Origin of the sequence: Thermosynechococcus sp. NK55a (genome assembly GCF_000505665.1) — a bacterium.
Classification (GTDB): domain Bacteria; phylum Cyanobacteriota; class Cyanobacteriia; order Thermosynechococcales; family Thermosynechococcaceae; genus Thermosynechococcus.
On record NC_023033.1, the window covers coordinates 1926661 to 1982639 of the forward strand.

The window sequence follows — 55979 nt, forward strand, 5'->3', positions numbered from 1 at the left end:
CTGCTCGACGAGGTCCTGAAGTACATGGAGCGCGCGGCGGCGGTGGCCGTGCTCGACTCGACCCTCCAACGACAAGCCAAGGACTTCTTCCAGAACCTGACCGTCGAGGTGTCCGGGAGCACGAACGCAGTGCTTGTGTACTCACTCACGTGGAGCGCGCGGGAGGCGTTCGGCAACGTCACGCTGCTCGCCGAGATCGATAAGCTCGCCGCGCGGGTGGATCAGGTTCGCGAGCCGGTCAGCGGAGACGAGATCCTCCCCATTCTGCAGCGTCGCCTTCTCGGCGCTCCGCCGGACCACACCGTTGCCACGGAGGTCGCGACAGCCTATCAGGAAGTCGTGACCGGCATGCAGAGGGCCCACGCGGAGACGCCCGCCGAGCGCCAGCAGGCCGAAGAAGAAGGCCGCTTGCTGCGCGACCGGATGCGGGCCGCGTACCCATTCCACCCCGCTCTCATCGACGTGATGCGGGAGCGCTGGACAGCGGTTGACGCCTTCCAGCGAACCCGCGGGGCGCTCCGCTTCCTCGCCTCCTGCATGCACTCGCTCAAGAGGAACGGCGACGCGGGGCCGCTCCTGGGTCCCGGGGACGTGCCGCTCTGGGATGAGGAGGTGCGGGTCAAGCTGCTGAAGGAACTCGGGCTCCAGAACGACTACGACCCAGTGATCACGGCGGACATCGAGGGGCCGAACGCCCGGGCCAAGCGCATCGACAAGCGGCTGGCCCGCGAGACGCCTCAACTCGCGAGCGTCAAGCCAGCGACCCGCCTGGCCACCGCCATTCTGCTGTACTCGTTCGGTGGCCTCCGGCGTGAAGGTTCAGGCAACGCTGAAACGCTTCCCCCGGGCGTGACCGAGAGTGAGCTTCTCGCCGCGTGCGTCGGACCGGCTCTCGACAACATCACGGCGACCGCGGTGCTGTCGGAGCTGCGCAACACCTGCCTCTACCTGCACTACGACGGTGTCCGCTACTGCTTCAAGAAGGACCCCAACGTCACCAAGCTCATTGAGGACGCGGAACAGGAAGTTGCGCGGCAAGAGGCGGAAGCCCAAGGACGCGGTCCGGTTCGGGACAAGATCAAGGAGATGCTCGACGCGCGCCTTGCGGGGCACGCCGGCGCCATTGTGTGGCCGGAGAAGAGCCAAGACATCCCGGACGGCGAGCCGCGCTTTCTCGTGGCCTACCTGCCGCTGGAATTTGCTAGAGAGAACAAGGCGGAACAGGAGCGCCAGGCAAGGGAGTTGCTGTCGAAATACGGGGACCGCCCAAGACGCTATCGCAATGGCCTCGCCTTGGCGATCCCCGACAAGAAGCAGATCGAGGCGCTCCGCCGCGCGGTGCGTTACCTCCTGGCCATCGAGCGGGTGGACGCGAAGAAGCAGCAGCTGCGGCTGACGAAGGACCAGCTCGACCAGCTCAAGGAGAGGAAGCGCACCGAAGAAGCGACGGCGGAATCCTGCTTCCGCGACCTTTACACGGCAGGGTGGCTGCCGCGGGTCGAAAACGGCGAGATCGGCATCGAGCGCGTGGAACGGGGGGGTGGCCCCTTCAACCCACCGGGATTCACCAGCGAATCATGGAGCTACTCACGAGCGTAGGAACCCCGCGCGTCCATGGCAGCGTCACCCCGGGCAAGATCGTAGAGCGCGTGCGGCTGGGAGAACCGCTTGCCCCGGGCGAATCGCCACTCTTGGGCATCAAAGCCTCAGAGGTGCTGGAGGCCTTCTTCCGGGACATCGCGCCTCCGCGCCTCGAATCGTCGAACGTCCTTCGGAAAGGTATTGCGTGTGGGGTGACGGAAGGAACCTTTGCGTACACGAGCGGATCACAGCCTGCGCTCGGCCCCGACGGGAAGTTCCAGGTGGCCCGTGACAAGGTGGTGATCGGACGGACGCTTGCTGAGGACGAGGTGGATTTCGAGTCTGGCTTCCTCATGGTGCCTACGGCCCTTCCCGAAGCGGCAGCCACTCCCGCACCGGGAACCGTTCCGGTCCCACCTGGGGTTCCGGTTCCCACCTCTGGGGCGCCTCCTCGGCTTATGGAGGGTGGGCCGGTTCTTGCCCCAACGCCCGGTGCAGCGGGCGCAGCGCGCCAAGGCACCGTGCGATTGAAGTTCAAGGCCACGAGGGACCAGATCTTCAAGGCCTTTCCCGCCATCGCCAACTTGGCGGACAAATCGGACGACCGGAAGGTCACGATCCACGTCGAAGGACAGTCTTCGGAGGGCTTCGACCCGGTGTGGCTCCGCAACGCGGTCGAGGAGCCGCTGGACGAGGCTAATATCGAGCGAGAGCTAGACGGGCAGTCGTAGCCGCAACTTTGACCAGAGGGCGGACGCCCCATGCCTGATCCTACTCGACGAGCCAGCAGATTACTGTGTGGGTGCGGCGGCGGTGCCGGTGGGAGACACCACCCTGGCGAATCAGACCGTCTCCTTTACCGCGCAGGTTACCGACACGGTGCAACGGGTGAGTTGACAGAACTTCACCAAAGCAAGAATAATAAGAGATCGCCTACGAAAAACTATCAGAAGCGGAACTGGCGGAATTGGTAGACGCGCTAGATTCAGGTTCTAGTGTCCGCAAGGACTTCGGGGTTCAAGTCCCCGGTTCCGCATCCTAGGGAGCCTTCAAAGTACGGTAGGATAGAAGCATTGGCTTCTGTGCGTTGTCATTATGGCTTTTTCCTCCATTGCCGTTCGCGAACTCCCCATTTTTCCTTTGCCGGATGTTGTGCTCTTTCCGGGACGACCACTGCCGCTCCATATTTTTGAATTCCGCTACCGCATCATGATGAATACGATTCTGGAGAGCGATCGCCGATTTGGCATCGTGATGTGGGACCCGCAAACGGGACGGCCAGCCACGGTGGGCTGTTGTGCGGAAGTGCGTCGCTACGAACGGCTTCCCGATGACCGCATGCTCATTGATTCTCTGGGTCAGCAGCGGTTTCGCATCCTTGACTATGTGCGCGAAAAACCCTACCGCGTTGGACTGGTGGAGTGGATTGAGGATGAACCCACCAGCATTGATCTGCGCCCCTTAGCCCAGGAAGTACGTCAACTCCTCGAGGATGTGGTGCGCCTCTCGGCAAAACTGACGGAACAACCCATGGAACTGCCCCCCGATGTGCCCACCACTGCCCTGGAGCTGTCCTATTGGATTGCCAGTAATTTTCGCGGTGTCGCTCAGGAGCAGCAACGCCTTTTGGAGCTACAGTCCACCTACGATCGCCTGCTGCGGGAAGCGGAAATTTTAACCACCACCCGCAATCACTTGGCGGCCCGTACCGTCCTCAAGGAAACCTTCAAATAGGCCGTGTCCTTCTCGACGGAATATGTTAGGCTAGAAGTCCTGCTTATTTTGCTTCACGTTGCCTTGTAGGGGAGAAAACTCATGAGCCGCGTTTGTCAACTAACTGGAAAAAAGGCCAATAACGCCTACGCTATTTCCCACTCCCATCGGCGGACCAAAAAACTACAGGAAGTGAATTTGCAATGGAAACGGGTGTGGTGGCCAGAGGGCAAGCGTTGGGTGCGACTGCGCCTCTCTACCAAAGCCATTAAAACCCTCGAGCGCAAAGGCCTGAGTGCATTTGCCAAAGAAGCGGGGTTGAATCTTAACAAACTCTAAGGGTGACCCATCCTCAGAAATCGACGCGCCCATAGCGAGCGAGGATGTCCCGCTGGTGAGTCTGTTGCTGCGTTTGCCACGCCCACAACTGATCCCCAAGGGAAAAGTGCCACCACTCGTTTGGGTGGCGCTGAAAACCCGCATCGCTCATTGCTTGATAGAGAATTTGGCGACGCTGAGCAAAGCAGGCGGCATTGATCTGGTCAGGATGACGATCGTAAAAATCGGGAAAGGAACGCTCGGAAACTTCATCAATGGCGCCCCCCATGTCCAGAGGATGGCCTGCCTGGTCAGCCAGGGTCAGATCAACGGCAGCACCGGTACTGTGGGGGGCGGTTCCTTGGGGTCTGAGCTGGGCACAGCCCAAAATTGATAAACCTGCTGCCAAATCTCGGTGGCGATCGCGGGCTCAAGCTGCTGCGAATCATACCCCCGCTCTTGACAAAGGGCAGTAAAGGTATGCGCCACCATGAATTGCTGCACCGCAATTGGGCGATAGGCATCAAAAATCGCCAGTTGCCAGCCGTAGGGCTCTAGGAATGCTTGGGCCCGCTCCAGGGCAGCAATCACGCCTAAGCGCAAGTAAAAGGGCGAAGCCCTGCCATAGGGGGCACCGAGACTTTGATAGGGATGGGGGGCCAACCGCAGAAAGGCAGGGGGAATAGGTGCTAGGGGTTCCCCGCACTCCGCAATCGGAATTTTAGTATAGGGCTTATCCCCCATCGGGACTAGGACTTGGCTTCGCGATCAAGGGCGAGTTCGACTTGCTTAAACTCCTGTTCGAGGCGGGCTTTCAGCTTCTCAGGGAGAGGACGATTGGGATAGGAACTGTAGTGACCCGCGAGGGAGTTGAGGGCGGTTTGCATCGTCATAAAAGAGGAGAGCGATCGCAACGAGTCATCGCGACGATAGAGGGCAAAGAAATCATTCAACTTTTTGCGGGCCTCTGCTTGAGCTGCCTTTTTGTTGGGGGCATTCTCTGGTAGAGCGATCGCTTCCCGCAGGCTACTGATCAGGGCAAGGGTATCTTCACGGAAATTGCCCGTTAGCCCCGTGGGCACATTGGCACAACTGGTCAGCAGTAGTGACACACTTAGGAAAAGCGCGCAAACCATCGCCCAAAAACGTTTCATACTCAACCCCAAAACAAAATTTAGGTTTTAAGATACCCACGAGGCTAATCTTAGCAAGAATTGGTTACCCTAACCCGGTTCTGTCCCTGGGAAAAGGACGGTATTTGGGGCATGATGATCTCAGCCATGATAAACGCTAGGTGATCAAGGGGTGCAGGAACGCGGTTGGCAATGACAATCTACTTTTATCGCGTCAAGGATGCCTACGGCAGTTTTTCCAATTTCTCTCCCCACGGGTTTACCCTAGAGGGCTATTACTGGCCAACAGCAGAGCACTACTACCAAGCCCACAAATTCTTTGGCACTCCCTATGAGGCCTTTGGTCATGCTATTCGCATCGCGCCAACTCCTGAGGCGGCTGCCCAACTGGGTCGCAGTGGTCGCTATCCTGTTCATCCCCAGTGGGATCAGCTCAAACAGGCAGTGATGTGGCGTGCCCTTGTGGCTAAATTTACCACCCATGCCGAGTTGCGGGAACTGCTCTTGGCAACCGTGGATGAAGAATTAGTGGAGGACTCCCCTGTAGATAGGTATTGGGGCTGTGGGAGCGATCGCCAAGGCTCAAACTACCTAGGACGGCTGCTGATGCATTTGCGGCACTGTCTGCGCCAAGGGGCAGATCTCCACGTCTTTACTCCCCTGCAGGATTGCCCTTTCTGTCAGATGCCATGACTTTTGCCTACCACCCAGTGGCGACGGAAAAAACGGGCAAGGCTAGATTCTTTCAGTTGCAGACAGATAGGGCGACCATGGGGGCAGGTGTGGGGTTGACGACAACGGTACCACTGATCCACCAAGGTTTGCATTTCCGCAAGGGTGAGGGGCGTTCCGTTACGAATGGCACTGCGACAGGCAACGGCCACTTTGGCGGCGCTCAGATCCGTCACTTGGCTGAGTTCAATGAGGGCGGCGACTCGATCTGGGCGATCGCGCAGTAGAGCAGGAACCCTACGCACTGCCCAAAGCTGCACCCCAAAGGGGGCGACCCCTAGCCCCCAGTCTTGAAAGCGTTGCACTTGTGTTTCCGTGAGAGATTCCAGCAACACCGGCTGCTCTAGCTCCACTGCTTGCCAATCCGTTTCAATCTGCTCGTAAAGCACCCGTTCATGGGCAATGTGCTGCTCAATCAGCCAAATGCCCTCGGCGTGCTCGGCAATAATGTACGTATTGTGCAACTGGCCCACCACTTTCAGTGCAGGTAGGGAAGTGGTAGGTCCCTTTGGGGATAACAGGGTTCGATAGCGAGCCGGAGGTTCAGCCGCTTTGAGCACCTGATAGCCGCTGGCATCATTCAAGGGGGTGGTTGGGCAGGCCAGGAGTTGGCCAATGCGTTCTACCAACAGGGTTTGCCATTGCTCTGGCTCCCGTAGATAGATCCTGCGCTTTTGGGGCTCTGCTGACCAGTCGATCGCCCCCGGGGGTAAATGGAGATGGGCAATACAGAGGGGAAAGCGCTGCCGAGGGAGGCTGCGACCAAAGGCCTCAAGAATCACCTGCTGCCACGAGGGATCACTGTGCAGTTCCACCCAACGGCCATTAACGGCAACCCCTAACCCATCGGGGCGGGGACGGTGGTGGCAATCTGGCGGCGCCAAGACCAGTTCGATCTGGGCATCACTCATTTGGCGTAGATCTTGAGGATGCAGTTGTGGGATGAGTTGCAGCAGGCGATCGCCCAAAGACGCCACTGCCGGCCAGTGACACCACTGTTTGCCATCCTTAAGGAGATACCAAGCCACCTGCGGGAAACAGAGGGCGATTTGCTGAAGCCGCTGCCGTACCTGGTTTGGATTTGCTCCCTGCTGACGTTGGGGCCAGTTCTGAAAAATGTGCTCAGCAATCACACGGGTCCCCACCGCCATTCCTAGAGGACGCTGGCTGCGCACCTGCCCGTGGGCATCATAACTCACTCGCCAACCGCTATCTGCCTCGCGATGGCGGCTGCAAATCGTTAACTGGGCCATTTGTGCCAAACTGTGGAGGCTTTGGCCGCGAAATCCCAAGGTTGTGATGTCGGCTAGTTTCCCGCTGGCGGGTAACTTGCTGCTGGTGTAGGGGAGGGCTACTTGAGTGAGATCTGCCCAGCGAATTCCTTCGCCATTGTCCGTGACCTCAAGGTGCCATGCTGCAGGGTGCCAGTGCAGGTGGATGCGACTTGCGCCAGCATCAAGGGCATTTTCCACCAGTTCTTGGGCAATCGTGGCAAAGGAGTCGAGGGTTTCAGCGGCAGCGATCGCCCGCTGCATTTCAAGAGGCAACGGAACAACCGTCAGGCCATTATTCATGGCAGCCATTCTTGGACAATGTCAAAAATTTGGTGGGCCAGAATTAACTTTGGTACCTTGGCAAGAGGGCGCGATCGCCCCTGACGATCCAGCACTACCGCAGCATTTTCAACGGTGCCGAAACCACAATCCGCTTGATCTACTGCATTGGCAACCATCAAATCCAAGCCCTTGCGTTTTAGCTTCTCCTGGGCAGGCGTGACAATATCCCCCGTTTGGGCGGCAAAACCAATCAGACGTTGGTGGGGCTGACGCATTTGAGCCACCGCTTGCAAAATATCGGGCACAGGACTCAGGGGTAAGGCCGTAGGCAACTCCGATTTAGGCAGCTTTCCCGACCACTGCTGAGCCGGGCGGACATCGCCAACGGCGGCAGCCATCACCAGCCAATCTGCCTCTGGCCACAGCTCTAGGATGGCCTTGAACATTGCTTCGCCACTCATTGCTTCAATAGCGCGTACCTGCGCTGGGATCGGCTCGGCGATCGCCCCATGAATCAACGTTACCGTCGCCCCGCGATGAAGGGCTGCCCTTGCCAGAGCGATCCCCATTTTTCCCGTTGCCGGATTACCGATGAAGCGCACCGCATCCCAATATTCCCGGGTGCCCCCGGCGGTAATCAACAGATGCTTCCCAGCTAAGTCTCGCTTGCCGTGGGTATAGGCCAAAGAATCTAAATAGGCAATGATTTCCTGCGTCTGCGCCATTCGCCCCACACCGACACTGTCACAGGCCAAGCGGCCATAGGCCGGGGGTAAGCAATGATAACGGGGCTGTTGTTGCAGTTGTTGCCAATGGGCTTGTACCGTCGGTTGCTCCCACATTGTGGTGTTCATAGCCGGTGCCACCAAGATTGGCATTTGCGAGGCCAGCACCGTACTGACCAGTAGGTTGTCCGCTAAACCCAGCACCAATTTTGCCAACGTATTAGCTGTCAGGGGAGCAATTAACATCAGGGTTGCCCTTTCCGCCAGCTCAATATGCAGTGGTCGTGGCGCTTGGGGATGCCAAAAATCCGCATCCGTGAGTACTGATCGCCGGCACAGGGTTGAAAGGGTCAAAGGGGTAATGAATTGCGAAGCAGTCTCCGAAAGGATGGCAGAAACCTGCCACCCCGCTTTCACCTGCGTGGAGATCACATCGCAGATTTTATAGGCAGCAATGCCACCCCCCACCCCCACCAGCAAATGGGGAACTGTTCTAGGACTCGTCAAAGGCCTCTAAATCCAAAAGATACAGATAGGGCTCCACCAGCTCTGGTCGGTGAAACGCAATGGCACGCAGGAGGTGCCAGTCTTCGAGGGCAGCAAAGGGGGTGTCGTAGTCATCCTCCTCAAGTCGTCGCGCCAAGGCTGCCACATCTTGGGGGGTTAGATGGTTGATATATTCCTGAGAATAGTGATGTGTTGCTTGCATAACCCCTCCGGCATGACGTCTAAGGAGCACAGCTCTTTTCACTAGGGATGAGACATACTCAACACTGGGAAGACTAGAGAGTATTCCATCGCTGTGACGCTGGTATTTTCTATTTTAGAACCCCTAGAAAAAGACTGTAATCCTGCTGTTAGAATTATACTCCTTGATGACAAGCCTCCAGCGTGCTTTATTGTCAGAAGATTCATTGTCAGAAGAGCAAGCTCACCAGTTACTGGAAGCAACTGTAGCCAGTCGGCAACCAGAAAGCAGATAGCAAACAATTGTTGCAAATAAAATAATTGTTGCACTGAGATAAAAAGCAGTCGCCCCCATTGGCTATCGTTGAAAAACATAACCGACTGGGGAAGGCCCGATGAGACAGCAGCAGATCACTCCTCTCCTTCTGACCGTAACCCTTGGCGGGGCAATTGCTCCCCTACCCTTCTCTACAGTGGTCGTTGCCCAAGCCACCAATTTAGCACCTATCAACATTGCTGAGTTGGTGCGTGCCCGCAACTATGCCCGCCAAGCCGCAGAACGGGCCAATGGTGGATTAACCCGCTATCGAGCCGAGCAGTCCATGCATGGTCCTGTACGCCAAGCCCCCTATGTGCGTAATGCCGACGGCTCCTACACGTTTCGGATTTTGGGCTATCGGGTGAGAAATGGCGTACCCGAATCCATGCCTAGCATTGAAACAGTGGCTACTGTGGCTCCCGATGGTCGCACCACCATTGACTACAACGGCCCAATCCGCAACTAACTGACCAAACCATCGCCCTTGGCCAAGAACTCCTTGAGGAACCAGCGATGTTTTTGGTGAGTTTGCACCAAGCGGGTGTAGAGATCGGCGGTACCAATATCACCGGCCTCAGTGGCGATTTCGGCATCTTGGTGCATTTCAGTAATGATCAGTTCATGGTTGGCGATCGCCTCCTCAATCATTTGCTTGACCGTGAGTTGGCCACTGGAGGGGTTTACTGTTGCTACTTTTAGGTAGTCTGCTGGGTCTGCCACGGGTTGGCCATCCAGCATGAGGCTACGCTCAGCCAGTTCATCAATCATGGCAAAAACCTCTGACCCCTGTTCTTCAAAAAGCAGGTGTAAATCACGGAACAGAGGGCCGTAGGTCAACCAATGGTACTTCTTGTAGTTCAAATACATGAGCACTGCATTGGCCTGTTCCCGTTTGAGCGTGGTCAGCACTTGCTCCTTCAGCGTGGTTGTTGCACTCATAGCAGTCTCCTTTGACAGTCGTTGAACTGTCCTGTCTTACTTAATCATACTCATAACGAGTACGTTTTAGCAATCCCTCAGGGTGCTACTGCCATTCTATTGACATTAAGATGAAGGTGGTTTCCTGCTGCTTAACAACGTTAGGATAAGCAGCATAGCAATGAACTCCATAATTTAGTTTTTAGCTACTCCTATGGATGCTTCGGCCAATCGCCCCGACACCTACGTTCCCCTACACTCGCCGACTCGCGCTGGTGAACAGCAGCGGGGGTTTATGCGTCCCAGTGAGCTGATTTTAGCGGCACCCACACCCCGATTATTGTTGCACTCAGTTTACATGCAACGTTCAATTGTGTTGGATCAGTTACCTGCTTGGCAAATTGGTCGCAGCAAAGACTGTGATATTGTTTTGCCCGATCGCTGGTGTTCACGGCGTCACATTCGCATTGAGCGTCAAGCGGATCATCGCTATTGTTTGACTGATCTCAAGAGCATGAACGGGACGTTTGTGGGCAATAACCGCATCCAGACTCCCTACATCCTCCGGCATGGGGATCGCATTTCCATTGGTGAGTCAGAGCTAGAATACATTGACCTGCGGGATGTGCCAGGTCCTTACCCCTACACCCATCACTCCGGTGAGAGCAAGGGTCAAGTGACGGTGTTGATGACCCATTCTTCCCGTACCCAAGGGGAAATGTGGCGGGAATTATTGAACTCCCAGAGTATTTCAACGATTTGGGCAACTTCCCACTTTGAGTTAGAAAAAATCATTGCCCATCTGGAGTCCCTCAACTGCAACATCAACCTCTTGCTCTTGGATTTGGGAATGCCAAAAACGAATCCCTACAACTTTTGTCGGCAGTATCGCCAGCGCTATCCACAAATGAATGTCATTCTCCTCAGTGGCATGCGTACCCGTGTCCATGAATCGGAGTGCAAGTGGGCAGTCAATCAAGGCGCGATGGCCCTCTTTGGGGGGTTGCCCCGCGAAAATATGCTTGGGGAGCTCACAAATATTACGGAGCGATTACAAACAATTGCCAAAGCCCTGGGCTGGACCTACTTCAATCCTGAAGCTCTCACCAGTACCCTTCTAAAACTGCAAGATGCTGTGGATACGGAGATGCCGGGGATTGTCCTTGAGAACCGCTGCATGGATGAGTGAGCAGTGCTACAGTCAGTGGAAGTAGTGTTTTCAGCAGATGGCGAACATTGGTTGTTACAACGTCACAAATTAGTGCCCTTGATAAATCCCTAGGACGTCTGGAGTGGCCACGTCTCTGTCAGCAGTTGGCAACATTTGCTTCGACAAAGCGGGGGATGCGTCAGCTTCAAGGGGGAGACATCTTAGGGGGTACCCCAGCGGCCAGTCGAGTGCTGTTGGCGCAAACTGCCGAGGTAATTGCCCTAGAGACGGTACATCAAGTGCGCTTAGATTTCAGCCAAGTCACGGATATTGAACCTGCCCTTGCGCGACTGGATCATCAGGGCTGTTTGCAAGGCACGGAATTACTGGCGATCGCCCACCTGTTGAGTGCTGCGCGGCAACAGCGACGTCAAATTGAGGAGCACGAGCAACTCAGTGAACTCCAACAACTGGTGGCCGGTGTCCGCACCTATCCTGAGGTGACGCAGGAAATCTACCGCTGCATTACCGATCAAGGTCAAGTCAGCGATCGCGCCAGTCCTGAATTAGCTCAGATCCGCCAGCAGCAACGGCAATGCCGCGCCCAGATCCAGCAGCAGCTTCAGCAGATTCTTCAGCAGCGAGCAGGGGCAATTCAAGAGGCAGTGGTTACCCAACGGCGCGATCGCTATGTGTTGGCGGTCAAAGCCACCCACAAAGACCAAATTCCGGGCATTGTCCACGATCTCTCCGCCAGTGGAGCCACACTCTACATTGAGCCACAGGAAACCATTGACCCGCAAAACCGCCTGCAACAACTGGCCCATCAGGAGGCTGAGGTCGAACGCGCCATTTGCCAAGCCCTTTCGGATCAGTTGGCCACCATTAGTGATGATCTGTGGTATCTACTGGATGTGCTGACTACCCTCGATGTGGCAGTTGCCCGTGCCCGCTATAGTCTCTGGTTGCAGGGAAACCCACCGCAGTTTGTGAGTAATACGCGGCTGCACCTGAAGGCCTTGCGTCATCCCCTCCTGGTGTGGCAGGAGCACCATGAACAGGGTCAGCCAGTGGTTCCCATTGACATTGAATTACAGCCAGCCACAAAGGTGGTGACCATTACAGGCCCGAATACAGGCGGGAAAACGGCAACCCTAAAAACACTGGGATTGGCCGCCCTCATGGCCAAGGCGGGGTTGTATGTGCCGGCGGCAGCCCCCGTAGAGTTGCCTTGGTTTACGGGCGTTTGGGCAGACATTGGTGATGAGCAGTCCCTTACTCAAAACCTGTCCACGTTTTCTAGCCATATCTGCAATATCCGCGATATTCTCACAGAGCTGGAGGTCACAGGCGGCAATACACTGGTGCTCCTGGATGAAGTGGGGGCAGGCACGGATCCCACTGAAGGCACAGCCCTGGCGATCGCTCTGTTACGCTATCTGGCAGAGCACGCCAGCCTCACCTTTGCCACCACCCACTATGGTGAGCTCAAGGCCCTCAAGTACCAAGACAGCCGCTTTGAAAATGCCTCCGTTGAGTTTGATGAGGAGACGCTAGCCCCCACCTATCGGTTGCTGTGGGGCATTCCGGGACAATCCAATGCCCTGGCGATCGCCCAACGGTTGGGGCTATATCCCAGCATTGTTGAGGCGGCCAAGGCCCTTCTCAGCAGAGATAGCAACAGTGTCAATGAGATGATCATGGGTCTGGTGGCTCAGCGCCAGGATCAAGAGGCCAAAACCACAGCGGCAGCGACCCTGCTGCGCGATACCGAAGCCCTCTACCAGGAAATCGCCACGAAGGCGCAGGAACTACGACAGCGACAGCAGCAGTTGCGCCAGCAACAGGAGGAACAGGTACGCACTGCCCTCCATCAAGCTCAGCAGGAAATTGCCAAAATCATTGCCCAACTGCAACGGGCCAACAGTCCTGAACAGGTACAAGCCGCTCAAACTGCCTTGGCGCAGATTGAAAAAACCTACCTACCACCCCCCCGCCCGCTGGCTTTATTCCTCAACCGGGCGATCGCGTGCGTTTACCCCAATGGCAACAGGTGGGTGAAGTCCTCAGTGTCAGCCAGCAGGGGGATATTGTCGTCCAAGTGGGTTCCGTGAAATTTACTGTGCCGCCCCACGCCGTCGAGTCCCTTCAAGGGGAACCCGTACACACGCCGTCTAAGCCCAAGCCTAGCCCAGCTCCCTCCCCGCCAACTGCCCGCACAACAGCACCGGCCATCCGCACCGAGAGCCGTACCCTGGATCTGCGGGGCAAGCGTATCCATCAGGCGGAACCTCTCCTAGAGGAATTCCTCAACCGCCAGCAGGGAACCGTTTGGATTATCCACGGCCACGGCAGTGGTGCTCTACGCCGGTTTGTGCATCAATTTTTAGATCAGCACCCCAGCGTTCAAAGCTATCACCTTGCGCCTCCTGAAGAGGGTGGCCGGGGAGTAACAGTTGTGCAGTTATAGGAAAAAAGACCCATGCAGCAGCGGATTAAGGATATTCTTCACCAAGGTCAAGTGGGCGATCGCGTCACCGTCAAAGGCTGGGTGCGTACCAAACGCGAACTCAAGGAATGCACCTTTGTCAACCTTAACGATGGCTCAACCCTAGCCGGATTGCAGGTGGTCATTCCCAACACCCTTGCAGCCGCCACCCCAACCATCAAAGACCTGACCACCGGTGCCGCAGCGGAATTCACAGGCGAGCTGATGCGCTCCCCTGGCAAAAACCAAGCCATTGAACTCCATGCCCAGGAGATTCACCTTTGGGGCAGTGCCGATCCAGAAACCTATCCCCTGCAAAAGAAACGCCACAGCTTTGAATTTCTACGCACCATTGGTCATCTGCGACCACGAACCAATACCCTAGGCGCTGTGATGCGAGTGCGCAATGCCTGTGCCACTGCCATTCACCAATTCTTTCAGGAGCGGGGATTCCTCTGGGTGCATACCCCCATCATTACCGCCAGTGACTGCGAAGGGGCTGGGGAACTCTTTACTGTCACCACACTGGATTTAACCCAGCCGCCCAAAACCCCAGAGGGGAAGATTGACTTCAGTCAAGACTTTTTTGGCCGTCGTGCCTACCTCACCGTCAGTGGCCAACTGGAGGCAGAAATTATGGCCACAGCCTTTACCAACGTCTATACCTTTGGCCCCACCTTCCGCGCTGAAAACTCCAACACCTCGCGCCACCTTGCCGAGTTTTGGATGGTAGAGCCAGAGATGGCCTTCTGTGACCTCAGGGGGGATATGGAACTGGCGGAGGCCTTTTTGCAGTTTATCTTTCGCTATGTCCTTGACCACTGCCCAGAGGATATGGCCTTCTTTCAGGAGCGGATTGATAATAGCGTCATAGCCACTGCCGAACAGATGGCCACTCAACCCTTTGCCCGCCTCAGCTACAGTGAAGCGATTCAAGTCCTTGAAAAGAGCGGCCGTGCCTTTGAATTCCCGGTGGCTTGGGGACTAGACCTGCAATCGGAGCATGAGCGCTATCTTGCTGAGGAATACTGCCGACGCCCCGTAATTGTCTATGATTATCCCGCTGCCATCAAAGCCTTCTATATGCGCCTCAATGACGATGGCAAAACCGTGGCGGCAATGGATGTCCTCGCACCCAAAATTGGCGAGATCATTGGCGGCTCTCAGCGAGAAGAACGCTTTGATGTGTTGCAGGAGCGAATTGTGACCCAAGGCCTAGATCCTGCCCCCTACTGGTGGTACTTGGATTTGCGTCGCTATGGCAGTGTGCCCCACGCCGGCTTTGGCCTTGGGTTTGAGCGGCTCGTACAGTTTATGACGGGCATGGACAATATCCGCGATGTCATTCCCTTTCCACGGACGCCGGGCAATGCCGAGTTCTAGCCCAGGCGCGGCGGTTCGCCAAAGAGGATAATTGAGGTTTGCAGCTCTCGGATGACTTGGGTAGTGATGTCACTCACCGCCAGCCCACCTGCTGTGCCGCGCCGAATCGAACGCATTAAAACCAAGTCATAGAGTCCTGCTTCTTCGAGGATGGTCCTGGGAATATCACTACTAGCAACGGTTTTAATGTGCACGTCAAGGAGACTTGCTCCCTTAGCTTCCTGTAGAATCTGGCGCAAATCCTCCTCAAACTGCGCCATTTGTTCATAGGGTGTGTTTTGCAGGGCCACGTGCAGCAGCATCACCTTTGCTTGACTGGCACTGCCAAGGGCTTGGGCAAAACTAATAATCCGTAGAGTTCTTGGGCTGAGATCTCGGGTCGGCACCAAAATTGAACGGATATTCTCCGGATCATCCAATAGGCGAGTAATGGCCACAGGACAGGGGCTTGACCAGAGGACGTGGTCAATGATGCTGCCAAAAAGCTGGGCGCGCCAACTACTAGTTTCTGGCCAGCCCAAGACAATGAGACTCGCCTCCTGTTCACGACTAAAGCGACTAATCCCGAGGGCAATATCTTCATCAATACGGATGGCAGTGGTTGTCTCGACGTTGTAGGGTGCCGCCAGTTCAGCGGCGCGGCGCAGCAGTTTGCGAGAGCGACGGAGCTTGGTATCGAGGCGGGGATCATTCATGTGCACTTGGCAAGGAATAACCGCAACTGCCACAACTCGCCCCGCCTCATGATGGGCTAGCAGTGCCGCCAATTCCATGAGGGGGCGTTGGGTTTGGGGATTGTGGATGGGAACGACGACAGTAAAGGTGTGGGGCTGGGGATCCTCGTGGCCATCCCACCACGTTGCCAGTTCCTCAATCTCCTCCTGCTCGGGCTGGGGAATTGGCAGCCGACTGGCAGCGCGTGCTGTAACCAGCGGGCCAAGAATTGAGGTGACCACCATTAGCACCAGCACGCTGTTGAGAATGTCTTGGGTGAGAATCCCCTCCTGGAAGCCGACTAGGGTTGCCGCCAAGGTGGCCGCCACCTGAGGCAAAGACAACGACCACATTGTCAACATTTCCATTGAGGTGTAGCGATACCAGCGGGCAGCCAGCCAAGCCGCAATGAACTTGCTGCCAATGAGACCGACGACAATGGCAACCGTAATGCCAATGGAGGCGAGGGTCTTGACAAAGGCAGGAATGTCAATCAGCAGCCCCATGTCCACAAAAAAGCAGGGGATAAAGAGGACACCACCGATAAACTCAACTTTTTCCTTGACGGGACTGTCCTCGAGAACATCATTGACGGCTAAACCGGCTAAAAAGGCACCGACAATCTGCTCAATGCCAATGATTTCGGCACCGATGGCAGCAACGAATAATGTCAAAAGAATGAAAAGGAATTGCTTCCCCTGAGCATCGTGCGATCGCCGGAAAAATTGCTTACCAATGCGGTCAACCCCCCACAGAACTAGAAAGCAATACAGACCAAGGGCAATCAATTGGTTGAGGAGAGTCAGCACCGTGAATTCACCGCGGTTAATGCCCACGCAGATGGCCAGCACCACCAGCGCTGCGGTATCGGTAAAAATGGTTGCGCCAATCGTAATGGTCACGGCTTCATTGTGCACAACCCCCAACTGCCGCACAATTGGATAGGCCAAGAGGGTATGGGAAGCCAGCAGTGAGCCAATGAGAAGCGAGCCATTCCAATCAAAACCAAACCAGTGGCCAATGGTGAATCCGGTTGCCAGGGGGACAATGAAGGTCAAAGCACCGAACAACAAAGAGCGATCGCGAGTTCTGCGAAAATGGCTCAGATCAATTTCTAGCCCCGCCACAAACATTAAATAGACTTTGCCAATGCCTGAGAGGAGTTTGATGGTGTCGCTGTCGTGTTCTAGGAACTGTAGCCCATTGGGTCCAAGCAGCACACCAGCCAACAGCAGACCCACGAGCCCCGGTAAGCGCAGCCGCTCAAACACCGGCGGAATGGTTAAAATGACAGCCAAAAGAACCATAAAAATAAAAATGGGGCTACTAGTGTTCATGGCCGCAATCTACAGGTGACTTTAATGCCGGTGACTTTAAGGATACACAGTACCTACTGAGCCTGAAAATAACGGCCAATGGTTTCCACGTCCTTATCGCCGCGTCCTGAACAGTTAATGACAATGCGGGGCTGCCCCGTCAATTGAGGGCATAGGGTTTCCAGATAGGCTAAGGCATGGGCGGTTTCAAGGGCAGGGAGAATCCCCTCCAACTGAGCTAGGCGCACACAGGCAGCCACCGCCTCAGCATCGGTGACACTGTAGTATTCTGCCCGACCAATGTCCTTGAGGTAGCTATGCTCTGGCCCCACCCCTGGATAGTCTAAACCGGCGCTGATGGAGTGGGCCTCAATCACCTGACCATCGGCATCCTGCAATAGATAGCTCATGGCACCATGGAGCACCCCCACTTCGCCTTTGGTGAGGGTGGCGGCATGGTGACCGGTGTCCAGCCCTTGCCCTGCCGCTTCCACACCAATTAAGCGCACTTGGGGTTCTTCAACAAACTCATGGAAAAGTCCCATCGCATTGGAGCCACCGCCAACACAGGCAAGGAGAATATCCGGCAGACCGCCCCATTTCTCAAGACACTGCTGGCGGGTTTCAGCCCCAATGACGGCGTGGAATTCCCGTACTAGCATTGGGTAGGGATGGGGGCCTGCCACTGAACCCAAGATGTAATGGGTGGTTTCAACATTGGTCACCCAATCGCGAATTGCTTCTGAGGTGGCATCTTTGAGAGTTCCTGTGCCGGCACTGACGGGGGCCACTTCTGCTCCCAATAGACGCATCCGCAACACATTTAACCGCTGCCGCTCCATATCCTGCACCCCCATATAAATCACACATTGGAGGCCAAAGCGGGCACACACCGTTGCTGTGGCTACCCCATGCTGACCGGCACCTGTTTCGGCAATAATGCGCTGTTTGCCCATGCGCTTGGCCAGGAGCACTTGCCCGAGGGCGTTGTTGATTTTGTGGGCACCTGTATGGTTGAGGTCTTCCCGCTTCAGATAGATTTGGGGCTGGGCTTGATCATGGGCATAGTGGGCGCTGAGACGTTCGGCAAAGTAGAGGGGACTTGGGCGACCCACATAGTCTTGGAGGAGTTGCTGCAATTCTGCTTGAAAGTCAGGGTCTTGGCGGTAGTGGGCAAAGGCCGCCTCCAATTCACTGAGGGCGGGCATCAGCGTTTCAGGAACATATTTGCCACCAAAGCGACCAAAGCGACCCCGGGAATCGGGGCGAGCAGTAGCACTGAGGGCAGCAGAGGGGGCAACAGTCACGGGCAAATTCCTTTCTTTATTAAGGGTTTCTTATGCGATTGTGCCACGTTACGGGCGGCAACGGCGGGTGGTGCCCAAGGGATTGAGCCACTCCAATAGGCAGGCCTCAAGAACTTGCATTTCGGGAAAGAGACTTTGCTTGAACCACTGGCCGAGGGCATCCAAGGGAGAAAATTCTGCACCAACTTGCCACTTGAGGTTTTGGCTAAGGGGGGTGAGGTGATTCCCCGGTAGCCTGAGGGCAGTGACCATATCGCCAAATTTAGCTCTGAGGAGACTGCGCAGGCGCGCCGTTTGGTCAATGTCATCATCCTGGAAGCGAATCAGGAGGTTGCGGCGCACGGGATAGCGCTCTTGAATGAGCTGTTCGGTTTCGGTTGGGCTGGGGGTGAATTCAACACCGACGGGGGTCAGGTTTTCCATCCAAGGAATGGATTGACTGGCGGGGTAGTTGTTGAAGGCTATGAACATATTCCCAGCCCGATCGCCATCGTAGAGGCTATTGATCAACAGGTGGAGCTTGCAGCCCATACTGTGCCCTAGACCATAGATGGGCAATGCTGGCGGGTAGCCTTGGCGGTACACCAACCAATCAAGGGCATACTCGAGCTTATTGAGGGCATCGAGGGCGATCGCCCCATGATCAAAAGTATTCACAAAGGGTGTGGCAATAATGCCATAGCCAGCCTCCGCTAGGTGCTCCAATAAGCGCCGATAGGTCAATTGCGGTGCCGCTGCCACAAAGGCTCCCCCCAGAAAGTGAATCCACCCCAAGGGACGCTGGGGAATACACAGCCAATTGCCGCGAACCTCTTGCCACTCCAAAATCCAATCACTCCAAAAATGCCTAACTGACTGTAATCTAGCGAATACGGGAAATACAGTGGTACAGGACACGTGATGATTGCAACAGTGATTGGGATAGGGGCAGCCGCCCTAGGATCCCTAGCCCTTTTGGGGGCGATCGCCCTGGAATGGCGGTATCGCCAGCGGCCAGCCCATCCCCTGGAAGTGATCCGTGCTACTTGGAATCTAGAAATCTACGAGCCAACCCACTACCGTTTTGTTGGGCTACTGGGGTTGAGCAATCCCCACCGCGGCCTTGAGGTGATGGTGCCACAGTTGCAGGCAGAGGTGGTGTTGCTGTCTGATGGCAGCGTGGAGGGCATTGAAACGCATGTACAGGTTATCCCCCGCCACCCGGAGCCAGAGTTCCCGCCCCGTGCCGATGGCTATTGGTTTGCCTATATTGTCAAGTCCACAAAGCAGACAAATGTCGAGATTTGTGTGGATTTGCAGGGAATTGGCGTGAGCGAGGTCAAGGCGGCTTGGGTCAAGATTCACTACGTTGCCTATGGCCCCCATGGTCGCTTCCTGAAAACCCATCATGAATTTATCCCCCTGAAATTTCCTGCCAAGGGAGATACGGGTGTGTGGCGGCAGGCAGAGGGGGCGGCGGTACTACCCATTCGCACCCATTTACTGACGCCCTTGGACATTCTCCCCGAGGTGCTCAATCGCTACGTCATGCCCCATGCCCAACCGGGAGATATTGTTGCCATTGGTGAAACCCCCATTGCCATTATTCAAGGCCGTCTTAAGGATCCAGCCCAACTGCGCCCCGGCTGGGTAGCAACGCGGGTCTGTCAATTCTTTCTACCCACCTCCAGTTTGGCCACAGCCTGTGGCATGCAAGCCCTAGTTGAAGAGGTGGGAGAGTTGCGGGTGCTGTTGGCTTTTGTTGGGGGAGCGATCGCCAAAATCTTTGGCCACAAGGGCGGTTTCTATCAATTGGCTGGTGAGCAAGCTCGCCTCATTGACGACGTCACCGGCACGCTGCCCCCCTACGACCAATTTATTGTCATGGGACCTGCCAACCCCCAAGCCATCGTAGATGATCTGGCGGCCCAAACTAGCCTTGGCGTAGCCATTGTTGATGTCAATGATCTAGGAGCAGTCAAAGTTCTGGCCGCAAGCAAAGGGGTTTCCCATGAGCTGCTGATCAAAGCCTTAAGGAAAAATCCCGCCGGCAATGCCGATGAGCAAACCCCCCTTGTGCTAATTCGGCCTTCCCAGTGAAGTGGTTTCTATTAGTTTGGCTGGGAAAGGCTCCCAGCACCACCTGGTCACCTTGTCTCATTTCTCCTTGTCGGTTTCTATTTTGTTTTTGTAAAATTTTAGCTCCACGGCTGCCCGGGGGCGCAATCCCTCGCCAGAACTGGTTTGCAGAAAATTCAAGCACTTCCAAATCTATTAGAAATGCCCCTAAGGCGGATAGTGTCTGGGTGAGGTAAAATTTCTGAACTAGGCGAATATTGGAATCCAGAGGTGCTTGCATTGCCAGCCAATGGCAAGTCTGAAGAGGAGCGATCGCTACAGCCGAATGGCCAAAGCAATGACTCCAAAGGCAATGAGGAGCACGCCGCTGACTCTGGTGATCCAACTCGACCACTGCCGCAGGGCCAGTAGCTTTTGTAGGGCACCACTAAAGGTACCCACCACGATCAGGGGCACGACGTAACCTGTTGTGTAGGCCAAGAGCAAACCTGCCCCCACCCAGAGCTTTTGGGTTGTGGCCACCCACGCCAACAGCGTTGCCAAGACGGGTGTGCTGCAGGGGGCAGCAACTATGCCAAAGGTGGCCCCTAGGGTATAGGACTGCAAGCCCGCAGGGACGCGATCCGGCAGTTCCTCTAGGAAGCGACTGCGGGGAAAGCTGAGGGGCAAGGCCTCGAGCAAATTTAACCCCATGAGAATGGCCACCAAACTAACCACAAGGGTTAACCCCCAGCCCACCTGACCGTAGATGCGCCCGGCCAAGGCCGCTGTCATCCCCAATACCGTTAAGGTGGTGGCAAGACCCAAGGCAAACCAAAGGGACTGGCGCAACACGGAGCCATGTTGCTTGCTGGCATAGCCGGCGATATAACCCACCGTAATCGGCAGCATGGAGAGGGTACAGGGGGTCAGACTGGTGAGCAGTCCCGCCAAAAAGACGATACCGACACTGATCACCGTTAGATCACGGAGTTGACCGGTCACCCACTGGTTGGCCCACTGTTCCAGTTGGTAGAGTCCTAGGCTGAGGCTGGCCATGGTTTTAGGGGCTAAAGGAAACGGCAGGCCCGGCAGTGACAATTACCAGTCGCTCCGGATCAATTAGCTCTCGTAGGGCTTGATTGACCTCCTCTAAGGTCACCTGCTGCAAGCGATCGCTAAACTGTTGCAATTCCTGCGGCGGTAAACCCACACTAGCATTCCCCAACAACGTCCGTGCCACCATATCCACATTCGCCAACTCCACGATATAGGTATTGCTGAGGCTACGCTTGGCCGCATCGAGTTCGGCAGCAGTGAATCCCTGGCGGCGCGCCTCCCGCAGCAGTTGCAGTGTCGCTTGAATGGCCTTGGCGGTATCTTCGGGGGCAGTTTGTAACTGAATCATAAACGGTCCGGCCTGACGACTGGCCGTAAAGAAACTGTAGATACCGTAGGTTAACCCCTGGCGATCGCGAATCTCCGTACCCAAGCGACTGGCCAGCGCATCTCCCCCGAGAATGTGATTCATCAGCATCGCGGCATAGAAGCGAGGATCCCGGCGATCGATCCCCGGTGCCCCTAAATAGGTAATGGCTTGGCTTTTACCGGCAATGACCGCATTCCGAAAGAGGGTTTGCGGGGGCGGCGAAACCGCAGGAAAGGTGAGGGAAAGGGGAGCCGTTTGGGGCTGCCAAGCGCCAAAAATGTCATTGAGGCGCGATCGCACCGCCAGGGGGTCAAAATCTCCCACGAGGGTCAAAATCGTGCGATCCGGCCTATAGGCGGCACGATAAAAGTTCAGGAGGTCTTGGCGTTGAATAGCCTGCACCGACTCCGGGGTGGCAAAGGGATGCAGCGGATGATTGGCTGGATAGAGGGTTTCCTGCAGGACACGGCGCCCCCAGCGCACCGGATCATCCGCCTCCAGACCCAGGGCTGTCAGGTAGCGCTGCTGACTCAGTTTGAACTCTGCCTCTGGGAAGGTGGCTTCCTGCAGCACCTCGCCAAGGGTGGCCAAGAGGGTGGGTAGCTCCCTAGCTAGGGCATAGCCTTCGACATCAACCCCGTCGCGAAGGGCGCTGAATTCAAGGCTAATGCCGCGATCCTCAAGGGTTTGAGCTAAGGTGAGGGCAGTTTTGGTGCGGGTACCGTTAAGCAAATTGGCGGCGGTGAGGTTGGCAACCCCCGGCTGCGTTAGCAGATCATAGCCCGTGCCAGCATCAATCCGCCCCGCCAGGGTAACCGTGGGGGTACTGCGATCCACCAGTAAGAGCACCCGCAGACCATTTTGCAGCGTTAAGGTTTCCACCCCATTGGTTTTGACCGCCGGGGCAGCCTGGGTGCTTCCTGGGGGTAAATAGGCGGCGATGGTTTGGGGATCCACAGGTTCACCGACCAGATTGTGGGCTGTGGTTTGAACCGCCGGCCGACCCGACAGCTCCACATCGACAAATTCACTGGGAATAAATTCCCCGACAATCCAGCGATCGCGCCCAAAATAGGTTTGCACCACCCGTTGCACATCGGCAGGGGTGACCTTTTCAATGGCCGCCAGGTGGCGATCGCTAAAGCGGTAATCGCCCGTGAGGGTTTCATCATTGGCCAGTTGACTAGCTTGGGCATCAATATCGCGATTGCGGAGAATAAAATTGGCCTTAAGCTGTTGTTTGGCGCGTTGCAATTCACCCAGACTGAGGGAACGCTCCGCCACTTGCTGCAAAATCTTGCCAATGGTCTGCTCAATGGTTTCAAGGGATTGATCGGGGCTGGCGATCGCCCCCATTTCAAACCAGCCCCCCTTCTGCAAGGCAGCTACGTAGGAGTAGGCCGAGCTGGCTTGCCCCGTTTCCATCAGTTCCTGATACAGGTACGAACTGCGGCCGCCACTGAGGAGCATATCCAGGACATCCAAGGCCGCTTGATCCGGATGGGTCATCCCTGGAATAGGCACCAAAATCTGGAGTAGCGGCGCACTCCCCGGTTCCCTGAGGCGAATTCGCTGGGCTGAGCCGGCCTCAGGCGGCGGCAGCGGCGGATCGATCAAAGGTTCTGGCGGCTGCGGAATTGCCCCAAAGGTTTTCTTGACCAGCTCCAGTGCCCTCGCAGGACAGACATCGCCAGCAATCACCACCACGGCATTATCGGGGCGATAGTACTGCTGATAAAAACCCCTGACTGCCGGTAGCGTCAACTGCTCCACATCACTGGCTGTTCCCCCCACTGGCAAGCCGTAGGGATGCTTGGGATAGAGGGCCGCTAGCACCGCACGACTGAGGCGATATTCAGGACTATTTTCATAGCCTTGCAGCTCCGAGATCACCACCCGCTTTTCACTTTCAAGGGCATCGGGGGTGATGAGGGTATGGCGCAGGCGATCGGCTTCAAGGATCAGCAGTGGCTCCAGTTGGTCAGCGCGCACCGTGTGGTGGTAGGCCGTCAGGTCATAGCTGGTAAAGGCATTGGAAGAACTGCCCAGGGCATAAAATAGTTGCCCAAACTGCACCGGTCGGCTTTGGGTCCCCTTAAACATCAGATGCTCTAGCTGGTGGGCAATCCCGTTTTCTCCCTTGGGTTCATGGCGAGACCCCACGCGATACCACACCTGCAAACTCACAACGGGCGCCGTGGGAATTTCCTTAATCAGAACGGTCAGGCCATTATCTAAGACCGTTTTGGTCACGCCACTACCGAGTCCTTCTACCATGGCCAGGGGAAAAATTACAGCTAAACTGGTACTCAAGAGCATCAAGCCAACAAATAAGAAGATTCTAACGAATTTTGGAGTGAGCCCTAGGATCATTGTTTCACTGAATTGCCTTTTAATTGCCTTGGGGGGCGATCGCGCTCCCAGAAGTCCTCATCGCCGCAGAAGGACTCGCCAGAACCACCCCTGATGCTGCCGCCATCATGATTGTTGTTATTGTTGTTGCGATTGTTGTTTCATCGTTGTTGCCATCCACACCAGGCGATCGCACAGATAGACTTCAAACTTGTACCCTTGCCAACTCACTTCCATCACCTTGGAGCTTGGGCAGGTCCGTCTGAAGATGAGGAAGAAAAGTACATCTGTTTGCTTTCGGCACCTCTGCGCCCCAGGCCAGCCACTCTCTAAGGACCTTGGCTTGAAATTCCTGATCACCCATCTGCTAGTTGCCCCGCAGGTTCTCTCTATCTTGAATGAATCTTGGCAGAGCGGGTGAAAAAAACGCCTAGGGCACAAAGCGCAGGAATTTTTTCTTGCCCACTTGCAGCACTTGGTTGACGTAGGGTTCTGGCGCGGTGAGGGTAAAATCCACATCGGTAATTTTCTCACTGTTGAGCCGGACACCACCCCCTTGGATTTGCCGCCGTGCTTCGCTGCTGCTGGGGCAGAGCTTGGTGTGACTGAGCACGTAGGTTAGCTTTACAGGAAACTGAAACTCGCCAAGGGAATACTCTGGAATTGATCCCGCCTGTGCCGTTTGCCCTTGGGTGACGATCGCCGCTAGTTCTGCTTGGGTTTGCAGGGCCAGCTCTCGCCCATGGTATTGACTGACCACTTCTAGGGCTAAGGCCTTCTGGCGATCGCGAGGATGAGCGGGCAAACTGTCCAAAGGCAAATCCGTAAGCAACTCAATGTACTGGTTCACCAAAGCATCGGGAATTTTTTCAAGCTTGGAGTACATACTGGCTGCCGACTCCGTGAGCGCCACATAGTTGCCAAGGGACTTGGACATTTTCTGTACCCCATCCGTACCCACTAGGATCGGCATCAGCAGGCCAAATTGCACGGTTGGCAAACGAAAGTGACGCTGTAAATCGCGACCGACGGCAATATTAAACTTTTGATCGGTTCCCCCCAATTCCACATCTGCGGCCACCGCCACCGAATCATAGCCCTGCATCAGCGGATAGAGAAACTCATGGAGAAAAATAGGCGTTTCCTTGGCGTAACGTTCCGCAAATCCCTCCTTGGCCAGCATTTGGCCCACGGTCATCGTTCCCAAAAGCTCAAGCACTTTGCGCAGATCCAGTTTGGCAAGCCACTCTGAGTTGTAGCGAATTTCTAAGCGGCCGGGGGTCTCAAAATCCAAAATCGGCCTCACCTGTTCAAGGTAGGTTTGCACATTGGCTGCTACCTCCTCAGGGCTGAGTTGTTTGCGTACTTCCGACTTCCCCGTGGGATCGCCAATTTGAGCCGTAAAGTCACCAATAATCAGCACGGCACAGTGCCCCGCATCCTGAAACTGGCGCAGCTTGCGCAGGACAATGCTATGACCGAGGTGAATTTCACTGCCGGTAGGATCAATGCCAAACTTAATTCGGAGCGGGCGTTGCGTTTGCCGCAAATAGGCCCAGAGATTTTCCTCGGGTTTGGCGGAATCAGGGACATGGGGGAACGTTTCCACAACGCCGCGCTGGAGCCGTGCAATGGTGGCCTCAAGGTCTGAAGACATCATTTGATTGGGCATTTATGGGCATTTATTGGGGTGAGGACATTTTCTGGTCTAGGATGGCTATGATAGCAATCAATGGCGATCGCGCGGCAATTTTGCCATTCCCGACTTTTATCCAAATAAAAATCGTATACGAAGCAAAAAATAATAGGCCTGAGGCAGCGATTATCGTGTCCACCACTACCCTTGGCAAACATCCCTCCCAAACCCGCCCCCAAGATGAAAACTTCTGGCGTGGGGTACTGCGAATTGCTAACCGCACCTTCCTGGTGGGGATGACCTTTGGGTGTGCGGCTATTGGAGGTGGCCTGTTGGGCCTAGCGATTAGCTTTCGGAATCTTCCGGATGTGCGATCGCTACGGGGCTATGTCCCCACTGAAACCACCCACATTTACGATGCCAAGGGCACACTCCTTGTGAGCCTTCACGATGAAGAAAACCGCGAAGTCGTTTCCCTAAACGAAATTTCCCCCAATCTGAAGCTGGCTGTGCTGGCGATCGAAGACAGCAGTTTCTACCAGCATCGCGGTATTAATCCCATTGGTATTGCCCGTGCCTTGATGGTCAACCTTACCTCTGGGCGTACCGTGCAGGGCGGCTCTACCCTGACGATGCAATTGGTTAAAAATCTCTTTTTGTCTCGCGATCGCTCCATGAGCCGTAAAGTAGCTGAGGCTGTTTTGGCCATGCGCCTCGAGCAGCTCTTCAGCAAAGACGAAATTTTGGAGATGTACCTCAATCAGGTCTATTGGGGACATAACACCTACGGCGTGCAAACTGCAGCCCAAAGCTACTTCAAAAAAATGCCGCAGATCTCACGCTTGCCGAAGCCGCGATGATGGCTGGGATTATTCAAGCTCCAGAAGCCTATAGCCCCTTTGTGGATTTTGATCTCGCCAAGGAACGGCAGCAATTGGTGCTGGAGCGGATGGTGGAGTTGGGTTGGATTACCCCCCAAGAGGCTGCTGCCGCTGCCCAAGAACCCATCAAGCTGGGGGAAATTACCTCCTTCCAGCGCAGTCGTAGCCCTTGGATTACCGATGCTGTGTTGCAGGAGTTGACCCGCCAATTTGGCCGTGAAGCTGTCATTCGTGGTGGCATGCGGGTGCAAAGCAGCCTTGATCTCAAAATGCAAAAAATGGCGGAAGATGCCATCCGACGGGGATATGAAAGCCTGCAAGCCAGTGGTGTGCGTGCAGATCAGTTAGCTTTAGCTGCCGTGGATCCGCGTACCCACTATGTCAAAGCGCTGGTGGGGGGAGTAGACTACAGCCGCAGTCAATTTAATCGAGCTACCCAAGCCCTGCGCCAGCCGGGATCTGCTTTTAAGCCCTTTGTCTATTATGCCGCCTATGCCAGTGGCAAATATACCCCCGATTCAATCATTAGCGACTCGCCAGTGCGGTACCGGGATGGGGACGGATGGTATGTGCCTCGCAACTACGATGGCTCATTTATGGGTGGAATGTCTATGCGCCTGGCCTTGGCCATGTCCCGCAATATTCCCGCAATTGTCCTTGGCCAAGAGGTCGGCATTGAGCGCGTAATTGAAATTTGCCGTACCCTTGGCATTACCAGTCCAATGCTGCCGGTGGTTTCCCTGCCCTTGGGAGCGGTGGATCTCACCCCCTTGGAAATGGCCGCTGCCTATGCCACATTCGCCAATAATGGCTGGCAATCTCCCACGACAACAATTATTCAAGTCACCGATAACAACGGTCATTTGCTGTTGGATCACACACCGCGCCCCAAACTCGTGCTTGATCCTTGGGCTGCCGCCGCCCTAAATAACACAATGCAGAGTGTGATCACCAGTGGCACAGGGACAGCAGCCAACATTGGCCGGCCTGCCGCAGGAAAAACAGGCACCACCTCTTCTGAGCGGGATATTTGGTTTGTTGGTTATGTGCCGCAACTCTCGGCGGCTGTTTGGGCAGGGAATGACAACTATGCGCCCTTGGGGCAGGGGGCAACGGGGGGTGGTTTTATGGCACCCATTTGGCGAGATTTTATGGCTCAGGCCCTCAAGGATGTGCCTGTGGAGGACTTTACCCCGATGTCGAAGTTCCAGCGACCCAAGCCGCAGCGGCAAAAAAATTAACTCTGCTGGTGCAATTCCCGATCCCCCATAGGGTGAAGCGGTTCAGGGATTGATCTTGGCATTGGCGGAGGCCGCGTAGGTTATGGGGGCTGGTTGGGCGTTGCAACTCATTGGCAAAAAGTCTAGTAAAACCATTGTAATTATTCTCAATAAGCTCTGGTTGTTGCAAATGCCACTTGTTGTCGGCTATCATGCAAACCAATACCGGCAGATCAAGCGAATCTCCTATGCCACTTTATACAGCAGCAGCCTTGAAGGCGGAACTGAATGAGAAGGGTTGGCGGTTGACGCCACAGCGAGAAACCATTCTCAATATCTTCCAAAATCTGCCTAAGGGCAATCACCTAAGTGCTGAGGACCTGCACCATGAGCTGCGCAAACAGGGACACTCCATTAGTTTATCCACCGTTTATCGTACCGTGAAGTTGATGTCACGGATGGGTATTCTGCGGGAGTTGGAACTTGCTGAGGGACACAAGCACTACGAATTAAATACCATGTCTCCGCATCACCATCACCACATGGTGTGTGTACAATGCAACCACACGATTGAGTTTGATAATGACTCCATTCTCAAGCAGGCCTTGAAGCAAACGGAGAAATATGGTCTGCAACTGATTGATTGCCAACTGACGATCTATACCATTTGTCCAGAGGCGCTGCGGCGCGGTTACCCGGGACTGCCGGAAAACTGGGTCTGTAGTCGCGCGATCGCCCACGGGACGGAACCCCCCTCGCGGGGTAAATAGGGGATGTTACGGCCTCTAGGGATTGCCCTTGTTTTAATCCCTAACATTCTGGGGGTGGAGTTTCCCCATGGGCAGATGGTCTTTGATCAGCCCCCTGTTTGTGTTGAAGTTGTTCTTGAAGCCCATACCCACTATCCTCAAGTGTGGCTCAGGAATACCACCTACAACTTCGTTGTTCGGATACCGACCACCGCAGGGGACCCCCTTGCCCGTCTTGAGATTCAGCAACCGCCGGGCATTGAGACCATTTACTGGTTGCCCCAACGCCTTTGTGCTTTTATGGGCGATCGCGCCTTGGGTCAAAATATCGCTACGGGTGGCTTGCAATTTTACCGCAATTCTAATTTTTTGCTAACGTGACCGCTGTTGCAACATTACCGCCTCCCCTGCAGCCGGGCGATCGCCTTGCCGTCGCCTTTCCCAGTGGTGTTCTGCGCCAAGGGGAAACTTTTTGGCAGGGGGTGGCCTGTTGGCAAGCCCAGGGCTATGAGGTCATTGTTAATGAGGCTGACTTTGCAGGCTGGGGCTACCTTGCGGGTTCTGATCAACAGCGGCGCGATCGCCTACGGCACTTATTGCAAGATAATTCTATTAAGGGTATTCTCTGCGGGCGAGGGGGATTTGGGGCAACTCGTCTGTTGGAGCAGTGGCAGTGGCCTTCAGCACCCCCAAAGTGGCTAATTGGTTTTTCAGATATTACGGCTCTTCTGTGGAGCTATGCGGCCCAAGGGGTGGCCGGCGTCCATGGTCCAGTCCTCACCACACTGGCGCAAGAGCCCCTTTGGAGTCAGCGGCGTCTTTTTGATCTGGTCCAGGGCAAGCCCCTAGAGCCCCTATGGGGAAGCGGTTGGGGGGGCGGTGTGGTGCAGGGGCGCCTCTTAGTGGGAAATTTAACGGTCGCAACTCATTTACTGGCCACACCTGATTGCCCGCCTTTTGAGCATGTGATCTTGGCCCTAGAGGATGTGGGTGAAGCCCCCTATCGCATTGACCGTATGCTGACGCAGTGGCGCCGTAGTGGAGCGTTGTATCAGATCAAGGGGATTGCCCTTGGCCGTTTTAGTCGTTGTGAGGATCCCACCACGCAACCGAATTTTCGGCTGATTGAGGTTTTGGGCGATCGCTTGGGGGATTTGGGAATTCCCATTGTTAGTGACTTGCCGTTTGGCCATGAGGGGGTCAATGCCACATTACCAGTGGGGGTGGCGGCTGAGCTAGATGGCGATCGCGGTTCTTTGCGGCTATTACTCTGACAAGCTGACAACAAGTAAATCACAAGCTGACAAGGCATCGAAATACCCGATGCGCCGCTGTTAAGGGGGGCCAAAACTAATCGAACCTATAAGCACAAGCCGATCGCGAGTAAACAATGAAATGAAAATCTGAGTGATAAGATATGGGGGATTCCATCAAGGCACGTAAAGAGTTATGGATTTGGTGACACTGGCTGGACAGCTCAATGCAGGCACCATTTTGCCGGAAACCATCGTGATTGTGGCGCTGCTTGTCGTCCTGTTGGCAGATTTGATTCAGGGACGTCAGGCCGATCGCTGGACACCCTACTTTGCAATTGTTGGTTTAGGGGGGGCGATCGCCACGATGATTCCCCTGTGGACTCAGCCCGCAACCGTCAGTTTCTTTGGCAGCTTTATTTCCGATCACCTCAGCCTCTTCTTCCGGGGACTGATTGCCCTCTCCGCTTTGGGCACGATTCTCATGTCCATTCGTTATGTTGAGCAAACGGGCAGTTCCCTCGGCGAATTTATGACAATTCTGTTGACGGCCACAGTGGGTGGCATGTTCATTGCCGGTGCCCAAGAACTGGTGTTTATCTTTGTGGCCCTAGAGACCCTGAGTATTGCCTCCTATCTGCTCACAGGCTATACAAAGCGCGATAGCCGCTCCAACGAAGCCGCCTTGAAATATCTCCTGATTGGTGCGGCCAGTTCTGCCATTTTCCTCTATGGCTCATCGCTACTGTACGGCCTTTCCGGTGGGCACACGCAACTGCCAGCCATTGCCCAAGCCCTGTCCTCCGAATCCTTGGGCCTTGTCGTGGCCTTAGTGTTTGTTATTGCCGGCATTAGTTTCAAAATTTCCGCAGTACCCTTTCACCAATGGACGCCCGATGTCTATGAGGGTGCCCCTACCCCTGTGGTTGCCTTTCTTTCGGTGGGTTCCAAAGCCGCTGGCTTTGCCCTTGCCATTCGCTTTTTGACCTTGGCCTTCCCCAGTGTCACCGATCAGTGGCAACTCATCTTTACGGTGCTGGCGATCCTAAGCATGATTCTCGGCAATGTGGTGGCACTCGCCCAAACCAGTATGAAGCGGATGCTCGCCTACTCCTCCATTGGTCAGGCCGGGTTTGTGATGATTGGTTTTGTCGTGGGCACTGAGGCAGGCTATGCCAGTATGCTTTTTTACTTGCTGGTGTACCTCTTCATGAACCTTGGTGCCTTTACCTGTGTGATTCTGTTCTCCCTGCGCACCGGCACCGATCAAATTAGTGAGTATGCGGGCCTCTATCAAAAAGACCCCCTCCTGACCCTCGGCCTGAGCCTATGTTTGCTCTCTCTGGGGGGGATTCCGCCCCTGGCGGGCTTCTTTGGTAAGATTTACCTCTTCTGGGCCGGTTGGCAAGCAGGTGCCTATGGTCTGGTGCTGCTGGGTCTATTGACCAGTGTGATCTCCATTTACTACTACATCCGCGTTGTCAAGATGATGGTGGTCAAGGAGCCCCAAGAAATGTCAGAGGCGGTGCGCAACTATCCCGCAGTCTCTTGGTCAAGTTTTGGCCTGCGACCTTTGCAGGTGGGTTTGGTAATGACGGTGATTGCCACCTCCTTAGCGGGCATCTTGGCCAATCCCCTCTTCAACTTGGTGAATACGGCAGTATTGGATGTGCCCCAACTGGCTAATCAACCAAGGGTTATGGCGGTCACTTACCAAACTCTAGCGCCGGCAGGCGAATCTTAAGGATGATTTCAATTCCGATCCCCCATCTATCCTCCTAGAATCAGGGTAAAACCATGCTAGGACAAGTCACAGTGGTGGAATTGGCGCAACGCCTAGCCACAGAGGCGGATACCTTGCAACTCATTGATGTGCGGGAACCCGAGGAGTGGGCGATCGCCCATCTTCCTCACTTTACGCCTTTGCCCTTGAGCGCGTTTCCCCAATGGTCGCCCCAAATTTGTCAGCTCTTTGATCCAGACCGGGAAACCTTGGTGCTCTGCCACCATGGTGTACGCTCTGCCCAGATGGGGCACTGGTTAATTCAGCAGGGGTTTCGCAATGTCAAGAATATTGTTGGTGGAATTGATGCCTATGCTGCGGTAGTGGATCCAACCCTTCCCCGTTACTAGTGGATAATTTGGGAGAGTTTTCATGACGTTGAGAGTCGGTATTAATGGCTTTGGCCGCATTGGCCGCTTGGTGCTACGGGCGGGTCTTGCCTACGACAATATTCAGTTTGTTGGCATTAACGATCTCGTGCCTGCGGATAACCTAGCCTATCTCTTTAAGTACGATTCCACCCATGGCATCTATCCAGGTACCGTCAAGGCCACAGCGGAGGGTATTGAAATTGATGGTAAGTTCATTCCCTGTACGGCCATTCGCAATCCAGCAGAACTGCCCTGGGAATCCGTTGGTGCAGACTATATCGTTGAGTCCACCGGGTTATTTACGGGCTATGAGGGGGCGGCTCAGCATTTACAAGCTGGTGCCAAACGAGTGGTGATTTCAGCCCCCACTAAGGATGCCGATAAGGTGAAAACAATTGTTGTCGGTGTTAACCATGATACCTTTGACCCGTCGAGCGATCGCATTGTCTCCAATGCCAGTTGCACAACCAATTGCTTAGCCCCAGTTGCTAAGGTGTTGCACGCAAGCTTTGGCTTAGCAGAGGGCTTGATGACCACCGTGCACTCCGTCACTGCTACCCAGCCCACCGTGGATGGCCCCAGCAAAAAGGATTGGCGTGGCGGCCGTGGCGCTGGCCAAAATATTATTCCGGCTTCTACAGGAGCCGCCAAGGCAGTAACGCTGGTGTTGCCCGAACTTAAGGGCAAGTTGACCGGGATGGCCTTTCGTGTTCCCACCCCCGATGTCTCTGTGGTGGATTTGACCTTCAAAACCGAGAAGGCTACAAGCTATGGGGAGATTTGTGCGGCAATGAAGGCGGCGGCTGAGGGGGAACTCAAGGGTATTCTCGGCTATACGGAAGAAGCGGTTGTCTCCAGTGATTTTATCGGGGATGGCCGCTCCAGTATCTTTGATGCTACGGCGGGGATTCAACTCAATGCCAATTTCTTTAAGGTGGTGGCCTGGTATGACAATGAGTGGGGCTATTCCTGCCGGGTGGTGGATCTGCTCAAATTGATGGCCGCAAAGGATGGTCTGCTCTAGCGACCCAAGTCATGGAGGCTGTGGATGACTTCGCAGCAATGCTGAGTGACCGCTTCTAGGGCAGGGCGATCGCCCGAAGCGGGCGGTGGAATGGCTGCACCAATGCGCACCGTAATTGGAACCGGTCGCGGCAACGTCCCTTTCTTGAGAATCTCCTGGGTGCCCCAAAGGCAAACGGGCAACAGGGGTGCTTGCGCTTTGGCTGCAATCAACGCTGCTCCTAGTTTCGGGTTATAAATACGGCCATCCTTAGTGCGGGTGCCCTCCAAAAAGACTCCTACTGCCCAACCCTGTTCTAGGGCTTTGAGGGCGGCCTGCAATGCCCGCCGATCGCCCGCGCCTCGCTTCACAGGATAGGCGCCATACCACCTAATCAATGTTCGAAAAATGGGAATGTGGAACAATTCCTCCTTAGCCATCCAGGCCACAGGTCGGCGCACACAGTTGGAGATGAGGGGCGGATCAAAGTAGCTGGCATGATTGGCTACCACCACTAGTGGTCCTCGCAGCGGTACCTGGTGGGCACCATAGATGCGCCCCCGAAAATAGGTGTGCAGGAGTGGACTCACCACTGACCATTTGAAGAGATGGTAGAGGAGCAGGCTGATCAGCGGCTCGCGATCGCGACTCACACCAGGCTCTCCAAACTGGCGATCGTTGCCACACCTCTGACATTGATCTCTGGGGTGGTGCGCTTGACCAAGCCAGCTAAGACATTACCGGGACCAATCTCCAGGGCTTGGGTCACTCCCGCCGCCGCCAGGGCATGGCAAGTGTCTACCCAACGCACAGAACCCGTCATTTGGGATCGCAACCGTGCCTTGATCAGTGCTGCATCCGTTGTTGGTTCGGGTTCGACATTGTTCAGGACAGGAAAGACAGCCGCTTGAAACTGGCACTCATCCAACAGTGTGGCAAAAGTTGCCGCGGCCGTCGCCATAAAGGGGGAATGAAAGGCCCCACTGACATTCAAAGGAACCGCCCGTTTGACTTTTATCTTTGCCAGTAGGGCTTCAACGGCCTCGGGCAGCCCCGAAATCACCACTTGTCCTGGATGATTATCATTGGCCAGAACCACATTGGGGGTGCTGGCGATCGCCTGCTGCAACTCCTGGCGGTCAAAGCCAATCAAGGCCACCATCTTGCCTCCACCGGCGGCATTCATCAGTGCGGCGCGCCGCTGCACCAATTTGAGTCCCGTTTCAAAATCAAAGACTTCTGCCGCATAGAGGGCAACATATTCACCGAGACTATGGCCTGCCACGAAGTCCGCCTTAGCTCCCCGTTCCTTGAGGGCATCCACCAGTAGGCTCTCGACGAGAAACAAACTGGGCTGGGTATAGAGCGTTTGATCTAAATTGCCGATGCAACCCGTACAGCAGTCAATGACCGACCACCCTAAAATGGCCGCTGCCTGTTCGCACCGCTCCTTGGCTGGGGGATAGGCTGTCAGCAAATCCGCCATCATTTCTGGATGTTGCGACCCTTGGCCGGGAAATAACCACGCTGTCTTTGTCATCGGCAGTGCTCAACTCAAACCGCAATCTACTTTACCCGATTTGGGAGGTCCGTTATACTAGAAAATTGTCAAGAAAAACCCACCCCTTCTATCTCCATAGGCTGACATGATTAAACTGCGTCTCAAACGCTACGGTAAAAAGCGGAACGCCACCTATCGTATTGTGGCCATGAATAATACCGATCGCCGCGATGGGCGTGCCCTTGAAGAATTGGGCTTTTACGATCCAATCCATGATGAAGTGCGCCTCAACGAAGAGGCTATCAAGCGGCGTTTGGCGCAGGGGGCACAACCCACAGATACGGTGCGGCGGCTCTTTGTCAAGGCGAATCTTCTCCCCGAAACTGCCCAAAAATAGGCAATGACTGAGTCGGCTGCCCCCAACTACGCTGCCTTGATTCGCTTCCTGCTTGAACCCTTTATGGAAGCACCAGAAACCCTGCGGCTCCATGCAGAATTTTCCCCTGCTAATTCTCGCATTTGGGTACGTCTTGCCTTTGCTGGCGAGGATAAAGGCCGGGTTTATGGTCGTGGCGGTCGCAATCTCCAGGCCATTCGAGCGGTTTTACAGGCTGCTGCCCAAGCCGCTGGTCAGCAGGTTTACTTAGATGTTTATGACGCTGCCAAAAGTACGCCTAAAATAGATCATCAAAGGAGCGATCGCCCACGGCGCTCCCGTCGTCGTTTTTATCCATCATCAAGGAGGCAAAGTTAGCGCGTGGCTGAAGTCCGTTTAGGTGAAAACGAATCCATTGAGTCCGCCCTACGGCGATTCAAGAAAAAAATCCAAAAAGCAGGTATTCTTTCGGAAGTCAAGCGGCGTGAACGTTACGAAAAACCCAGCCTGCGCCGCAAACGCAAACAGGAGGCCGCCCGCAAGCGCAATCGCTAAGTTTAGGGTATGACCACGAGGGAAAGCCTCACCATTGACCTCCACAGCATTGAGAGTGCGATCGCCCTTGTCGGTGAGCAAGAAGCCAACCTGCGCATCTTTGCCGCCCAAACAGGGGCGACCCTTGTTTTAAGGGGACGGGATCTCTATATCACTGGCACCCCTGCTCAAATCCAACTCTGCCAACAACTCATTCAAGACCTCAGTACCCTCTGGCGGGAGGGGCGTCCTGTGTCGGGGGTGGATATTCTCACGGTCCGCCATGCCTACGATACTCAGCAGCGGGAAGCCCTCCAAGAGCTGCAACAGGATATTCTAGCTCGCACCCGCCGCGGTGACATTATTCGCGCTAAAACCTTTCGCCAGCGCCAGTACGTTCAAGCAATTCGTAGCCACACCCTCACCTTTGGCATTGGGCCCGCGGGCACCGGCAAAACTTTCTTGGCCACGGTCCTAGCGGTCCAAGCCCTACTGGCGGGCACCTATGAGCGGTTAATTCTAACACGGCCTGCAGTGGAAGCGGGTGAGCGGCTTGGCTTTCTGCCGGGAGATCTACAGCAAAAAATTGATCCCTATCTGCGCCCCCTCTACGATGCCCTCTACGAGCTAGTAGAGCCGGAGAAAATTGGCAACCTGATGGAGCGGGGCGTGATTGAAGTAGCCCCCTTGGCCTATATGCGGGGGCGTACGCTGAATAATGCCTTTGTCATCCTCGACGAGGCTCAGAACACCACTCCTGCCCAGATGAAAATGGTGTTGACCCGTATTGGTTTTAACTCCTGCTTGGTGGTGACCGGGGACTTGACGCAAACCGATCTACCAGAACATCAAACCTCTGGCCTCAGTGTGGCTACGAAAATTCTCAAGGATGTCGAGGGGATCGCATTTTGTTATCTAACCAAGGGGGATGTAATTCGCCATCCCCTTGTCGAGCGGATTATTGATGCCTACGATCGCCATGAGCAGGCCTTGTGCCCTAAGCCAAAAGATCGCGCATCTGAGCATAGCGATCGCTCACCCAAGGCCAATTAACCACCTGCCACCAAGCCTCTAGGTACTGATCGCGACGGTTGCGATAGGTCAGGTAGTAAGCATGTTCCCACAGATCATTGCCCAAGAGGGGCACTTGCCCTTGCATCAGCGGAGAATCTTGGTTTAGCGTGGTGGTAATAGTCAAATTCCCTTGGGGCGTAAGCACAAGCCAGACCCAGCCACTGCCAAAGTGCTGCAGACCTGCCTGCTGAAACTGGGTTTGAAACTCTGGAAACGAGCCAAAAGTGTCTTCTATTGCTATGGCGAGGTCCCCCGTGGGCTCACCGCCGCCATTCGGTGCCATACTTTGCCAAAAGAGGGAATGGTTAGCATGGCCACCGCCGTGGTTGCGCACAGTTTCTTGGATAGCGGTGGGGAGTTGGTGAAGGTGGGGCAGGAGTTCTTCGATGGCCAGCCCGTGCCATTGACGGTAGGGTGTCAGTGCCTTGTTGAGAGTGTTGACATAGGCTGCATGGTGTTTGTCGTGGTGCAGACGCATTGTCTCTGCATCAATCACTGGCTCTAGGGCCTCGTAGTCATAGGGCAAAGGCGGCAGCGTATAAATTTCTGATGGCTCACCTGCCGCCACGGCTGGGCGCGATCGCAACCACAGTGCAGCAGCACTGCCGACTAGGAGGCTGAGGGTTTGACGACGGGTTAGGCGCATAACGAGTACGTGAAATGTTCCCGCTAATAGTCTAAGCCCCTCGGAATTATTCTTGGCGCAGCAGGAGTTGTTGGGCTTGGCTGGGGGTCAGGCGTTGGCCATCCAGCTCAATTTGTAGCACCTTGTCGGAGGATGGTTGCAGTGTGGTACTGCCCTGGCGGTGGTCTTTAGAACGCCCCTGATTTTGCCAAAGGCGGTTCATTTCTGAGGATGCAAAGCCAGTGGTCGGGGAAATGGGATTAAAGAGCGGGGGCAGAGGAGTGGCCAACGTGGCAAGGGGGTAGAATATCGCCGTCAGCGCTACGCTCATTCGCAGTAGACGGGTCATCAATCAATACCTCCTAGGAGCGATCGCAAGGGGAATTTCCCCTACCTACATCTTAGAAGCTCTTGGAAACTGCAAAATCCTTGCCCTGGAGAACTATCTTGGCGGCGCGTCTGGCTAATGTGAACTGAAATGCTGTAGCTAGATGACAATAGATGCAAGCAAAAATTCACGAGGTAAGTGAGGTTTGCAATGAAGCGCTTACCCATAGAAAAAAATTGTGGTGCAGCCCCATATCCCCTACTTGATTCGCGAGCGGAAGCAAGGTGGAGAAAGAGGTCCGTCCCACACATTGGTGACTTAGGCAGCGCGTTTGACCAAGGAGCGAATGACGTTGTCTTTCATCATCAATAGGCGAGAGGCTTGCAACAGTAGCTCACGAGCTTCCTGAAGGCTCATGGCACTCACTTGCTCCTCCATGACCCGCATTTGAAACTCCTGTTCAAAGCTGAGGTCAACATTCAGTTCGGGGAAGCGTTGCTCCATAGAACGTACTCCTTATTCCATGTCATCGGGTATAGGTGTTAAAAAATATAACAAACACATTGACAAAGTTGCCACTCAATGGATATCACCTGCGCAAAGGATAAAATGTTCAGTATGAACGATTTCACGAAATTCTTGATCCGTTTCATAAATGAGACCTGATAGACTGAGCTAAAATTCAAGTTCAATGATGAGGACGGCAAGATGCGGTTGGCAGATGTCGCCGAACGGTTTGGGGCAACCCTCGACTGTCCAGAGCAAGGCGATCGCCCGGTGTTGGGGGTAGCCCCCCTAGAAACAGCAACAGCAACGGATATTTCTTTTCTGGCCAATCCTAAGTACACCGCCCTGTTGCAGATCACCCAAGCGGCTGCTGTGTTTGTGCGTCCCGACTTTCAAGGGGAGGCGGCCTGTCCTCTGCTGCGGGTGCCCCATCCCTACCTTGCCTTTGCCAAGTGTATTGAATGGTTTTACCCGCAACCCAAACCTGCCGCCAAAATTCACCCGACAGCAATTCTGGGAGCTGATGTGGTTTTGGGAGCTGAGGTCACGATTGGTGCTTATACGGTGATTGGCGATCGCGTCCGCATTGGCGATCGCACGGTCATTGATAGCCATTGCACCCTTTACGACGATGTGGTCATTGGCTCAGACTGTCGTATCTACAGCCACTGTGCCCTGCGGGAGCGAGTGCAACTGGGCGATCGCGTCATCTTGCAAAACAGCGTGGTTTTAGGGAGTGATGGCTTTGGCTATGTCCCCCTGGCGGATGGTCGTCACTACAAAATTCCCCAAGTGGGCACCGTGGTCATTGGCAATGATGTGGAAATTGGTGCTGGCACAACGATTGATCGCGCCACCCTTGGAGAGACCACCGTGGCAAATGGCACAAAAATTGACAACCTGACGATGGTGGCTCACAACTGCACCATTGGTGAAAATGCCATTCTCTGTGCCCAAGTGGGGTTGGCAGGCTCGACCCACATTGGTAATCACGTGGTCTTGGCTGGGCAGGTGGGGGCAGCGGGTCATTTGACCATTGGCGATCGCACTGTTGTCTCCGCCAAATCCGGCATTAGTAGCTCGGTACCGCCAGATAGCCGCATGGGGGGGATCCCGGCGATGGATCAAACCCTCTACCTCAAGGTCTCAGCCGCAGTGAAGCAATTGCCAGAGCTCCTCAAGCGAGTGCGCAAATTGGAAGCTAAGGTGGGGGAATAGCATCGATACTCTAGCCACCCTCTATAGTGGAATTAAGGACTAGCGTTGCCCTGTCTAGCCCTTATCAGAGGGTGAGGGAAAATGAGTCACATCAATCTGCGGCACTAAGTCTATGACTCCTCCAGCGGCAATTCGATTACTGCCCAGCGATCAAAAACTGTTCCAAGACCTCCTTGGCTATCATGAGCTCACAACCAAGGCAGAAAGACAGGCGGCCTTGATCTCCTTGCTTCAGCGCGATCGCGCCCAAGTCATTGTCAAAAGTCTTGCCCAAGCTGCCTTTCCCCAAACCGCCTTTAATGTTGCTCTTTGGATGCTCAACCATGACTTGGTGACACTCGATTGGCTCTACGACATCACCTACCGCATTTCAACCCAAGGCTGCCAAGAAACAATTGATCTGAGGTTGCTCTACACGAGCCTCCAACACTTAAGTCCGGGGGATGCCGCCATTGTTCTAGGCCAAACCGATGCTGCCCTTAAGGCCATTCGTCTGGATGACTTAGACCTAGCCACCTTAATTACGACATTGGAACCGGGGATGGCCATTAGTTTGCTCTCTTGGTTTGTCACCTTCAAGAAAATTACGACAGTGGATCTAGAGTACATCAGTCAAATCGTCCAGAAGGTAAAACCGACTGCCGCGCCGCCCCAAGAGACCATTGAGATCCACTCTCAGCCCCTTGTCCCTGAGCCCCATATCATTGAACTCACCCTCGAAGACAAATTGCTAGAGTTAAATTTGCAATTGGGAGGCACAGAAACAGAAATCCTACCTAAGGTTTTGGATCGCTTTTTGTTTCGGCGTACCCGCGAAGATAAGGTGGTCTATCGTCCCAATACACAGGTGGTACGCCTAGCCTGCGTCGGCGGAGAGCGCCGCGACATTCCAGTGCCAGTGCGCAGTGCCAAAACGTGGCCACCGGGAGTCTATGTGATCTATCGCGAGCAGGAATCCCTTCAACTGATGCGCTTGCCGGATAATGAGTTCTACGAAATTTTGCCCTTTGGGCCTGATCCCTATCTGCGTGCCGAAACGATCGCCCGCCTGGTCAAGGAAGGACAGCCCTAGCTATAGACAGGCAGTGTGAAGTGGAAGCAACTGCCTTTCCCCGGTTGGGAGTCCACCCAAATCTGGCCATAGTGCATGCGAATAATCTGGCGGCAAAGGGCAAGGCCAATGCCATAGCCTTCAATGGCGCGATCGCGATCGAGGCGAACCGTTTCGCCAAAAATTTTCTCCTGCTGTTCAATGGGAATACCCGGGCCGGTGTCACAGACGGTAACTTGCACCTTTTGGGTCATGCGATGAAAAGCACTCAGGTGAATTTTGCCCCCTGCGGGAGTGTATTTACAGGCATTGTCCAGTAGGTTGACCAGCACCTGACGAATGCGACTGCCATCGCCATAGACCAAAGGTAAATCCAAAGGAATATCGGTGGTAAAGTGCTGCTTTTTACGCTCAAAATTTAAGCGGACCTCCTCAGCGGTTTCTTGGCACAGTTTTCGCAAATCCAGTTGCCGTGCTATAACTTGCAGCTTGTCCTGCGGGCCGCGGGCCGCCAAGAGTAGGTCCGTAATTAGTTGTCCCATGACTTGAGTTTGGCCGCGGGCATGGTGAAACAGCCGCTGCACCTCTTCAAGATTGAGTTTCTGGCACATCTCCTCCTGAAGGTTGGACTCTAGGGTTTCAAGGGCAATCCCAACAGCAGTGAGGGGGTTACGCAACTCATGAGCCAGCAAGCCAATAATCCGATCTTTGAATTGCAGTTGTTCGGCCAGGTGATCGCGTTCTTGACGCAGTTGAAACAGCTCATCCTTAAGGCGGCTGAGTTCTATAGAGCAATCTGACTGCTCCGCTGCCGACTTTTGCATATCTGCCTGTAGGCAAAGGGCCACTTCCCGCTGCCAGCGCGGCCACCAATAGTCCACCTTTTGCAGGAGCTTACGACCCGCGAGGGTTTGGCGCGGCTCAGGACGGACTTTAATCAAGGCAGGCGTGGCAACTAGCTTATACTCCTCTAGGAGGTAGGGTTGCTCACCAATGGGCACCACTTTTAGTTCAAAGCTAAAGTTCGAGGGCAGTTGCTGAATGTGAGCTTGAATGGCAGCGGTTTCCTCTTCATCGCCCGGACGATTGGCAACAAACAGGAGCAAACTGAGCGGCGGTGTCGTTTCTTGGGGAGAACTGGCATCCGCAGACGCTTTCATTGAATCACCGGCGAGTATTCTTAAGGGCAGTGAATTGCGCTTCCTAGAGGGGAAACACTAGAGAGGATGCTTAAAGAGTAACTAACATAAAGGTTAACTGAAATGTTAGCGGATTCTCATCCGGAGCCCAGCCTAGGAGCGCTGGCCATCCCGCCGTCCGAGTTCGTAAATTGCCCCAGCGATGGTTGCCATCAGGCCTAAACTCAAGGCCCAACTTTGACCCAAGCCCAAACTACAGAGGATAAAGCAACCCGTACCCACAAGAATAAAGGGAATGAGCCCCACCATCCCTGCCCAGAATTCGGCACTTTGGTTTGCCTCACCCCCTAGCCACATCACTAAACGCTGCATGAAGGCTTGCCCCGTGGGATAAAACCCCCAGTAGAGGGCGATCGCCCACAGACCAGACCCCGCAATGGCAATGGGGGAGAAAGAAACCTGTGGCAAATTGGGAATCATAGGAGTCCTTGAAAAATCTTGGGATCAAACATTTCTCGGAGAGATAAATAGTAGGGTGTAAACACACTTGTATCATGCCCAGTGGCACGGGTTTGTATTTCCTTACCCAAAAGATGCACCATTTGAAACACCAGCTCCCATGTCACCTTCAGAGAAGGATACAGCATCAAACAGAGGGGAAAAAGTTCCCGTTGCAGTGCCTCAAGGCTTTGCTCTAAAAGACACACCCAAAGATAGATTTGGAACATCTCAACATCGCGAATACTGGAAACGCGCACACTGGCTTGGGTTAAAGGGCCACTAAAACAGCGGTGCTGGGGGTTGAGTTCGGCAACACGGTGACAAATGGCGGTGGCGATCGCTGTGCTCTGGGGCAACAGATGGCGCACTAAAGCCAAGGCAGGATCAGTGTAGTCGTAGTTGGCTGCTGCGCTATAGGCGCGGTGCAAGGGCATGTAGAGGTGATCATCAATGACCTTGAAGAAGCTACTGAGGATGGAACGTTGGCTTGGGGGTGCTACTTCCAGCAGTAATACCCCCGTGTGATGAAATTGCAGACTCACAAAGCCAATCACTCGGGGATCGACCGCTGTATAGCGGCTGCGGATCTCACTGACGGCACTGCCTATCTTGGCAGTCATTTGCGGGGTGCCCTTGCCAGCTGCGTAGAGTTTCAGAGTGCGCTGATAAATGTCATGAATGTCTTTGGAGATGCTCCAGGGATCCACCAGTTCCGCTGGGATGCCATGGCGAATCATCTCTCCAGCCAAAAAGCCTTCGGTGCGCTGCCAAGCCTTGACGCTGGCATTCCGCAGTTCGGCCAAGAGTCGGGGAGCCACCGCTGCCGGATCATCCTCCGCAAGGGCAGTGGTGTTGAGGTTGGTGATATAGCGCTTTGCCCAAGCCTGTGCCAGACTAGTCAAGGAAGTGGTGTGCGGCGCGATCGCGTTCAATCCATCAGTGGTATTCAACAGGAGTACCTCCACCCTCATTGAACAGGGCTATGACTATACGCAGAACTGATGTTAAGAATTGTAACTTACTTTAAGCTGATCCGGCCACGCTGAACCATGACCCTCGTTGGCTGTTACTGCCTATACTGTTACGTTGCCCTATAGCAGCAACATCTTTGGAGAGACCGGATGGACTGGCAATCCTTGGCCGTAAGTTTTGCGATTGTTTTCTTATCGGAACTGGGGGACAAAAGTCAACTGGTGGCGATTACTTTAGGGAGTAATGCCCGCTCTGCTACTGCCGTGTTTTTAGGGGTCGCCTCTGGCTTGGTGTGTACAACGTTTTTGGGTGTGCTTTTGGGCAGTGGGATGGCCACATTGATCCCCGTTAAGGTGGTCAAGGCGATCGCTGCAATGATGTTTGCGTTTCTGGGTTTTTATTTGCTATCTCAAACAACGGCTGACAGCCTTGACAAGGAGCAAATTTGATTATAGCCAGAGGATTGATTATCATAGTGACTACAGGTTAGCAAATGGATAATCCTGAAGCTGCGATTAAATCGCAATAGGCTACTTAACTAAGCAAAATCTGCTGTTTGAGTTTTATTTTTTAGGATAGCGCCGTGTTCACGTCTCCTGCTCCCAGTTCTCTACCCCCCATTCGTTCCCTTGAGGATGCGATTGATCGCTGTCAACGCCTAGGACTGCGCCTTAGTCGGCAGCGGCGTGCTATTCTCGAACTGCTCTGGGATGCTAAGGATCACCTGTCAGCACGGCAGATCTACGATCGCCTGAATCAAGCGGGCAAAGACATCGGCCATACTTCTGTGTATCAAAATCTGGAAGCCCTTTCAGAGCATGGCATCATTGAGTGCGTTGAGCGCGCCGATGGCCGTCTTTACGGCAATATCAGTGATAGCCACAGCCATGTAAATTGTCTCGATAGCCAGAAGATTATTGACGTTCACGTTGAGCTACCTCCCTCTCTCATTGCTGAGATTGAAGCAAAAACTGGTGTGAAAATTGTTGACTATCGCATTGATTTTTACGGTTATCAAAACACTGAGCCAAGGGCCCAAGGATAACTGCCGTGGCCAATCCCCAACATCTTCAGCTTCTTAAGCAGGGGGTTACCGCTTGGAATCAATGGCGGGAGCAAAACAGTGATATTTGCCCTGATCTGGGACAGGCGGATCTCACTGGCGCCAATTTAGAGCTGTACAACCTCACCAATGCCAATCTCGATCAGGCAAATTTAGCGGGGGCTGATCTGCGCAACGCTCTGCTCAAGGATGCTTACATGGTAGGAGCCAACCTCTACATGAGTGACCTGATTGAGGCGGATTTGCAGGGTGCCTGTTTACAGCGAGCCACCTTGGCGGGTGCCGATCTCTACAAGTCCAACATTGCTATGGCCGATCTGCGCCAAGCCAACTTAGTGGGCACGCTACTGCGGCGAGTGAGTTTAATAGAGTCAACCCTTGCCTATGCCAACCTCACCCGTGCCAATCTTTTTCAGGCCAACCTGCACTTAGCTGATCTCAGGGGTGCAGTTTTGCAGGAGGCGATTCTCGAAAGCGCCAGTCTCATTGAGGCGAACTTTGAATATGCCGTTCTCATTGCTGCCAAGATGTCAAAGGCCAATGCCCGCCGTGCCAACTTTAAGGGAGCAAACCTCTACAAAGCAGAAATGGATGGCATGGATCTGCGGGATGCGATTCTCGATAAAGCTTAGAACCAACAACTTGTGAAAAGACAAGGTTCGGGCTACGTTAGAGGTGAATCATCCTCGCCTATTTGGAACTCGAAAGGAGTGCCTGTGACTAAAAACATCCGTAACACAGCGCGTATGGTTCTTGGTGTGATTTTTGGAATTATTGGGGTTGTGGGCTTTATCTTACCCCTAGTGCCAGGAACGCCTTTTTTGCTGATGGCGGCAGCTTGTTTTAATTCTATGGAACCCGAGGAGACCTCCAGTGCCCAAGGGAATGAATCGCCACCCGTGGCATGAAATACTTTTTCCTCACTGAGGGGTGGCACATTGGCCGTGTGTGGGAACCCCAAGGCCTCTGGAATGAGCAAGCGTGGCGGCGATCGCCCGTGATCACCCGTACCTGCCTCTACATCCTAGAGGGGGAAGAAAAGCTCTGGCTTTACCAAGTGGAGGACATGGTTCTTATGGTGGAAGTCAAGCCGAGCCATCCTGATCCTGCCTCAACTATTGGCCAAGTGGTGCTAAAGCGCCTGATGAGTGCAGAGGATGTGCTGACGTACCTGTGTACCACCCCTGCGATTTCCAAAATTCAAGTGGAGCGAACCTCCCCCTCAGGCGATCGCCCCTAGGGAGTGTTAAGCCCTTGGCACAACTGAGTAAAGAACTGAATCAAAGCGGGCGCCCATGATCGCCATTTGGGGTAAACTAGTTCGATGTTGTTGCCAACCGATGCAAACGTATTGGGCAACTAAACCCTAGACTTTTGTGAGCGATTAATTTTTAAGGTGTCCTTTGGTTGCAAATTCCGCTGCCTGCCTTGATGGCAAGTCCTTAGCCCAGTCTATTGAACGCCAGTTGGCTGACCATGTGCGGACGTTTCAAGCCCAGTGGGGGCGATCGCCTGGATTAGCGGTGTTGCGAGTTGGCGATGATCCCGCCAGTGCGGTGTATGTCCGTGCCAAGGAACAGGCCTGTGGCCGCGTCGGGATTCAATCCTTTGGTGCCCACCTGCCGGCCACTATCACAGAAGCAGCTCTCTTGGCCAAAATCACTGAGCTCAATCAAGACGAACGAGTGGATGGCATTCTCCTGCAATTGCCCCTGCCGCCCCACCTTGATCCGCGTCCCCTGCTATACGCCATTCATCCCGATAAAGATGTGGATGGCCTGCATCCAGAAAATCTGGGTCGGCTAGTGCGCGATGAACCGGGACTGCGCAGTTGTACGCCCGCGGGGGTGATGCAGTTGTTGGCCGCCTATGGCATTGATGTTGTAGGTCGCTCAGCAGTGGTCGTGGGTCGCAGTATTTTGGTCGGTAAGCCCCTGGCGCTGATGTTGCTCAGTGCCAATGCAACGGTGACGATCGCCCACTCACGCACCCCTGAGCTCGCCAGTGTCACCCGTCGTGCCGAGATTTTAGTCACAGCGATGGGGCAGCCGCGGCGCATTACGGCCGATATGATCCGACCAGGGGCAGTGGTCATTGATGTGGGCATTAATCGCATTCAACGCTCCGATGGCAAATCAAGTCTCTGGGGCGATGTGGACTACGAGGCTGCCTGTGGGGTGGCCAGTTATATTACCCCTGTTCCGGGGGGCGTAGGTCCGATGACCGTTGCCATGTTGTTGCACAATACTGTATGGAGCTACTGTCGCCGTCACAACTGGCACCAGCCCCTCCTTTCCTTGACCTCTATGCCGCCCGCACGCTGAGGAGTTGTTCATGATTTCCGCTGATCCCCCCCAAGTTCATCCCGCCGGCACATTTGATCTCAAGGCCTACCTCAAAGAACGCCAAGCCCTTGTGGAAGCTGCCCTTGAAGCCTCGATTCCGGTGGCCTATCCGGAGAAAATTTACGATGCCATGCGCTATTCACTGATGGCGGGGGGCAAGCGGCTGCGCCCGATTCTCTGTTTGGCCACCTGTGAACTGATGGGGGGCACCGTGGAAATGGCGATGCCCACTGCCTGTGCGTTGGAGATGATCCATACGATGTCGCTGATCCACGATGATCTGCCGGCCATGGACAATGACGACTACCGTCGCGGCAAGCTCACAAATCACAAGGTCTATGGCGAGGATATTGCCATTCTGGCGGGGGATGGCTTATTGGCGTATGCCTTTGAATATGTGGTGGAACAAACCAAAAATGTGCCAGCGGAGTATCTGCTGAAAATTGTGGCGCGGTTGGGGCATGCGGTGGCAGCAACGGGATTGGTCGGTGGTCAAGTGGTGGACTTAGAGTGTGAAGGACAGCCCGACATTGGTCTGGAAACGCTGCATTTTATCCACTCCCACAAAACGGGAGCACTACTGGAGGCCTCTGTGGTTTCTGGGGCATTGCTGACGGGGGCGAATGAATCTGACGTGGCACGCCTGTCCCGCTATGCGGCCAATATTGGCTTGGCATTCCAGATTGTGGATGATATTTTGGATATTACTTCGACCCGCGATGTCCTCGGTAAAACCGTTGGTAAAGATGTGGCTGCCCAAAAAATGACCTACCCGCGCCTGTGGGGTCTGGACAAATCTCGCCAAGAGGCTGAGCGCTTGGTGGCGGAGGCGAAGGCAGAGTTGGCTGTATATGGGGCGGCCGCCATTCCTTTGCAGGCGATCGCCGACTACATTACCAGCCGTAGTCATTAACGATCCCAAAGTGGGTTAGGATGGGCGCAGAGTTTGTCCTTGTCCGTAACCATGATGGACGGTCTTCGTGAGCTACTGGCTAACCATGTCCTCTGGGTTGCTTTCGCCGCAAGCGCGATCGCTCAAATGCTCAAGTTACTGATTGACATTGCCAAGCACCGCAAGCTCAATTTCCGCGTTTTGGTGGAAACCGGTGGCATGCCTAGTTCCCATTCCGCCCTGGTCACGGCTTTGGCGACTGGAGTGGGGCGGCAGCGGGGCTGGGATAGCATTGAGTTTGCAATCGCCATTGTCTTTGCCTGTATTGTCATGTATGATGCCGCTGGGGTACGCCAAGCAGCGGGTAAACAAGCCCGCATTCTCAATCAAATTGTTGATGAATTTTTCCAAGATGGGCACGAATTGGCAGAAGCCCACCTCAAGGAGTTGTTGGGTCACACCCCCATTCAAGTGATTGCCGGTTCCGCCCTGGGGGTGGCGATCGCTTGGCTAGCGGTCTAGAGTTTTGCCTTTATTGCTCTGTCTTGCGACCATAGCAATCCTCAAAGCGGACAATATCATCCTCCCCCAGGTATGACCCCGACTGCACCTCAATCATCTCAAGGGGAATTTTCCCCGGATTGGCCAAACGGTGCACTGCTCCCACGGGAATATAGGTGGACTCATTTTCGGTAAGCAAAAACGTCTTGCCATTGCAGGTGACCTCTGCGGTGCCCCTGACCACAATCCAATGCTCGGCACGATGATGGTGCTGTTGGAGTGAAAGGCTGGCTCCTGGCTTCACCGTAATCCGCTTTACCTGAAAGCGATGACCGGCATCAATGGCATCGTAGTAGCCCCAAGGGCGATAGACCACCCGATGATTATAGGCCTCGCTGCGGTTGCGGGCTTGGAGTTGCTCCACCACCTGTTTCACCTGTTGTGCCGCCTCGCGATGGGCAATCAGAATAGCATCGGCCGTTTCCACCACCGTGAGGTTGTCCACGCCCACCAAGGCAACCAAGCGGTGCTGACTCTGGACAAAGCAGTCTTTGCTGTTACAAACGAGGACATCGCCGCGGCAACTGTTCCCCCATTCATCCTTGGGCATGATCTCCCAGAGACTCGACCAAGACCCCACATCGCTCCAGCCGCAGTCTAGGGGCACGACAGCTGCTTTTTGGGTCTTCTCCATGAGGCCATAATCCACAGAAAGATTGGGGCACTGGTCAAAGGGTTCCTTCGCCAAGCGGATAAAGTCTAAATCCTCCCGTCCCTGCCGCAGTGCCAAGCGGCAATAGTTTAAAATCTCTGGCTGTTGCTGTGCCAGTTCCGCCAAAAAACTCTGGGCCCGGAAGAGAAACATGCCGCTATTCCAAAGATAGTCCCCCTCAGCAAGATAGGCCTCTGCCGTTGCTAAATCGGGCTTCTCCACAAACTCTGCCACGCGATAGGTGTCAGGATCACTGAGGGACTCGCCGCGCCGGATGTAGCCATAGCCGGTGTGGGGAGAAGTGGGCGCAATCCCAAAGGTTACCAACCAATCCTTGGCTGCGGCTGAAAATCCCCGTTGCAGTCCCCACTGAAAATGGGCGACATCCTGAATGAGGTGATCTGCCGGCAGCACCAAGAGAAGGGCATCGCTGGCAAGGACTTCTGTGACGTAGAGGGCAGCAACGGTAATGGCAGGGGCAGTATTGCGCCCTATGGGTTCAAGTAAAATGCGCGTCGGCGTTACCCCCAGCTCCTGGAATTGCTCCGCCACCAGAAAGCGATGGGCTTCATTGGCAACAACAACGGGGGGCTGAAGTTGGGGTAGGCCCTGCAACCGTTGCCAGGTTTGCTGTAGCAGACTCTTGCCTTCGGGAGTTAGGCGCATAAACTGCTTGGGATGGGCTTGTCGCGACAATGGCCAGAGGCGACTTCCTACGCCCCCCGATAGAATGACGGGAATACAGTCCATGCCAAAACTCCCCAGTGGTATTGTGACCCCTAAGGGTAGTTTAACCACAGGCAGCCTACTGTTGACCCACTGCCATTCCCTGATCCCCTAAAATGGAGAACGATTTCTGTGGAGTGTCCTATGGCAATTAAAAAAGGAGATTTGGTGAAGGTTGTTGCTGAAAAGTTGGCCAATAGTCTTGAGGCTCTAGCGAGTGATCACCGCTACCCCCCCTATCTCTTTGAGGGACGGGGCGAGGTGGTGGAAATTCGCGGTGACTATGCCCAGATTAAATTTCCAGTGCCCACTCCCACGGTTTGGCTGCGGCTCGATCAACTTGAGGTTGCCAAATAACCCCCATCAGTGTCTTTTGCTCCTCTGTTCTTCTGGCAGCTAGTGAAGAGTACCAGTGTTAGCAATTTTCAGCGTGTCTGGATATGATGAAGGCAATGCTGTTGCTTAACATTTGGTAATGCTGGTTCAACCTTCGCAACCTCAACGCTGGTTTCAGTGGCTCAAGCAGACACTCTTTTTTGGCCAAGACCCCAGTGGTGAACTCTTAGCCATTTTGCTGGTGTATTTTGTCCAAGGGGTTTTGGGCTTAGCACGGCTGGCCATTAGCTTTTTCTTTAAGGATGAGTTGGGGCTGTCGCCGGCGGAAGTGGCGGCGTTGATGGGTGTGGCTGCGCTGCCCTGGGTGATTAAGCCGGTCTTTGGTCTGGTTTCTGATAGCTTGCCGCTTTTGGGATTTCGCCGCCGCTCCTATCTTGTCCTGGCGGGCTTGCTGGGCTGTGGGGCGTGGTTGAGCCTGGGGACCTGGGTGGCTACCCCTTGGCAGGCAATGGCAGCGATTCTAGCAGCATCGATCGCGATCGCCCTCAGTGATGTGATTGTCGATTCACTGGTGGTTGAACGGGCACGCCAAGAATCCGCCACAGAAATGGGAACTCTACAATCCCTAAGCTGGGCCGCTACTGCTGTGGGGGGCATCCTCACCGCTTACTTTAGTGGCCAACTGCTGCAGTGGTTTAGTCCGCGTACAGTCTTTCAAATTACGGCGGTGTTTCCCCTCTTGGTGTCGGCGGTTGCCTGGGCGATCGCCGAAGCACGGGTCACAGCTCGGCCTCAACTGAGTCAGACTTGGGAGCATATCAACCGTGTGCGCCAAGCCATGATGCAAAAACGGATTTGGTTGCCGGTGGCCTTCCTCTTCCTCTGGCAGGCAACCCCCGGCTCGGAATCCGCTTTCTTTTTCTTTACAACGAATGAGTTGGGCTTTGAGGCGGAGTTTTTGGGGCGGGTGCGCCTTGTCACTAGCATCGCCTCCCTCTTGGGGGTGTGGATTTTTCAGCGGTATTTGAAAACGCTGCCCCTGCGTACCATATTTTTCTGGAGCACGATTCTTTCGGCTTTTTTAGGACTCTCTAGCTTGATTTTGGTCACCCACCTCAATCGCCAATGGGGCATTAGTGACCAGTGGTTTAGCTTGGGTGATAGCTTGATTTTGGCTGTCATGGGGCAAATTGCCTTTATGCCAGTACTGGTCTTGGCGGCGCGGTTGTGTCCGCCGGGGATTGAGGCCACCCTCTTTGCGCTGCTGATGTCCATTAGCAACCTTGCCAATTTGGTCTCCCATGAGTTGGGGGCGCTGCTGACCCACTGGCTGGGGATTACCGAGCACAACTTCGATCGCCTGTGGTTGCTGGTGCTCATTACTAACCTAAGTACGCTATTGCCACTACCGCTGTTGAACTGGTTGCCGCAGCAACTGCCCGCCCCCACCTCTCAATCCGCTGTCGCTGTTGAGTTGGAGCCAAGTGTTCCATGACTGGAGTTTTAGATCGCCCCTACACAATGACCGATTGGCGGGGGGGTACCGAATCCCTGACCCAAGAGTATGACTATTGGATTGAGGATGTCGAAGGCACGGTGCCCCCGGATTTGGTGGGGACCCTCTACCGCAATGGCCCTGGACTGTTGGAGCGCGGCGGAGTGTCCTTAGCCCATCCCTTTGATGGCGACGGCATGATCTGTGCCTTTCGCTTTGAGAAGGGACGGGTACATTTTCGCAATCGCTACGTGCGCACTGCCGGATTTTTGGCGGAGGAAAAGGCCAATCGCCTGCTCTATCGCGGTGTCTTTGGCACCCAAAGGCCGGGCGGCTGGCTCGCCAATTTTCTCGATACCCGTGTCAAAAATATTGCCAATACCCATGTAATCTATTGGGCAGGGAAATTACTGGCGCTCTGGGAAGCAAGCCTGCCCCACCGCCTTGATCCTGTGACCCTAGAAACCATTGGACTCGACAACCTAGGCGGTCTCCTCAAGGAGAGTGATGCCTTTGCAGCGCATCCCCGCTTTGACCCCCAGACGCAGCGGCTGGTGAATTTTGGTGTTAAGCCCGGTCTTAATACCCGCATTAGGCTCTATGAGTTTGATGCCACTGGTCAGTGTGTTTCGCAACCAACATTTCAAATTCCAGGGTTTGCCTTTATCCATGACTTTGCCCTCACCCCCAATTACGCCATTGTTTTTCAAAACCCAGTGCAATTCAATCCCTTGCCCTATCTGCTAGGACTGCGGGGCGCTGCCCAGTGCATTCAATTCAATGCTCAGGAACCGACACGGGTTTGGCTGCTGCCCCGTCGGGGGGGCAGTCCCCAGATGCTGACGATGCCTGCTTGTTTTGTCTTCCACCATGCCAATGCCTACGAAGCGGGGGATGAAATCCACGTGGAGTCCATTGCCTACAGCCACTTTCCCAATTTGGAACCGGGCATGGATTTTCGGGAGGTGAATTTTGCGGCCCTGCCCGCAAGTTTGCTGTGGCGGATCCGGTTGAATCCGAAGACCAAAGCCGTGGACTGGCAGGTGGTGAGCGATCGCCCCTGCGAATTTCCTGTGGTGCATCCAGCTAAGGTGGGGCAACCCTATCGCTACACCTATTTGGCGGCGGGGCATGATCCGAAAACCAATGCACCCCTACAGGCACTGTGGCGGCGCGATCGCCAGACGGGCGAAGAACAGTTTTGGTCAGCAGCGCCGCGCGGTTTTGTCAGTGAGCCGATCTTTGTCCCCCGTGGTCTGCAAAAGGGGGACTTTCTCTGGCAGGGGGCCCAAGGAGAAGAGGATGGCTGGCTGTTGCAGGTGGTTTATGATGCCAGTTGCCACAAATCGCAGTTACTCATCTTTGATGCTGCGGCCATTAGCGCCGGCCCTGTGGCACGGTTGCACCTGAAACACCACATTCCCTACGGTCTCCACGGTTCATTTACCACGGTGGTCTAGGCAATGGCAATTGAAATTGAGCGCAAGTTCCTCGTCACAGGTGAACAATGGCGGTCCCTGGCCACAAGTGTGGCCGAACTTGCCCAAGGCTACCTCTCAACGGTTCCTGAGCGCACTGTGCGCGTGCGTCTTGCGGGTGAGGAGGCATGGATCACGATCAAGGGCAAAGCCAGTGGTGGCCAACGCCGTGAGTATGAGTATGCTATCCCCGTTGCCGATGCCAGGGAACTCCTTGCGGAATTGTGCCTGCAACCAATCATTCAGAAAAATCGCTATCGCATCCCGGCGGGTGACCTCTGTTGGGAAATTGATGAATTTGCTGGCGCCTGTGCGGGTCTCATTTTGGCAGAAATTGAATTGCCCTGTGTTGACTATCCCCTGACTTTACCCCCTTGGATTGGCCTTGAGGTGACCGACGATCCCCGCTATACCAATGCCTACTTAGCGGAGCATCCCTATCAGGCGTGGTCAACCTGAATTCCTAAGATTGGATAGCATGCAAAAATATCCCACGGCTTCACTATGCTTGCTCGGATTCGCCAGATTACCCAAACCCTCACGCCCCGTCTCATTGAAATTCGTCGCCATTTGCACCGCTACCCCGAATTGAGTGGCCAAGAACATCAAACCGCTGCCTATGTGGCTGGGGTGCTGTCCTCCGTAGGCTTAACTGTACAGCAGGATGTGGGCAAAGTGGGGGTGATTGCTGAGCTGGAGGGGAATCCTCAAGAACAGCGGCTCTTGGCCATTCGCACCGATATGGATGCCCTGCCGATTCAAGAGCGCACCGGACTCGAGTTTAGCTCGAAACATACGGGGGTGATGCACGCCTGCGGCCACGATGTCCACACGACAGTGGGTCTTGGCACGGCAATGGTCTTAGCCGCCCTCAAGGAGGAGTTCCCTGGCCGCGTGCGGTTTATTTTTCAGCCTGCGGAAGAAATTGCCCAAGGGGCCAGTTGGATGATTGCTGACGGCGCCATGAAAGAGGTGAGTGCCATTTTGTCGCTCCATGTTTTCCCAAGTATTCCAGCGGGGGACGTGGCGGTGCGCTATGGTGCTTTGACAGCCGCTGCCGATGACATTGAGTTAACGATTTTGGGGGAATCGGGGCATGGGGCGCGCCCCCATGAAGCGGTGGATGCCATTTGGATTGCTGCTCAAGTTATCAGTGCTTTGCAACAGGCCATTAGTCGTACCCAAAATCCGTTGCGCCCCGTGGTGCTCACTTTTGGCAAAATTCAGGGGGGACGGGCGGCCAATGTCATTGCTGATCAGGTAACACTTCAGGGAACCGTGCGATCGCTCCATCCGGAAACCCGTGCTACCCTTCCTACTTGGATTGAGCAAATTGTGGCTAATGTCTGCCACGCCTACGGTGCCCGCTACCAGCTCCACTATCGGCGGGGGGTGCCGGGAGTGGAAAATACCCCCTACCTATCGCAATTGCTGGCCGAGGCGGCCACTGATGTGGTCGGTGCCCCCCATGTGCATATCTTGCCAGAACCGTCCCTTGGGGCAGAAGATTTTGCTCTTTACCTAGAGCACGCCCCCGGTGCGATGTTTCGCCTTGGCGTCGGGTTTCGCGATCGCCCCAACTATCCGCTGCATCACCCCGAATTTGATGTGGATGAACAGGCCATTCCTGTGGGGGTCATGACCCTTGCCCATGCGGCCTGTCGCTATTGGCAGATTCCCTACTGATGACCTACTAATGACGATTGGCCTGGTAGAGCATCCCTAGGGCGATCGCGCTCACAATTCCCTTCGGTAGCCAACTGGCCACCATCGGGTCCACCGCTCCACCCTCGCCAAAGGCAGTGAAAATAAAAGCGGCAACATAGTAGCCAAAAATAATCACCACACTCAGCCCAAAGGCTCGTCCCTGTCCTTGGCGGGGAGAACTGATCCCCAAAACAGCGCCAATGACAGCAAAACTGAGACACAAAAAGGGGAGGGAGAGCTTTTCCTGCAACTGCACCCGCCACTGCCGCAAGCGTTTGGTATCGCCACTTTCCGCCAAAATTTGCAAGTACCGATAGATTTCGCGGCTGGTCATAAACTCTGGTACCCGCGTTTCCATAGCTAAATCAAGGGGGGTGCGGGGGTAGTCAAACCTTCGTTCTGAGAAGCTCTCGGCCACATCATAGTTGCCATCGCCCCTGAGGTGGTGGTAGGTTCCCTGACGAAACAGCCACGCTGAGCCCTGCCACTGAGCTTTCTGGGCTGTAATAATTTCCCGCAACTGCCCCTGCTCAAAGTTCAACACCGTCACTTGAGCCATGACCTGCCCATCAAAACGATGGGCAAAAAAGAGTTGCTGCAGGTGTCCCTCGACAAAACGACGGTAGAAGATATTGCGGGTCTGAAAGGTGGGTTGCGGGCGGTGGATCGCCACCTCCAAGGTCTTGATGGCGCGGTAGGCCATGGGGGGAGCCACCAGTTCATTGAGGGCAAAGGTGAAGAGCAAGGCACAGAACCCCGCTAAGAGCGCCGGTCGCACCAGACGCACTGGACTAACCCCACAGCTTTTACAGGCAATCAGTTCACTGCGGCGGGAGAGTTGACTATAGGAAAGAAGCGCACTAAAAAGCATCGCCATGGGAATGCCCAGCACCGCGAAGGTGGGTAAGCGCAGAAAAAAAACTTGAATGGCACTGAGGAGGCCAAGGTTGTGCTCCACCATAGTGCGAATCAGGTAGAACACGGTACCAATAACAGCAGCGATCGCCGTAAAAATGCCAAAACCAAAGACAAAGGGGCGAATCATCTCCCGCAGGATATAGCGATCCAACAGGGAGAATCGCGGCTGCCAAGGCAGCTTCTGAAGAGGTCGGGCGATCGCCAACATTATCTATAGCCCCAGGCGAGGTTTTGCCAACTTCCAATAACGAAAGAATCGCTTCAAATCTGCATTGGCTGGCAAGGTAACAAAGGGCTCTGGCTCTAGGATCTCCAGGGGATAGGCCAATTGCCCACAAATGGCGCGAAAGCGGGGGCTAGGACTTGCCATCGTCACCAGGCGATCGCCCCCGTGCACCTCCACAAAGGCATTCACCAAGGGCGCCACCTCACCACGGTACATTTGCACAGGTAGATCCAGCAGGCACTCATAGAGAAACACCAGCCGCTTCAGACGAATTTGCCATTCCTTGAGCAAGGCCACATCCCAGACAAAAATTGCCGGTGCTGTCGGGTAGCGGCTAAAGATTGGGGCCTTAGGGTCGAGGCAGTCCCCATGTACCCAGAGAATTGGCTGCCCCATTAGCGTTGCATGACCTCTTTTTTCAACTGTTTGCTGTCCCGCTGCGCTGCGGCTGCCAAGTCGGCATCCAAGAGGGTTTGACCGGTGGCTGCCAAATAGACATCATCTAGACTAGGTCGTGATTGCGCCAAGCTAAAGAGGGGCAGTCCTGCTTCCTCTAGCGCCGTTCTAATGGCTGCGATCGCCACAGTGACATCTGTGACTACCAGATTTAAGGAGTTGCCTTGGTTGGTGTTAATCAGGACGGATTTGACGCAGTCCAATTGACTGAGAAGACCCTGCGCCATTTGCGCCTCTTGACGCGGTGTGAATTCCCGCACCCGCAACGTGACGCGATCGCCCCCGATATTAGCCTTGAGTTCCTCAGGAGAACCACTGGCAATCACCTGTCCCTTATCCAGAATCACCAAGCGATCGCTGAGGAGATCCACCTCCTCCAGGTAGTGGCTGGTCAAGATAATCGTCAGTCCTTGGGCCTTGAGATCCCGCAGCACATCCCAAATCACTTGGCGACTTTCAATGTCGAGACCTACGGTGGGTTCATCCAAGACAAGCACTTGGGGTTGGTGTAGAAGTCCCGCTGCAAGATCAAAGCGTTTGCGAA

General features: G+C 54.7%; 57 protein-coding genes, 1 tRNA gene and 3 pseudogenes (2 of these 61 only partly in view). 37 read left to right on the forward strand and 24 right to left on the reverse strand.

What is annotated here, in order from left to right:
* The 5 genes from NK55_RS09315 to rpmB form a co-directional block, all read left to right on the forward strand.
* Positions 1-1599, forward strand: partial view of an ATP-binding protein gene (locus tag NK55_RS09315; RefSeq protein WP_200865503.1) — the 3' portion only. The gene continues 600 nt to the left of window position 1, outside the view; the window shows 1599 of its 2199 coding nt (coding positions 601-2199); the start codon falls outside the window, past its left edge; its stop codon occupies positions 1597-1599.
* Entirely contained in the window at positions 1578-2312 is a 735-nt protein-coding gene (locus tag NK55_RS13710; protein WP_200865504.1) for a hypothetical protein, read from the forward strand. Before NK55_RS09315 ends, NK55_RS13710 begins: the two co-directional genes overlap by 22 nt.
* Before the next feature lie 221 nt (positions 2313-2533).
* Positions 2534-2617, forward strand: a tRNA-Leu gene (locus NK55_RS09320).
* A 59-nt stretch (positions 2618-2676) separates the two neighbouring features.
* Positions 2677-3315, forward strand: a complete 639-nt coding sequence (locus NK55_RS09325) for an LON peptidase substrate-binding domain-containing protein (RefSeq protein WP_024125478.1) — start codon at positions 2677-2679, stop codon at positions 3313-3315.
* Positions 3316-3396: 81 nt separating this feature from the next.
* On the forward strand, positions 3397-3633 hold the full coding sequence (gene rpmB, locus NK55_RS09330) for a 50S ribosomal protein L28 (RefSeq protein WP_024125479.1): 237 nt from the start codon (positions 3397-3399) through the stop codon (positions 3631-3633).
* 13 nt (positions 3634-3646) lie between these two features.
* Here rpmB and NK55_RS09335 read toward each other — a convergent pair.
* Together NK55_RS09335 and psb27 are read right to left on the reverse strand one after the other, a co-directional pair.
* Positions 3647-4356: pseudogene (locus tag NK55_RS09335) on the reverse strand (M15 family metallopeptidase).
* A gap of 5 nt (positions 4357-4361) precedes the next feature.
* Positions 4362-4766 (reverse strand): photosystem II protein Psb27, encoded by a 405-nt coding sequence (gene psb27 / locus NK55_RS09340; RefSeq protein ID WP_024125480.1) that lies wholly within the window; start codon positions 4764-4766, stop codon positions 4362-4364.
* 171 nt (positions 4767-4937) lie between these two features.
* Here psb27 and NK55_RS09345 point away from each other — a divergent pair, with 171 nt between their 5' ends.
* On the forward strand, positions 4938-5438 hold the full coding sequence (locus tag NK55_RS09345; RefSeq protein ID WP_024125481.1) for an NADAR family protein: 501 nt from the start codon (positions 4938-4940) through the stop codon (positions 5436-5438).
* Here the strand turns inward: NK55_RS09345 and mutL are convergent.
* Genes mutL through NK55_RS09360 form a run of 3 tightly spaced genes read right to left on the reverse strand, consistent with a single transcriptional unit; the run spans position 5426 to position 8467 of the window.
* Positions 5426-7060 (reverse strand): DNA mismatch repair endonuclease MutL, encoded by a 1635-nt coding sequence (mutL, locus tag NK55_RS09350; RefSeq protein WP_051372840.1) that lies wholly within the window; start codon positions 7058-7060, stop codon positions 5426-5428. The genes NK55_RS09345 and mutL overlap by 13 nt on opposite strands.
* Entirely contained in the window at positions 7048-8265 is a 1218-nt protein-coding gene (coaBC, locus tag NK55_RS09355; RefSeq protein ID WP_024125483.1) for a bifunctional phosphopantothenoylcysteine decarboxylase/phosphopantothenate--cysteine ligase CoaBC, read from the reverse strand. The genes mutL and coaBC overlap by 13 nt, the downstream gene beginning before the upstream one ends.
* Positions 8252-8467 (reverse strand): DUF2555 domain-containing protein, encoded by a 216-nt coding sequence (locus NK55_RS09360; RefSeq protein WP_024125484.1) that lies wholly within the window; start codon positions 8465-8467, stop codon positions 8252-8254. The genes coaBC and NK55_RS09360 overlap by 14 nt, the downstream gene beginning before the upstream one ends.
* Before the next feature lie 373 nt (positions 8468-8840).
* Between NK55_RS09360 and NK55_RS09365 the strand changes: the two genes are divergently transcribed.
* A complete protein-coding gene (locus NK55_RS09365) occupies positions 8841-9230 on the forward strand; it encodes a hypothetical protein (RefSeq protein ID WP_024125485.1) in 390 nt (129 codons plus the stop codon).
* Here NK55_RS09365 and NK55_RS09370 read toward each other — a convergent pair.
* Complete coding sequence (locus NK55_RS09370; RefSeq protein WP_024125486.1) at positions 9227-9703, reverse strand: Dps family protein; 477 nt, start codon at positions 9701-9703, stop codon at positions 9227-9229. The genes NK55_RS09365 and NK55_RS09370 overlap by 4 nt on opposite strands.
* Before the next feature lie 193 nt (positions 9704-9896).
* On the opposite strand from NK55_RS09370, the gene NK55_RS09375 reads away from it, so the two are divergent.
* The 3 genes and pseudogenes from NK55_RS09375 (at position 9897) to asnS (ending at position 14703) form a co-directional block, all read left to right on the forward strand.
* The gene (locus tag NK55_RS09375; protein WP_024125487.1) at positions 9897-10871 is read left to right on the forward strand and encodes an FHA domain-containing protein; all 975 of its coding nucleotides are present in this window, start codon (positions 9897-9899) and stop codon (positions 10869-10871) included.
* A gap of 47 nt (positions 10872-10918) precedes the next feature.
* Positions 10919-13302, forward strand: a pseudogene (locus NK55_RS09380) (endonuclease MutS2).
* Positions 13303-13314: 12 nt separating this feature from the next.
* Positions 13315-14703: an asparagine--tRNA ligase gene (asnS, locus tag NK55_RS09390; protein WP_024125488.1), complete on the forward strand. Its 1389-nt coding sequence runs from the start codon at positions 13315-13317 to the stop codon at positions 14701-14703.
* On the opposite strand, the gene NK55_RS09395 is transcribed toward asnS, so the two are convergent.
* The 3 genes from NK55_RS09395 to NK55_RS09405 are packed head-to-tail and all read right to left on the reverse strand — an operon-like array spanning position 14700 to position 18865.
* Positions 14700-16754: a cation:proton antiporter gene (locus NK55_RS09395; RefSeq protein ID WP_024125489.1), complete on the reverse strand. Its 2055-nt coding sequence runs from the start codon at positions 16752-16754 to the stop codon at positions 14700-14702. The two genes, asnS and NK55_RS09395, sit on opposite strands and share 4 nt — an antisense overlap.
* Positions 16755-16807: 53 nt before the next feature.
* The gene (trpB, locus tag NK55_RS09400; RefSeq protein WP_024125490.1) at positions 16808-18040 is read right to left on the reverse strand and encodes a tryptophan synthase subunit beta; all 1233 of its coding nucleotides are present in this window, start codon (positions 18038-18040) and stop codon (positions 16808-16810) included.
* Positions 18041-18088: 48 nt separating this feature from the next.
* Positions 18089-18865, reverse strand: coding sequence for a DUF1350 family protein (locus tag NK55_RS09405; RefSeq protein WP_024125491.1), 777 nt, complete (start codon positions 18863-18865; stop codon positions 18089-18091).
* A gap of 75 nt (positions 18866-18940) precedes the next feature.
* Between NK55_RS09405 and NK55_RS09410 the strand changes: the two genes are divergently transcribed.
* Complete coding sequence (locus tag NK55_RS09410; protein WP_024125492.1) at positions 18941-20119, forward strand: DUF129 domain-containing protein; 1179 nt, start codon at positions 18941-18943, stop codon at positions 20117-20119.
* A gap of 294 nt (positions 20120-20413) precedes the next feature.
* Here the strand turns inward: NK55_RS09410 and NK55_RS09415 are convergent, their stop codons facing one another.
* The 3 genes from NK55_RS09415 to tyrS form a co-directional block, all read right to left on the reverse strand.
* On the reverse strand, positions 20414-21136 hold the full coding sequence (locus tag NK55_RS09415; protein ID WP_024125493.1) for a cytochrome c biogenesis protein CcdA: 723 nt from the start codon (positions 21134-21136) through the stop codon (positions 20414-20416).
* Positions 21137-21140: 4 nt separating this feature from the next.
* Positions 21141-23879, reverse strand: coding sequence for a pitrilysin family protein (locus NK55_RS09420; protein WP_024125494.1), 2739 nt, complete (start codon positions 23877-23879; stop codon positions 21141-21143).
* A gap of 409 nt (positions 23880-24288) precedes the next feature.
* The gene (gene tyrS / locus NK55_RS09425; RefSeq protein ID WP_041429812.1) at positions 24289-25515 is read right to left on the reverse strand and encodes a tyrosine--tRNA ligase; all 1227 of its coding nucleotides are present in this window, start codon (positions 25513-25515) and stop codon (positions 24289-24291) included.
* A gap of 275 nt (positions 25516-25790) precedes the next feature.
* On the opposite strand from tyrS, the pseudogene NK55_RS09430 reads away from it, so the two are divergent.
* The 7 genes and pseudogenes from NK55_RS09430 (at position 25791) to gap (ending at position 32775) form a co-directional block, all read left to right on the forward strand.
* Positions 25791-27616, forward strand: a pseudogene (locus NK55_RS09430) (transglycosylase domain-containing protein).
* Between the two features lie 227 nt (positions 27617-27843).
* On the forward strand, positions 27844-28365 hold the full coding sequence (locus NK55_RS09435; protein ID WP_024125496.1) for a transcriptional repressor: 522 nt from the start codon (positions 27844-27846) through the stop codon (positions 28363-28365).
* A 3-nt stretch (positions 28366-28368) separates the two neighbouring features.
* Complete coding sequence (locus NK55_RS09440; RefSeq protein WP_024125497.1) at positions 28369-28725, forward strand: DUF2808 domain-containing protein; 357 nt, start codon at positions 28369-28371, stop codon at positions 28723-28725.
* Positions 28722-29618, forward strand: coding sequence for an LD-carboxypeptidase (locus NK55_RS09445; protein WP_024125498.1), 897 nt, complete (start codon positions 28722-28724; stop codon positions 29616-29618). Before NK55_RS09440 ends, NK55_RS09445 begins: the two co-directional genes overlap by 4 nt.
* A gap of 175 nt (positions 29619-29793) precedes the next feature.
* Entirely contained in the window at positions 29794-31341 is a 1548-nt protein-coding gene (locus NK55_RS09450) for an NAD(P)H-quinone oxidoreductase subunit N (protein WP_024125499.1), read from the forward strand.
* A gap of 53 nt (positions 31342-31394) precedes the next feature.
* Complete coding sequence (locus NK55_RS09455) at positions 31395-31730, forward strand: rhodanese-like domain-containing protein (protein WP_024125500.1); 336 nt, start codon at positions 31395-31397, stop codon at positions 31728-31730.
* A 22-nt stretch (positions 31731-31752) separates the two neighbouring features.
* Complete coding sequence (gene gap, locus NK55_RS09460; RefSeq protein ID WP_024125501.1) at positions 31753-32775, forward strand: type I glyceraldehyde-3-phosphate dehydrogenase; 1023 nt, start codon at positions 31753-31755, stop codon at positions 32773-32775.
* On the opposite strand, the gene NK55_RS09465 is transcribed toward gap, so the two are convergent.
* Positions 32772-33407, reverse strand: a complete 636-nt coding sequence (locus NK55_RS09465) for a 1-acyl-sn-glycerol-3-phosphate acyltransferase (protein ID WP_024125502.1) — start codon at positions 33405-33407, stop codon at positions 32772-32774. The two genes, gap and NK55_RS09465, sit on opposite strands and share 4 nt — an antisense overlap.
* A complete protein-coding gene (gene fabD, locus NK55_RS09470) occupies positions 33404-34294 on the reverse strand; it encodes an ACP S-malonyltransferase (protein WP_024125503.1) in 891 nt (296 codons plus the stop codon). Before fabD ends, NK55_RS09465 begins: the two co-directional genes overlap by 4 nt.
* A 106-nt stretch (positions 34295-34400) precedes the next feature.
* Between fabD and rpsP the strand changes: the two genes are divergently transcribed.
* Genes rpsP through NK55_RS09490 form a run of 4 tightly spaced genes read left to right on the forward strand, consistent with a single transcriptional unit; the run spans position 34401 to position 36218 of the window.
* Complete coding sequence (rpsP, locus tag NK55_RS09475; protein WP_024125504.1) at positions 34401-34652, forward strand: 30S ribosomal protein S16; 252 nt, start codon at positions 34401-34403, stop codon at positions 34650-34652.
* Between the two features lie 3 nt (positions 34653-34655).
* On the forward strand, positions 34656-35009 hold the full coding sequence (locus NK55_RS09480; protein WP_024125505.1) for a KH domain-containing protein: 354 nt from the start codon (positions 34656-34658) through the stop codon (positions 35007-35009).
* Between the two features lie 3 nt (positions 35010-35012).
* The gene (rpsU, locus tag NK55_RS09485) at positions 35013-35186 is read left to right on the forward strand and encodes a 30S ribosomal protein S21 (protein ID WP_011055893.1); all 174 of its coding nucleotides are present in this window, start codon (positions 35013-35015) and stop codon (positions 35184-35186) included.
* Between the two features lie 9 nt (positions 35187-35195).
* Entirely contained in the window at positions 35196-36218 is a 1023-nt protein-coding gene (locus NK55_RS09490; RefSeq protein ID WP_024125506.1) for a PhoH family protein, read from the forward strand.
* Here the strand turns inward: NK55_RS09490 and NK55_RS09495 are convergent.
* The 3 genes from NK55_RS09495 to NK55_RS09505 all read right to left on the reverse strand — a co-directional run bounded on the left by NK55_RS09495 (position 36163) and on the right by NK55_RS09505 (position 37696).
* Positions 36163-36885: a superoxide dismutase gene (locus NK55_RS09495; RefSeq protein WP_024125507.1), complete on the reverse strand. Its 723-nt coding sequence runs from the start codon at positions 36883-36885 to the stop codon at positions 36163-36165. The genes NK55_RS09490 and NK55_RS09495 overlap by 56 nt on opposite strands.
* A 46-nt stretch (positions 36886-36931) precedes the next feature.
* Positions 36932-37213: a hypothetical protein gene (locus NK55_RS09500; RefSeq protein ID WP_024125508.1), complete on the reverse strand. Its 282-nt coding sequence runs from the start codon at positions 37211-37213 to the stop codon at positions 36932-36934.
* Positions 37214-37510: 297 nt separating this feature from the next.
* Positions 37511-37696: an NblA/ycf18 family protein gene (locus NK55_RS09505; protein ID WP_024125509.1), complete on the reverse strand. Its 186-nt coding sequence runs from the start codon at positions 37694-37696 to the stop codon at positions 37511-37513.
* A 204-nt stretch (positions 37697-37900) separates the two neighbouring features.
* Between NK55_RS09505 and lpxD the strand changes: the two genes are divergently transcribed.
* Both lpxD and NK55_RS09515 read left to right on the forward strand, forming a co-directional pair.
* Positions 37901-38917, forward strand: a complete 1017-nt coding sequence (gene lpxD, locus NK55_RS09510; RefSeq protein WP_024125510.1) for a UDP-3-O-(3-hydroxymyristoyl)glucosamine N-acyltransferase — start codon at positions 37901-37903, stop codon at positions 38915-38917.
* Between the two features lie 112 nt (positions 38918-39029).
* Entirely contained in the window at positions 39030-39989 is a 960-nt protein-coding gene (locus NK55_RS09515) for a hypothetical protein (RefSeq protein WP_024125511.1), read from the forward strand.
* Here NK55_RS09515 and NK55_RS09520 read toward each other — a convergent pair.
* The 3 genes from NK55_RS09520 to NK55_RS09530 form a co-directional block, all read right to left on the reverse strand.
* Positions 39986-41146 (reverse strand): histidine kinase, encoded by a 1161-nt coding sequence (locus NK55_RS09520; protein WP_398508327.1) that lies wholly within the window; start codon positions 41144-41146, stop codon positions 39986-39988. The two genes, NK55_RS09515 and NK55_RS09520, sit on opposite strands and share 4 nt — an antisense overlap.
* A gap of 114 nt (positions 41147-41260) precedes the next feature.
* Positions 41261-41587 (reverse strand): hypothetical protein, encoded by a 327-nt coding sequence (locus tag NK55_RS09525; protein ID WP_024125513.1) that lies wholly within the window; start codon positions 41585-41587, stop codon positions 41261-41263.
* Positions 41584-42558, reverse strand: coding sequence for a hypothetical protein (locus tag NK55_RS09530; protein ID WP_225871751.1), 975 nt, complete (start codon positions 42556-42558; stop codon positions 41584-41586). Before NK55_RS09530 ends, NK55_RS09525 begins: the two co-directional genes overlap by 4 nt.
* 171 nt (positions 42559-42729) lie before the next feature.
* On the opposite strand from NK55_RS09530, the gene NK55_RS09535 reads away from it, so the two are divergent.
* From NK55_RS09535 to NK55_RS09570, 8 genes are all read left to right on the forward strand, one after another.
* Positions 42730-43029, forward strand: a complete 300-nt coding sequence (locus tag NK55_RS09535) for a TMEM165/GDT1 family protein (RefSeq protein ID WP_024125515.1) — start codon at positions 42730-42732, stop codon at positions 43027-43029.
* 134 nt (positions 43030-43163) lie between these two features.
* A complete protein-coding gene (locus tag NK55_RS09540) occupies positions 43164-43625 on the forward strand; it encodes a Fur family transcriptional regulator (protein ID WP_024125516.1) in 462 nt (153 codons plus the stop codon).
* A gap of 5 nt (positions 43626-43630) precedes the next feature.
* Entirely contained in the window at positions 43631-44275 is a 645-nt protein-coding gene (locus tag NK55_RS09545) for a pentapeptide repeat-containing protein (protein ID WP_024125517.1), read from the forward strand.
* 84 nt (positions 44276-44359) lie between these two features.
* Entirely contained in the window at positions 44360-44551 is a 192-nt protein-coding gene (locus tag NK55_RS09550; protein WP_041429817.1) for a DUF454 family protein, read from the forward strand.
* Complete coding sequence (locus tag NK55_RS09555; RefSeq protein WP_024125519.1) at positions 44548-44883, forward strand: hypothetical protein; 336 nt, start codon at positions 44548-44550, stop codon at positions 44881-44883. Before NK55_RS09550 ends, NK55_RS09555 begins: the two co-directional genes overlap by 4 nt.
* A 163-nt stretch (positions 44884-45046) precedes the next feature.
* A complete protein-coding gene (gene folD, locus NK55_RS09560; RefSeq protein ID WP_024125520.1) occupies positions 45047-45967 on the forward strand; it encodes a bifunctional methylenetetrahydrofolate dehydrogenase/methenyltetrahydrofolate cyclohydrolase FolD in 921 nt (306 codons plus the stop codon).
* Between the two features lie 10 nt (positions 45968-45977).
* On the forward strand, positions 45978-46901 hold the full coding sequence (crtE, locus tag NK55_RS09565) for a geranylgeranyl diphosphate synthase CrtE (RefSeq protein ID WP_024125521.1): 924 nt from the start codon (positions 45978-45980) through the stop codon (positions 46899-46901).
* Between the two features lie 51 nt (positions 46902-46952).
* On the forward strand, positions 46953-47402 hold the full coding sequence (locus tag NK55_RS09570; RefSeq protein ID WP_024125522.1) for a divergent PAP2 family protein: 450 nt from the start codon (positions 46953-46955) through the stop codon (positions 47400-47402).
* A gap of 10 nt (positions 47403-47412) precedes the next feature.
* Here NK55_RS09570 and NK55_RS09575 read toward each other — a convergent pair whose 3' ends face one another.
* The gene (locus tag NK55_RS09575) at positions 47413-48843 is read right to left on the reverse strand and encodes a mannose-1-phosphate guanylyltransferase/mannose-6-phosphate isomerase (protein WP_024125523.1); all 1431 of its coding nucleotides are present in this window, start codon (positions 48841-48843) and stop codon (positions 47413-47415) included.
* A 120-nt stretch (positions 48844-48963) separates the two neighbouring features.
* On the opposite strand from NK55_RS09575, the gene ndhO reads away from it, so the two are divergent.
* From ndhO to NK55_RS09600, 5 genes are all read left to right on the forward strand, one after another.
* Entirely contained in the window at positions 48964-49176 is a 213-nt protein-coding gene (ndhO, locus tag NK55_RS09580) for a photosynthetic/respiratory NAD(P)H-quinone oxidoreductase subunit O (protein ID WP_024125524.1), read from the forward strand.
* Positions 49177-49294: 118 nt separating this feature from the next.
* Positions 49295-50650, forward strand: coding sequence for a folate/biopterin family MFS transporter (locus NK55_RS09585; protein WP_024125525.1), 1356 nt, complete (start codon positions 49295-49297; stop codon positions 50648-50650).
* Complete coding sequence (locus NK55_RS09590) at positions 50647-52110, forward strand: carotenoid oxygenase family protein (protein WP_024125526.1); 1464 nt, start codon at positions 50647-50649, stop codon at positions 52108-52110. The genes NK55_RS09585 and NK55_RS09590 overlap by 4 nt, the downstream gene beginning before the upstream one ends.
* A gap of 3 nt (positions 52111-52113) precedes the next feature.
* Positions 52114-52587 (forward strand): CYTH domain-containing protein, encoded by a 474-nt coding sequence (locus NK55_RS09595; RefSeq protein WP_024125527.1) that lies wholly within the window; start codon positions 52114-52116, stop codon positions 52585-52587.
* A 45-nt stretch (positions 52588-52632) separates the two neighbouring features.
* Entirely contained in the window at positions 52633-53814 is a 1182-nt protein-coding gene (locus NK55_RS09600) for a M20 family metallopeptidase (RefSeq protein ID WP_024125528.1), read from the forward strand.
* Positions 53815-53821: 7 nt separating this feature from the next.
* Here the strand turns inward: NK55_RS09600 and NK55_RS09605 are convergent, their stop codons facing one another.
* The 3 genes in view from NK55_RS09605 to NK55_RS09615 are tightly spaced (at most 3 nt apart) and all read right to left on the reverse strand, a layout consistent with a single transcriptional unit that may run on beyond the window.
* Positions 53822-54961, reverse strand: coding sequence for an LptF/LptG family permease (locus NK55_RS09605; protein WP_024125529.1), 1140 nt, complete (start codon positions 54959-54961; stop codon positions 53822-53824).
* A 3-nt stretch (positions 54962-54964) separates the two neighbouring features.
* A complete protein-coding gene (locus NK55_RS09610; protein WP_024125530.1) occupies positions 54965-55375 on the reverse strand; it encodes a hypothetical protein in 411 nt (136 codons plus the stop codon).
* Positions 55375-55979 carry the 3' portion of an ATP-binding cassette domain-containing protein gene (locus NK55_RS09615; RefSeq protein WP_024125531.1) on the reverse strand. It continues 418 nt past the right edge of the window, so only the last 605 of its 1023 coding nucleotides appear in the window; its start codon lies beyond the right edge, outside the window; its stop codon occupies positions 55375-55377. Before NK55_RS09615 ends, NK55_RS09610 begins: the two co-directional genes overlap by 1 nt.

What these genes read in the sequence shown, in the direction of transcription:
- NK55_RS13710 (WP_200865504.1), top strand. Translation starts at nt 1,578, where the DNA reads ATGGAGCTACTCACGAGCGTAGGAACCCCGCGCGTCCATGGCAGCGTC.
- NK55_RS09325 (WP_024125478.1), top strand. Translation starts at nt 2,677, where the DNA reads ATGGCTTTTTCCTCCATTGCCGTTCGCGAACTCCCCATTTTTCCTTTG.
- rpmB (WP_024125479.1), top strand. Translation starts at nt 3,397, where the DNA reads ATGAGCCGCGTTTGTCAACTAACTGGAAAAAAGGCCAATAACGCCTAC.
- psb27 (WP_024125480.1), bottom strand. Translation starts at nt 4,766, where the DNA reads ATGAAACGTTTTTGGGCGATGGTTTGCGCGCTTTTCCTAAGTGTGTCA.
- NK55_RS09345 (WP_024125481.1), top strand. Translation starts at nt 4,938, where the DNA reads ATGACAATCTACTTTTATCGCGTCAAGGATGCCTACGGCAGTTTTTCC.
- mutL (WP_051372840.1), bottom strand. Translation starts at nt 7,060, where the DNA reads ATGGCTGCCATGAATAATGGCCTGACGGTTGTTCCGTTGCCTCTTGAA.
- NK55_RS09360 (WP_024125484.1), bottom strand. Translation starts at nt 8,467, where the DNA reads ATGCAAGCAACACATCACTATTCTCAGGAATATATCAACCATCTAACC.
- NK55_RS09365 (WP_024125485.1), top strand. Translation starts at nt 8,841, where the DNA reads ATGAGACAGCAGCAGATCACTCCTCTCCTTCTGACCGTAACCCTTGGC.
- NK55_RS09370 (WP_024125486.1), bottom strand. Translation starts at nt 9,703, where the DNA reads ATGAGTGCAACAACCACGCTGAAGGAGCAAGTGCTGACCACGCTCAAA.
- NK55_RS09375 (WP_024125487.1), top strand. Translation starts at nt 9,897, where the DNA reads ATGGATGCTTCGGCCAATCGCCCCGACACCTACGTTCCCCTACACTCG.
- asnS (WP_024125488.1), top strand. Translation starts at nt 13,315, where the DNA reads ATGCAGCAGCGGATTAAGGATATTCTTCACCAAGGTCAAGTGGGCGAT.
- NK55_RS09395 (WP_024125489.1), bottom strand. Translation starts at nt 16,754, where the DNA reads ATGAACACTAGTAGCCCCATTTTTATTTTTATGGTTCTTTTGGCTGTC.
- NK55_RS09410 (WP_024125492.1), top strand. Translation starts at nt 18,941, where the DNA reads ATGATTGCAACAGTGATTGGGATAGGGGCAGCCGCCCTAGGATCCCTA.
- NK55_RS09415 (WP_024125493.1), bottom strand. Translation starts at nt 21,136, where the DNA reads ATGGCCAGCCTCAGCCTAGGACTCTACCAACTGGAACAGTGGGCCAAC.
- NK55_RS09420 (WP_024125494.1), bottom strand. Translation starts at nt 23,879, where the DNA reads ATGATCCTAGGGCTCACTCCAAAATTCGTTAGAATCTTCTTATTTGTT.
- tyrS (WP_041429812.1), bottom strand. Translation starts at nt 25,515, where the DNA reads ATGTCTTCAGACCTTGAGGCCACCATTGCACGGCTCCAGCGCGGCGTT.
- NK55_RS09435 (WP_024125496.1), top strand. Translation starts at nt 27,844, where the DNA reads ATGCCACTTTATACAGCAGCAGCCTTGAAGGCGGAACTGAATGAGAAG.
- NK55_RS09440 (WP_024125497.1), top strand. Translation starts at nt 28,369, where the DNA reads ATGTTACGGCCTCTAGGGATTGCCCTTGTTTTAATCCCTAACATTCTG.
- NK55_RS09450 (WP_024125499.1), top strand. Translation starts at nt 29,794, where the DNA reads ATGGATTTGGTGACACTGGCTGGACAGCTCAATGCAGGCACCATTTTG.
- NK55_RS09455 (WP_024125500.1), top strand. Translation starts at nt 31,395, where the DNA reads ATGCTAGGACAAGTCACAGTGGTGGAATTGGCGCAACGCCTAGCCACA.
- gap (WP_024125501.1), top strand. Translation starts at nt 31,753, where the DNA reads ATGACGTTGAGAGTCGGTATTAATGGCTTTGGCCGCATTGGCCGCTTG.
- fabD (WP_024125503.1), bottom strand. Translation starts at nt 34,294, where the DNA reads ATGACAAAGACAGCGTGGTTATTTCCCGGCCAAGGGTCGCAACATCCA.
- rpsP (WP_024125504.1), top strand. Translation starts at nt 34,401, where the DNA reads ATGATTAAACTGCGTCTCAAACGCTACGGTAAAAAGCGGAACGCCACC.
- NK55_RS09480 (WP_024125505.1), top strand. Translation starts at nt 34,656, where the DNA reads ATGACTGAGTCGGCTGCCCCCAACTACGCTGCCTTGATTCGCTTCCTG.
- NK55_RS09490 (WP_024125506.1), top strand. Translation starts at nt 35,196, where the DNA reads ATGACCACGAGGGAAAGCCTCACCATTGACCTCCACAGCATTGAGAGT.
- NK55_RS09495 (WP_024125507.1), bottom strand. Translation starts at nt 36,885, where the DNA reads ATGCGCCTAACCCGTCGTCAAACCCTCAGCCTCCTAGTCGGCAGTGCT.
- NK55_RS09500 (WP_024125508.1), bottom strand. Translation starts at nt 37,213, where the DNA reads ATGACCCGTCTACTGCGAATGAGCGTAGCGCTGACGGCGATATTCTAC.
- NK55_RS09505 (WP_024125509.1), bottom strand. Translation starts at nt 37,696, where the DNA reads ATGGAGCAACGCTTCCCCGAACTGAATGTTGACCTCAGCTTTGAACAG.
- lpxD (WP_024125510.1), top strand. Translation starts at nt 37,901, where the DNA reads ATGCGGTTGGCAGATGTCGCCGAACGGTTTGGGGCAACCCTCGACTGT.
- NK55_RS09515 (WP_024125511.1), top strand. Translation starts at nt 39,030, where the DNA reads ATGACTCCTCCAGCGGCAATTCGATTACTGCCCAGCGATCAAAAACTG.
- NK55_RS09525 (WP_024125513.1), bottom strand. Translation starts at nt 41,587, where the DNA reads ATGATTCCCAATTTGCCACAGGTTTCTTTCTCCCCCATTGCCATTGCG.
- NK55_RS09535 (WP_024125515.1), top strand. Translation starts at nt 42,730, where the DNA reads ATGGACTGGCAATCCTTGGCCGTAAGTTTTGCGATTGTTTTCTTATCG.
- NK55_RS09555 (WP_024125519.1), top strand. Translation starts at nt 44,548, where the DNA reads ATGAAATACTTTTTCCTCACTGAGGGGTGGCACATTGGCCGTGTGTGG.
- crtE (WP_024125521.1), top strand. Translation starts at nt 45,978, where the DNA reads ATGATTTCCGCTGATCCCCCCCAAGTTCATCCCGCCGGCACATTTGAT.
- NK55_RS09570 (WP_024125522.1), top strand. Translation starts at nt 46,953, where the DNA reads ATGATGGACGGTCTTCGTGAGCTACTGGCTAACCATGTCCTCTGGGTT.
- NK55_RS09575 (WP_024125523.1), bottom strand. Translation starts at nt 48,843, where the DNA reads ATGGACTGTATTCCCGTCATTCTATCGGGGGGCGTAGGAAGTCGCCTC.
- ndhO (WP_024125524.1), top strand. Translation starts at nt 48,964, where the DNA reads ATGGCAATTAAAAAAGGAGATTTGGTGAAGGTTGTTGCTGAAAAGTTG.
- NK55_RS09585 (WP_024125525.1), top strand. Translation starts at nt 49,295, where the DNA reads ATGCTGGTTCAACCTTCGCAACCTCAACGCTGGTTTCAGTGGCTCAAG.
- NK55_RS09590 (WP_024125526.1), top strand. Translation starts at nt 50,647, where the DNA reads ATGACTGGAGTTTTAGATCGCCCCTACACAATGACCGATTGGCGGGGG.
- NK55_RS09595 (WP_024125527.1), top strand. Translation starts at nt 52,114, where the DNA reads ATGGCAATTGAAATTGAGCGCAAGTTCCTCGTCACAGGTGAACAATGG.
- NK55_RS09600 (WP_024125528.1), top strand. Translation starts at nt 52,633, where the DNA reads ATGCTTGCTCGGATTCGCCAGATTACCCAAACCCTCACGCCCCGTCTC.
- NK55_RS09605 (WP_024125529.1), bottom strand. Translation starts at nt 54,961, where the DNA reads ATGTTGGCGATCGCCCGACCTCTTCAGAAGCTGCCTTGGCAGCCGCGA.
- NK55_RS09610 (WP_024125530.1), bottom strand. Translation starts at nt 55,375, where the DNA reads ATGGGGCAGCCAATTCTCTGGGTACATGGGGACTGCCTCGACCCTAAG.